The sequence below is a fragment of the Ignavibacteriota bacterium genome, assembly GCA_016707525.1.
GTDB lineage: Bacteria > Bacteroidota > Ignavibacteria > UBA10030 > UBA6906 > JAGDMK01.
The window spans coordinates 536201-593871 of sequence record JADJHP010000002.1 but is presented as its reverse complement, the minus strand read 5'-3'; the positions used below and the strand labels follow the sequence as shown (position 1 = coordinate 593871).

At 62.4% G+C, this 57671-nt stretch carries 45 protein-coding genes and 3 pseudogenes (2 of these 48 running past the window's edge); 3 read left to right on the top strand and 45 right to left on the bottom strand.

Translation table 11 applies throughout. The features are described 5' to 3' along the window. From IPI01_06185 to recG, 11 genes are all read right to left on the bottom strand, one after another. Positions 1–714, bottom strand: partial view of a CPBP family intramembrane metalloprotease gene (locus tag IPI01_06185; GenBank protein MBK7257384.1) — the 5' portion only. Its footprint begins 222 nt before the window's first position; 714 of the gene's 936 nt are visible here — the first part of the coding sequence; its start codon is at positions 712–714; its stop codon lies off the left edge, out of view. Continuing rightward, the gene (locus tag IPI01_06180) at positions 707–1666 is read right to left on the bottom strand and encodes a hypothetical protein (protein ID MBK7257383.1); all 960 of its coding nucleotides are present in this window, start codon (positions 1664–1666) and stop codon (positions 707–709) included. The genes IPI01_06185 and IPI01_06180 overlap by 8 nt, the downstream gene beginning before the upstream one ends. 20 nt (positions 1667–1686) lie before the next feature. Then, the gene (locus IPI01_06175) at positions 1687–2622 is read right to left on the bottom strand and encodes a DUF3108 domain-containing protein (GenBank protein MBK7257382.1); all 936 of its coding nucleotides are present in this window, start codon (positions 2620–2622) and stop codon (positions 1687–1689) included. A gap of 64 nt (positions 2623–2686) precedes the next feature. Next, a complete protein-coding gene (locus IPI01_06170) occupies positions 2687–3733 on the bottom strand; it encodes a glycosyltransferase family 9 protein (protein MBK7257381.1) in 1047 nt (348 codons plus the stop codon). Positions 3734–3889: 156 nt separating this feature from the next. After that, the gene (locus IPI01_06165; GenBank protein ID MBK7257380.1) at positions 3890–4057 is read right to left on the bottom strand and encodes a hypothetical protein; all 168 of its coding nucleotides are present in this window, start codon (positions 4055–4057) and stop codon (positions 3890–3892) included. Next, positions 4036–5760 (bottom strand): DNA primase, encoded by a 1725-nt coding sequence (locus IPI01_06160; GenBank protein MBK7257379.1) that lies wholly within the window; start codon positions 5758–5760, stop codon positions 4036–4038. Before IPI01_06160 ends, IPI01_06165 begins: the two co-directional genes overlap by 22 nt. Positions 5761–5906: 146 nt before the next feature. Further along, positions 5907–7043: a KamA family radical SAM protein gene (locus IPI01_06155; protein MBK7257378.1), complete on the bottom strand. Its 1137-nt coding sequence runs from the start codon at positions 7041–7043 to the stop codon at positions 5907–5909. Positions 7044–7052: 9 nt separating this feature from the next. Beyond that, the gene (locus tag IPI01_06150) at positions 7053–7562 is read right to left on the bottom strand and encodes a GNAT family N-acetyltransferase (protein ID MBK7257377.1); all 510 of its coding nucleotides are present in this window, start codon (positions 7560–7562) and stop codon (positions 7053–7055) included. Next, entirely contained in the window at positions 7547–8668 is a 1122-nt protein-coding gene (locus tag IPI01_06145) for an ATP-grasp domain-containing protein (GenBank protein ID MBK7257376.1), read from the bottom strand. Before IPI01_06145 ends, IPI01_06150 begins: the two co-directional genes overlap by 16 nt. A gap of 10 nt (positions 8669–8678) precedes the next feature. Then, positions 8679–9650: a D-alanine--D-alanine ligase gene (locus IPI01_06140; protein MBK7257375.1), complete on the bottom strand. Its 972-nt coding sequence runs from the start codon at positions 9648–9650 to the stop codon at positions 8679–8681. A 253-nt stretch (positions 9651–9903) separates the two neighbouring features. Further along, positions 9904–12132 (bottom strand): ATP-dependent DNA helicase RecG, encoded by a 2229-nt coding sequence (gene recG / locus IPI01_06135; protein ID MBK7257374.1) that lies wholly within the window; start codon positions 12130–12132, stop codon positions 9904–9906. Positions 12133–12251: 119 nt separating this feature from the next. Between recG and IPI01_06130 the strand changes: the two genes are divergently transcribed. After that, positions 12252–12902 carry a VTT domain-containing protein gene (locus IPI01_06130; protein MBK7257373.1) on the top strand — a complete coding sequence of 217 codons (651 nt, stop codon included), beginning with the start codon at positions 12252–12254 and terminating at the stop codon, positions 12900–12902. Positions 12903–13104: 202 nt separating this feature from the next. Then, positions 13105–15255: pseudogene (locus tag IPI01_06125) on the top strand (sodium-translocating pyrophosphatase). A 129-nt stretch (positions 15256–15384) separates the two neighbouring features. On the opposite strand, the pseudogene IPI01_06120 reads toward IPI01_06125, so the two are convergent. The 34 genes and pseudogenes from IPI01_06120 to IPI01_05955 form a co-directional block, all read right to left on the bottom strand. Next, a pseudogene (locus IPI01_06120) lies at positions 15385–15471 on the bottom strand (polymer-forming cytoskeletal protein). Between the two features lie 59 nt (positions 15472–15530). Next, positions 15531–15617 (bottom strand): annotated as a pseudogene (locus IPI01_06115) (LysM domain-containing protein). Between the two features lie 447 nt (positions 15618–16064). Continuing rightward, entirely contained in the window at positions 16065–17066 is a 1002-nt protein-coding gene (locus tag IPI01_06110; GenBank protein MBK7257372.1) for an NAD(P)-dependent glycerol-3-phosphate dehydrogenase, read from the bottom strand. A gap of 13 nt (positions 17067–17079) precedes the next feature. Then, a complete protein-coding gene (plsY, locus tag IPI01_06105; protein MBK7257371.1) occupies positions 17080–17775 on the bottom strand; it encodes a glycerol-3-phosphate 1-O-acyltransferase PlsY in 696 nt (231 codons plus the stop codon). Positions 17776–17851: 76 nt separating this feature from the next. Further along, positions 17852–18556, bottom strand: a complete 705-nt coding sequence (ispD, locus tag IPI01_06100; protein MBK7257370.1) for a 2-C-methyl-D-erythritol 4-phosphate cytidylyltransferase — start codon at positions 18554–18556, stop codon at positions 17852–17854. After that, on the bottom strand, positions 18531–20369 hold the full coding sequence (locus IPI01_06095; GenBank protein ID MBK7257369.1) for an amino acid permease: 1839 nt from the start codon (positions 20367–20369) through the stop codon (positions 18531–18533). The genes ispD and IPI01_06095 overlap by 26 nt, the downstream gene beginning before the upstream one ends. A gap of 22 nt (positions 20370–20391) precedes the next feature. Next, positions 20392–21429 carry a tRNA preQ1(34) S-adenosylmethionine ribosyltransferase-isomerase QueA gene (gene queA / locus IPI01_06090; GenBank protein ID MBK7257368.1) on the bottom strand — a complete coding sequence of 346 codons (1038 nt, stop codon included), beginning with the start codon at positions 21427–21429 and terminating at the stop codon, positions 20392–20394. Positions 21430–21507: 78 nt separating this feature from the next. Further along, on the bottom strand, positions 21508–24105 hold the full coding sequence (locus tag IPI01_06085; protein ID MBK7257367.1) for a pyruvate, phosphate dikinase: 2598 nt from the start codon (positions 24103–24105) through the stop codon (positions 21508–21510). Positions 24106–24115: 10 nt separating this feature from the next. Continuing rightward, complete coding sequence (locus IPI01_06080; GenBank protein MBK7257366.1) at positions 24116–24814, bottom strand: gamma-glutamyl-gamma-aminobutyrate hydrolase family protein; 699 nt, start codon at positions 24812–24814, stop codon at positions 24116–24118. Then, positions 24811–25812: a tetraacyldisaccharide 4'-kinase gene (gene lpxK, locus IPI01_06075; protein MBK7257365.1), complete on the bottom strand. Its 1002-nt coding sequence runs from the start codon at positions 25810–25812 to the stop codon at positions 24811–24813. The genes IPI01_06080 and lpxK overlap by 4 nt, the downstream gene beginning before the upstream one ends. 37 nt (positions 25813–25849) lie before the next feature. After that, entirely contained in the window at positions 25850–26692 is an 843-nt protein-coding gene (locus tag IPI01_06070; protein MBK7257364.1) for a hypothetical protein, read from the bottom strand. Continuing rightward, positions 26689–27822 carry a lipid-A-disaccharide synthase gene (gene lpxB, locus IPI01_06065; protein ID MBK7257363.1) on the bottom strand — a complete coding sequence of 378 codons (1134 nt, stop codon included), beginning with the start codon at positions 27820–27822 and terminating at the stop codon, positions 26689–26691. The genes IPI01_06070 and lpxB overlap by 4 nt, the downstream gene beginning before the upstream one ends. 3 nt (positions 27823–27825) lie before the next feature. After that, complete coding sequence (locus tag IPI01_06060; GenBank protein ID MBK7257362.1) at positions 27826–28428, bottom strand: isoprenylcysteine carboxylmethyltransferase family protein; 603 nt, start codon at positions 28426–28428, stop codon at positions 27826–27828. Next, positions 28425–29159: an HAD-IB family phosphatase gene (locus IPI01_06055; GenBank protein MBK7257361.1), complete on the bottom strand. Its 735-nt coding sequence runs from the start codon at positions 29157–29159 to the stop codon at positions 28425–28427. Before IPI01_06055 ends, IPI01_06060 begins: the two co-directional genes overlap by 4 nt. Continuing rightward, on the bottom strand, positions 29156–32725 hold the full coding sequence (smc, locus tag IPI01_06050; GenBank protein MBK7257360.1) for a chromosome segregation protein SMC: 3570 nt from the start codon (positions 32723–32725) through the stop codon (positions 29156–29158). The genes IPI01_06055 and smc overlap by 4 nt, the downstream gene beginning before the upstream one ends. Then, entirely contained in the window at positions 32725–35118 is a 2394-nt protein-coding gene (locus IPI01_06045) for a hypothetical protein (protein ID MBK7257359.1), read from the bottom strand. Before IPI01_06045 ends, smc begins: the two co-directional genes overlap by 1 nt. Before the next feature lie 317 nt (positions 35119–35435). Next, on the bottom strand, positions 35436–36197 hold the full coding sequence (locus IPI01_06040) for a triose-phosphate isomerase (GenBank protein MBK7257358.1): 762 nt from the start codon (positions 36195–36197) through the stop codon (positions 35436–35438). 62 nt (positions 36198–36259) lie between these two features. Next, positions 36260–37180: a universal stress protein gene (locus IPI01_06035; protein ID MBK7257357.1), complete on the bottom strand. Its 921-nt coding sequence runs from the start codon at positions 37178–37180 to the stop codon at positions 36260–36262. A 3-nt stretch (positions 37181–37183) separates the two neighbouring features. Beyond that, positions 37184–38662, bottom strand: coding sequence for an Asp-tRNA(Asn)/Glu-tRNA(Gln) amidotransferase subunit GatB (gatB, locus tag IPI01_06030; GenBank protein MBK7257356.1), 1479 nt, complete (start codon positions 38660–38662; stop codon positions 37184–37186). Then, on the bottom strand, positions 38659–39819 hold the full coding sequence (gene sucC / locus IPI01_06025) for an ADP-forming succinate--CoA ligase subunit beta (protein ID MBK7257355.1): 1161 nt from the start codon (positions 39817–39819) through the stop codon (positions 38659–38661). Before sucC ends, gatB begins: the two co-directional genes overlap by 4 nt. Before the next feature lie 18 nt (positions 39820–39837). Beyond that, positions 39838–41397 (bottom strand): L-glutamate gamma-semialdehyde dehydrogenase, encoded by a 1560-nt coding sequence (gene pruA, locus IPI01_06020; protein MBK7257354.1) that lies wholly within the window; start codon positions 41395–41397, stop codon positions 39838–39840. A gap of 93 nt (positions 41398–41490) precedes the next feature. Then, positions 41491–42375 carry a bifunctional 5,10-methylene-tetrahydrofolate dehydrogenase/5,10-methylene-tetrahydrofolate cyclohydrolase gene (locus IPI01_06015; protein MBK7257353.1) on the bottom strand — a complete coding sequence of 295 codons (885 nt, stop codon included), beginning with the start codon at positions 42373–42375 and terminating at the stop codon, positions 41491–41493. Positions 42376–42381: 6 nt separating this feature from the next. Continuing rightward, the gene (locus IPI01_06010) at positions 42382–43164 is read right to left on the bottom strand and encodes a TIGR00282 family metallophosphoesterase (GenBank protein MBK7257352.1); all 783 of its coding nucleotides are present in this window, start codon (positions 43162–43164) and stop codon (positions 42382–42384) included. Positions 43165–43183: 19 nt separating this feature from the next. Further along, positions 43184–44308, bottom strand: coding sequence for a flavodoxin-dependent (E)-4-hydroxy-3-methylbut-2-enyl-diphosphate synthase (ispG, locus tag IPI01_06005; protein MBK7257351.1), 1125 nt, complete (start codon positions 44306–44308; stop codon positions 43184–43186). A 14-nt stretch (positions 44309–44322) separates the two neighbouring features. Further along, positions 44323–45240 (bottom strand): rhomboid family intramembrane serine protease, encoded by a 918-nt coding sequence (locus tag IPI01_06000; protein MBK7257350.1) that lies wholly within the window; start codon positions 45238–45240, stop codon positions 44323–44325. A 69-nt stretch (positions 45241–45309) separates the two neighbouring features. After that, a complete protein-coding gene (locus tag IPI01_05995; protein MBK7257349.1) occupies positions 45310–46506 on the bottom strand; it encodes a phosphoglycerate kinase in 1197 nt (398 codons plus the stop codon). Positions 46507–46590: 84 nt separating this feature from the next. Beyond that, on the bottom strand, positions 46591–47583 hold the full coding sequence (gene gap / locus IPI01_05990) for a type I glyceraldehyde-3-phosphate dehydrogenase (GenBank protein ID MBK7257348.1): 993 nt from the start codon (positions 47581–47583) through the stop codon (positions 46591–46593). A 60-nt stretch (positions 47584–47643) separates the two neighbouring features. Then, a complete protein-coding gene (locus IPI01_05985) occupies positions 47644–48396 on the bottom strand; it encodes a ComF family protein (protein MBK7257347.1) in 753 nt (250 codons plus the stop codon). 57 nt (positions 48397–48453) lie between these two features. Beyond that, positions 48454–50493 (bottom strand): excinuclease ABC subunit UvrB, encoded by a 2040-nt coding sequence (gene uvrB, locus IPI01_05980; protein ID MBK7257346.1) that lies wholly within the window; start codon positions 50491–50493, stop codon positions 48454–48456. Between the two features lie 27 nt (positions 50494–50520). Continuing rightward, positions 50521–52176 carry a PAS domain-containing protein gene (locus IPI01_05975; protein MBK7257345.1) on the bottom strand — a complete coding sequence of 552 codons (1656 nt, stop codon included), beginning with the start codon at positions 52174–52176 and terminating at the stop codon, positions 50521–50523. A 30-nt stretch (positions 52177–52206) separates the two neighbouring features. Further along, a complete protein-coding gene (locus tag IPI01_05970) occupies positions 52207–53511 on the bottom strand; it encodes an MFS transporter (protein ID MBK7257344.1) in 1305 nt (434 codons plus the stop codon). Positions 53512–53584: 73 nt separating this feature from the next. Beyond that, positions 53585–54925 carry a sigma-54-dependent Fis family transcriptional regulator gene (locus IPI01_05965; GenBank protein MBK7257343.1) on the bottom strand — a complete coding sequence of 447 codons (1341 nt, stop codon included), beginning with the start codon at positions 54923–54925 and terminating at the stop codon, positions 53585–53587. Continuing rightward, complete coding sequence (locus IPI01_05960) at positions 54922–56388, bottom strand: hypothetical protein (protein ID MBK7257342.1); 1467 nt, start codon at positions 56386–56388, stop codon at positions 54922–54924. Before IPI01_05960 ends, IPI01_05965 begins: the two co-directional genes overlap by 4 nt. Continuing rightward, positions 56385–57302, bottom strand: coding sequence for a PhnD/SsuA/transferrin family substrate-binding protein (locus tag IPI01_05955; protein MBK7257341.1), 918 nt, complete (start codon positions 57300–57302; stop codon positions 56385–56387). Before IPI01_05955 ends, IPI01_05960 begins: the two co-directional genes overlap by 4 nt. Positions 57303–57538: 236 nt before the next feature. On the opposite strand from IPI01_05955, the gene IPI01_05950 reads away from it, so the two are divergent. Further along, positions 57539–57671, top strand: the 5' portion of a protein-coding gene (locus tag IPI01_05950; GenBank protein MBK7257340.1) for a hypothetical protein. 455 nt of this gene lie beyond the right edge of the window; the window shows 133 of its 588 coding nt (coding positions 1–133); the start codon lies at positions 57539–57541; its stop codon lies off the right edge, out of view.

Genomic DNA, 57671 nt, shown 5'->3' with positions numbered 1-57671 from the left:
GTACACGATGAGGCCGAAGGCAATACCGATCACGACGATGGGCACAAGATTGAAAGGGTTCAGATGGTAGACGCCGAACACCACGCCCGCCACGACCGCGCTCTTCCACCCGCCGATGGACCGTTCGAGATCGCCCTGCACGAGTCCACGGAACAGGATCTCCTCCGAGACTGCGGGCACAACAGCAACCATCACGAGCACCAGCAGGAACTCGCCTGTGGAGTTCACGGTCAGCAGGATCCGCAACATCGCTTCCATCATCTGCTTGATCGGAATGAGGATCCGTTCGAGCGCTGCCGGCACGGGGATCGCCTCCTGCATCAGCATATAGCCCTGCAGCACTTGCTGCAGCGCGACGACGCCGACAAGGACGACAAGCAACTGCAGCGGGTCGATCCGCTTGAACCGGAGCGGCTCGAAGATCTTCCCGTAGCGCAGATGCGTCAGAATGAGCGAAGGCACCAGGAGAAAGACCAGCTGGCCGATCACCGTGGACCATCGGACCACACCGACCGTGTCCGTCGTGATATCACCCCCCACGAGGAGGAGCAGTATGCCGCCCGCGACGATCTGGTAGAGGATGAACACGCCGGCCAGGGTGAGGATGACGAATGCGACCGGACTCAGCCGACGGAAGAACGGCGCGCGTGGGGCCGGCACCGTTGCCGGGACGGGCTGTGGGGTCGTTTCGGGGACCTGCGTCGGGTCAGTCATTGCCAAGCTCCGTGATGACCATCGCTGCGAGAAGCGGGATCATGATCTCGTGATGGCCCGTGATGTAGAGCCCCTTGCCACCGTCCTGCGTCGGACGGCGCTGCACGTTCATGGTCGGACGATACTGGGAGTTCATATCGAACACCGCGGTCGTGAAGCCCCGTGCCTTCGCACCGAGATTGCGTGCCACGGTGAGGGCCTTGAGGAACACCTCGGGCATGATCACCGCACTCCCGACGTTCAACACCACGCCGCCGCCCGTGAGTTTGCCGCATACCGCGGCCAGCGTCGTGAAATCACGCATCGACATCTCGCCGGTGGCCGCACCGTTCATGGTCGGCTGCTGGTGGATGATGTCGGTCCCGATCGCCGCATGCACGGTCACAGGCACCCCCAACCGGGATGCGGATGCGAGGATGCTGACGCGGGCGTTCTTCGCCTTGTCCTTGAGCAACTGCTGTCCGAGCGCCTCCCCGTACCCTTCATCGCCGTTGAGCACGGACGAGGAGAGGGTCCCGTTGATGAAATCCCCCGTTTCCCTCGCCATGCCGAACCGGCCGTCCATCATGTTCTCCGCCACATCCTCCGATGTCTGCCCGAACAGCGCGGTCTCCACATCATGGATGGCCGAGGCACTGTTCATTGCGACGGCAGTGATGACATTCTTCTCCATCAGGTCGATGATCACCGGGGCAAGTCCGACCTTGACCACATGGGCGCCCATCATCAGGACGACCGGCTTCGCCTTCTTTCGTGCCTGGACGATGTCATGGACGAGGCCCCGCAGGTCCTTCGCCACAAGAATGTCCGGCAGCCCCTTCATGAACAGACGGAAGGAATCCTGCTTCCCGTCAAAGGGAACGGCAAACAACTTCGGGGAGACCTTGCTCTCCCGCGAGCCGATGGAGATCGTGGTGACCTTCGACAGGTCAGCGCGTGGATGTCGTGGCATACCGCCTCCTGGAGAAAAGACTACTTGATCCGCGATGGGAGCGGACCGTTGATCCCGAAATACTCACGCAGTTCCACATCGATGGAACCGATGACCACCTTGGTATTCACCCGTACCGGGAGCTTCCGTTCATCATCGGTCAGCCAGATCACGATGCGGCCTTCGCTCTTGAACAGGCCACCCTCCTTGACCAGGGGTTCGACGACGAGGGTCCGGAAGGTACCGGCCTCGACCTCCAGTTCCTGCCTGCCGAGGAATCTCACGATGAGCTCGTGACTCTTGTCCTTGTAGAAATTGTGCAACCCGATGGTATCGCCCACCGCGAACTTCGAGTAGTCCACGATGCGCGCGTAATAGAATGCGGAGAGGATGTCGTGCACGTACGGGGGGATCGGATACTCGCCCTCCGATGTCCGCGCGACATGGCGCATCTGGTCGAAGTCGGCGGTGAAATCGCGGCTGTACGACCCCTCACGGATATGCTGCTCGAAACGGAGCGGCGCGATGGCCTCGACGTCGATGAAGGTCAGGTAGCGGTCTTCGACCTTATAGATCCATGAGAAGCTCGGCAGGGAGTTCACGCCGAACTCGATGCGGTACGCTTTCCTTCCGAACATGGAGTCGGTGCGGGCAATGGTCATGAAGGCCTCGCCCGCCGTGACCATACCGTAGTTCACGTCGAACACGAGCTTCTCGCCGACCCCGAAGGCATTCTGTTTGATGGTCCGGTATCTCGGGATGCGCGCCAGCTCCACGGCCCTCCGGGCGAGGGAATCGGCCCGGCGCGTGGAATCGGCGACGGCCCATGCCCGGGCAACAGCACGGAGCGAATCGGCCTGGCGCACTTTGCGGAGACTATCTGCCTTCGCCAGCGCGGCGCGCTGCGCGGCCGTCGTTTTCTTCTTCGGCACCGCCTTCTTCTGGATCTGGGCGTCCAACACGAACACCGCCACCATCACCAGGAGGACCACGAGGCCGAACCGTGCCGCCCATCGGCGGAATGCCGCCGTCTTTCCACTGTTACGCATGCGTTCCCTCCCGGGTGCCGTCCTGGCTGGTTCTTGTAAGGAATGAACTTGCTGCGTCATAGACCTGATCGATCGTTATGGAGTCGATGCAGACACACCGCTCACCGTTCCGGCACGACCGGCAATCCGCCGGTTCATCCGGGACAAGGACACGCTTCTTGTCCGTGTATGGCCCCCAGCGAGCCGGACTCATCGGCGTGAGCTGGGGATAGATCCCGACGACCGGCGTCCCGAGAGCCGCCGCGAGATGCAGCGGCCCGGTAGAGTTGGCAACGACCACCGCGGCGCGCGCGTACAGCGCCGCAAGCTCCGGAAGCGACAGCATACCGGCGAGCGAAAGCGCACGCGGGCCGGTACCATGCACCACCATGTTCACGGCCGCGGATTCCCCCGCGCCACCCGTCACAAGGATACGCAGACCGCCATCCTTCGCCAGGCGCGCACCAAGCGCTCCGAATCGGTCCAGCGGCCAATCGCGTGCCGATCCGCCGCTGCCCGGATGGATCACTGCAAACATCTCGTTCTCCCCCAGCCCCTTCGAGGCGAGGAGTGCGGCGACATGCGTCACCGCTTCCGGCTGGAGCCGGAGCCCGAAGTCCGGCTTCACACCCTCCACCCGGATCGCCGGATCGAGTGCACCCAGCAGCCGGAGATTATATTCAAGCTCGTGGTGCTTCGCGTCCTTCCGGTGTTCGAACACCCGGTGCGTCATCAGAACGGAATAGTACCTGTAGCCCGTTCCGATCCGTTGCGGGATGCCCGCGCGCATCATGATCCAGGCCAGACGGGGCGTGGGGTGAACCAGGAATACGGTATCGAACCGCTGCGCACGGATCTCCGCGATGAGGGCGGACGATGGGCGGGGTTTCCCGGCATCGTCATTCCATAAGAACACATTCACCGCGGGGTGGTTCCGGACGATCTCGCCGGTGTATCTGCTCAGGAGCATCCCCAGCCAGGCATCGGGATACCGTGCGCGCAACAGGGCAAGCATCGGAAGCGTGAGAATGACGTCGCCAAGGCGGTCGGTACGGACCACGAGGATTCTGCGGGGGTGACTCAACAGGAACGGGCTCCGGCGTGCGTCATACTACAATATACCCTCGGGCGGGCTCAATTTCAATTGAGGAAGGATCCGCAAAGCGGGGCGGGTGCCGGCGCTCTTCCCGGGGCGGCCTGGCGCCTGACGCTTCGGTCAGCGGCGCTGGAAGTCCTTCTTCTGGCGCTGGAGTTCCATGATACCCTGCTGGAACGCGGTGATATCCTCTCCCCGGAGCTGGGCATCCTTCATCAGCCGGTATGTTTCGGCGATGCGCTCGTCCAGGGCCTGCAACTGCAGCCTCAGGATGCAATCGTCGGCCATCGCACGGGGATCGGGCGCGGCGGATCCGAGCCCATCGCTTGCCAGCCCTTGCTGATCTCATGCCGGGCGATCGTGAGTTCGGTGACGATCCGTTTGAGGACCGGGTGCTCCAGATGATCCACGATCGTTCCCGCATCCCAGAACGCACCGCCGTCTTCATGCTGCACGACCACATCGATGATCGCACGGGCGGTCGGCGACGTGATCATCGCCATGTCCATGTGTTCGAACACATGCCGGACCATCACGCTGCCGTGTTCCAGCATGAGCTTGAGGAGGTCCCGTTCGATCGGAGGGATGCCTGCCGGGGTGACCGGTGGGCGGGCCACAGGTGCGGTAGAGGGGACACCTGTTTGTCCGGAAGAGTGCGCGGGGCGTTCGGGGCGCGTACTGCCGGGCTGCCGTTTCCCCAGCACGGTGTCCAGTTCGCGGAAGAGCACGCTCTCGTAGATATCGTATTCCTGCGCGAGGCGCTTGATGAAGAACGTGCGTTTGAGCTCATCCCGCATCTTCGCGACGGTTTCCACGAGGATGCGCATCGCGCGCGCTTTTCCTTCGGGCGTGGTGAGGAGCCCTTCGGCCTTCATCTGTCGCGCACGGAAATCCAGGAAGGACACGGCGCCATCGAGCAGCGTCTGGAACGCCTTGCCACCATTCTTCCGGATGAAAGAATCCGGGTCTTCGCCGGCAGGCAGTTCCGTCACCCGCACATCGATATCCTGCTCCAACACGAGGTCCCCGCCGCGCAGCGTGGCCTTCGAGCCCGCGGAGTCGGCATCATACACGAGCGTGACGGTTCTGGTATACCGGCCGAGGAGCTGGATCTGCTCCACGGTGAGCGCCGTGCCGCTGGAGGCAACGACGTTCTGGAAGCCGGCCTGGTGCAGGGTGATGAGATCCATGTAGCCTTCCACCAGCAGGCCCATCTCCTTGTCGCGGATGGCGTCCTTCGCCTGTGAAAGTCCGTACAGGACACGGCTCTTGTTGTAGACCGGGGTTTCGGGAGAATTGATGTACTTGGCGAGCGGGTCATCCTCGCGCACCTTGCGTGCACCGAACGCGATCGTTCTGCCGCTCGGCGAGAAGATCGGGAACATCGCGCGACCGCGGAACCGGTCGTAGTGCCCGGAGCCATCCTCACGGCGCACGACCAGTCCGGCCTTTTCGAGGATCGCCGGGTCGAATCCTTCACGGCGCGCGTACGAAAGGAGATCTTCCCAGGAGTTCAGAGCATAACCCAACCCGAAGGCACCAATGGTGGCGTCGCTCAGGCCACGATGACGAAAATACTCGAGCGCGAGCTTCCCCTCGGTGCCGGTCATGAGGTGATCGTGATACCGGAGCCCGGCCAGGCGCAGGATGGCGAGGACACGCTCCTGTTCGGAATTGTCGCCCCGATCGTCTCCGCCCTGTTCGGGGATCCGGATGCCGGCCTTTTCGGCGAGGGCACGCACGGCCTCGACGAACGTGAGCTTTTCGTGTTCCATCACGAACGAGAAGACATTCCCCCCCACCCCGCAGCCGAAGCAATGGAACATCTGCTTCTCCGCGCTGACGGTGAACGACGGGGTCTTTTCCTGATGGAAGGGGCAGAGGCCGAGAAAATTCCTGCCGCGCTTCCTCAGGCGGACGACCGCGCCGATGACGTCCACGATATCGGACGCAGTACGGACATCATCGACGATGGAATCGGGGATACGCATCCAGTAATGTACACATTGCCCGGAAGGGAGAGCAACAAGGAGGAAACGGTTGGAGGGGAGTGATGGATCGGCCCATGACGATGAAAAAAACGCCAGGGATATGAGCCCTGGCGTCCATGCGTGCGTATTCCTGCTTCCCTGACCTTCTACACCTTTGCCTCGTCCGGTGCGTAGGTCGGCGCGGTACGTTTCTTCTTCCGCGTGAAGCGCCGCTCCACCGTCGGGGTCGGGATCTTCGGATCCTCTTCCACGTCGGGGTAGGTGTAGATGTCGTACTTGTAGTTGCGGAGGATGATCTGGTTGCCGTTCCGTCCGAGCACATACTGCGGAAGGAGCGGGATCTTGCCGCCGCCGCCCGGGGCATCGATGACGAACTGCGGGATCGCCAGGCCGGAGGTATGGCCGCGCAGCTTGTCCATGATGTTCAGCCCCACGCTCACCGGTGTGCGGAAATGGTTCGCACCCTTGGTGATGTCGGCCTGGTACAGGTAGTACGGGCGGACGCGCATCGCCAGCAGCTTGCGCATGAGTTCCAGCATCACATCCGGGTCGTCGTTCACGCCCTTCATCAGCACCGCCTGGTTGCCCAGCGGGATGCCGGCGTCCGCGATCATTTCGCAGGCACGTTTGGCCTCGAGCGTGCATTCCCACGGATGGTTGAAATGCGTGTTGATGTAGATCGGATGGTACTTCCGGAGCATCTTCACCAGCTTCGGTGTGACGCGCTGCGGAAGCACGCACGGCATCTTGGTGCCCAGACGGATGATCTCGACATGCGGGATCGCCCGCAGGCCGGAGATGATGCGCTCGAGCATGAAGTCGGTGAGCATCAGCGGATCACCGCCCGACATGATGACGTCCCGGATCTCCGGGTGGGCGGCGATATAATCGATGCCCCCCTGGATGTACTTCATATTGATCTTGCTGGAGTCGCCGACCTTGCGCTTCCGCGTGCAGAAGCGGCAGTACATCGAGCACTGGCTCGTGGTCAGGAACAGCACCCGGTCCGGATACCGGTGAACGATACTGGGAACCGGGCTGTGGGAATCCTCCGCCAGCGGGTCCTCCGGCAATCCGTCCTCCTCAAGCTCCTTGGCGTCCGGAATGCACTGGAGCCAGATGGGATCACCGGGGTACCGGATGAGGCTGAGGTAGTATGGATTGATACGGATATGAAAAAGGCTATTCAGACGGTTGGCGAGTTCCGTGTTGAACCCGAACCTCTCGACGAGGTCCTTGGAACTGTCCACACTCTGCCGCAACATTTCCTGCCAATGTTCCATGCGTGCCTGTCACACTCCCTGTTGTGAGACAAGATATCTGCCGTAGACCACGAGGTCATCGCCCGGACGATAGTAGTCCGCGATACGAGAGAGCTCAGCATAGCCCCGGCGTTGGTAAAACATCCGTGTTGCATCATAGCGTGGTGTCGATGACGTCTCTGCAACGATGAGACGCCCGTTCCTCTCTCTGACGGAACGTTCAACATGAAGATCAAGTTCCCGTCCGATGCCCCGACCGTGCAGTGCAGGGTCGACGGCGATCCAGTACAGATCGAAGGTCCCTTCAGTGCCGGGCGTCGGACCGATGCACGTGTAGCCGAGCGGCCCAGCGCCTTCATCGTACACGGCGATCTCGTAGTCTTTCTGGTCCGGACGGTCGAGGACGATGTCGATCAGTTCCGCGGCGATGGCGGTCTCCTCGTCACTGAACACGCCCGTCGCCCTGATGAGGCGAAGGATCGGTTCTCTGTCCGACCGCAGCAGCGGACGGATCGTGCCGGTGATCACTGCTGTTCCCATCGCTCCATCGCGGAATTGACAATGGCGCCGACCGTTTCGGGATACGAGAGGCCAGCGGTGCGCGCGGAACGGGCAAAGCCCGCCGTCGCGGAGATATCGGGATTCGGATTCACTTCCAGGACGTACGGTACACCCTCGGACGTCAGGCGGAAATCCACCCGCGCATAGTCACGGCAGCCGATGAGGTGGAACGCGGCCAGCGCGGACTTCTTGATCTCGGCTTCCTGGCGTGCGGTGAGCCTGGCCGGGCAGACGCCGCGGGTGCCAACGTACGCGGCGGTGCCGTGCATCCACTTCGCCTCGTAGCTGACGATCTTGTGCATATCGGTCGGCAGGCCGGAGAAATCGATCTCGGAGACGGGCAGCACCTGCGGAGCAAGTGCACCGAGGATGGCGACGTTGAGTTCGCGGCCTTCGATGTACTGTTCGACGAGCGCGGCCTGCTGGAACTCGGCATGGACAGCGCGCACCTGTCTCCGGAGTTCCGCTGCGCTGTTCACGATCGAGCGGTCGGAGATGCCGACGCTGCCATCCTCATGCGACGGCTTCACGATGAGCGGGAATGTCATCCCCTCTTTCAGCACGATGCGGTCCTCCTCGCGGAAGACCTGATAGTCGGGCGTGCGGATGCCGTGATACGTCAGGATCTCCTTCACACGGGGCTTGTTGAGCGCTGTGCCGAGGGCAAGCGGTCCGGCACCGGTGTACGGGATCTTGAGCAGCTCGTACAGAGCGGCAACGTTCATCTCCATCAGCGATTCGTTCTCGACGCACTCCACCAGGTTGAAGATCACGTCGGGGCGGTCTGCGCGAAGGTAATCGATCAACCGGAACATCTCGCTGTTGACGTTGACGATGGAGGTCCGGTACCCGAGCGAATCGAGCGCCTTTTTGATGTCTTCCATTTCGTCGAGGACACCGACTTCGGAGAGATCGAGAGCGGGGGCGTTTTTCGAGGATCTCCGGTTCTTCTCCGCGGCCGCCTTCTTTAATAGAGCGTCGGGATCGCGGCGGAGGCTACCGTCCTCTGCGATGAGGTTCTTGATATCCACATCGCTGACGACCGGTTCGTTAAAAAGTATTGAAATTCGTAATTTTTTGCCCATATGGGTTCCGTTATTGTCCGGGCACCACGGCCGAAGCAGGCACGCCGCAGCGCGCCATCGCGATCTCCAGGACGGTAGTGATCAACTGCGCATACGACATCCCCGCCGCTCGTGCCGCCTTGGGAAAGCATGAATTGTCTTCGGGCCTGGGCAGAATGCCCGGCAACGGATTGATCTCAAGGATGTGCGGCTTGCCTGTCGCATCCAGCCGGACATCCAGACGTGACCAGTCGCGGCATCCCAGCACACGATAGGCACGCATACACAGGTCGCGGATATCGTCCGCCAGCGTGTCCGTCAGCCGTGCCGGACAGGAAAAGATCTCCAGCGGCTTATCGGACCGGTCCCATATCCACTTCGCTTCATAGGAATAGATCGGGTTCATCCCCGGAGGAAGTGCATCGAAGGAGATCTCCACGATCGGAAGCACCCGGAGGTCGTCCCCGTTCCCCAGCATGGCCACGGTGAACTCACGTCCGGGAAGGAACTCCTCCACCAGCGCCGGCTCGTGATAGGTCTCCAGGATATGCCGGACCTCTTTCTCGAGCTCTTCGGGGCTCCGCACGACGCACGAGTTGTAGATGCCTTTGCTCGACCCTTCATGGAGAGGTTTCACCATCAGCGGGAAGCGGACGCGGGCATCTTCGAGGTCTTCCATGCTCCGGATCAGGACGAATGAAGCCGTCCGGACGTCGTGGTAGGCCAGGACCTCCTTCGCACGGGCCTTGTCCAGGCAGAGAGCGAGGGTCAGCGGGTCGGAACCGAGGTACGGGATCTGGAGGAACTCCAGCATCGCCGGCATCTGCGCTTCGCGCGACACGCCGTGCAGCCCTTCCGCGATGTTGAACACGAACGCCGGGCGGAGGGTGCGCAGCTTCTCGTACGCTTCCTCGTTCGCTTCGATCAGCTCGACCGGATACTTCCCGGCGATGGCATCGCGGACCGCAAGGATCGTGTCCATCGTATCCCACTCGGCGTACATGTCCTGTGTGCGCGCTTCGTGAGAAAGGGAGACAGCGGTGCGATCACTGAGAAGAGACTCTGATGCCTGATCGGGAGTGGTCGATGGGGAGGAAGCTGCTTCCGTCTTGACGTTGTAGACGAGTGCTATCGTTCTTGATGACGACGGAAGCTGTTGAGGAGAAGGTACCAGAAACTTTCCGGGATGTCCAACTTCATGACTTGTTGGTAAATATAAGCAATTATGCGTGGGTGTCAAGAAAAAAGTGCAAAAATCAACCGGTTTGCATCAGAGCGAGTTCCTCCCGGAAGCGGGCACGAAGATGCTCGGCGAGGTGTCGATGATCGTCGTCGCGGAGGTGCGGGTCGCTCTCGATGAGTGCGAACGCATCCTTCCGCGCTTCGACGAGGATCGCGTTGTCGGCGACGGGATCGGCGACGCGGAACGCAGGCATGCCGCTCTGCCGCGTGCCGAAGAAGTCGCCGGGCCCGCGCAATGCGAGATCCGCTTCAGCGATCGCGAAGCCATCCGTCGTCTGCACCATCGCTGCGAGCCGGCGCTCCGCCGCGCGGTACTCCTGCTTCGCTTCGTCGTCGCCTCCGCTGCGGCGCAGGCGTTGCGCGCGCTGCGCGATCCAACGCTCCGTCATCAGGATGCAATACGACTGATCGCTGCCCCGTCCAACACGTCCGCGCAGCTGGTGCAGCTGCGACAGGCCGAAGCGTTCCGCGTTCTCGATCACCATCACCGATGCATTCGGCACGTCGATCCCCACCTCGATCACCGTCGTCGCAACGAGGATATCGAGTTCCCGCTGCTTGAAGCGCTGCATCACCGCATCCTTCTCCTCCGTCGCCATGCGCCCGTGCAGCAGGCCGAGCCGCAGATCGGGGAAGACCTCCGACTGGAGGTGTTCCAGATGCACCGTGGCGGCTTTCAGTTCGAGTTTCGGCGACTCTTCGATGAGCGGGTAGACGAAATACGCCTGGCGCCCGAGTGCGATCTGCTCGCGCACGAACGCATACATCCCTTCCTTCTCATTGTCATACTTCACCACGGTACGGATCGGTTTGCGTCCCGAAGGCAGCGCGTCGATCACCGAGACATCCAGATCGCCGTACAGCGTGAGCGACAGCGTGCGCGGGATCGGCGTGGCGGTCATGATGAGCACGTCGGGGTTCACCCCCTTCGCGCGGATGCGCGCGCGCTGGAGCACGCCGAAGCGGTGCTGCTCGTCGATCACCACAAAGCCCAGTTTCGCGAACGTCACCCCCTCTTCGAACACGGCATGCGTCGCGATGATGATATCCGCCCGCCCCTCGCGGATATCTTCGAGGACGTCCTTGCGCAGGCGCGAACGTTGCGCGCCGACCAGCAGCCGGTAGTTCACCGGGAGCGCGCCCAGGAGCGTCCGCATCGTCCGGAAGTGCTGATCCGCGAGGATCTCGGTGGGCGCCACGAACACCGCCTGGTAGCCGTTGTCCACGGCGACCAGCATGGCGATGAGCGCCACCACGGTCTTCCCGCTGCCCACATCGCCCTGCAGCAGTCGGTGCATCGCACGCGGCGCCTTCATGTCGTCCAGGATCTCCTTCACCACTTTGATCTGGGACGCCGTAAGGGTGAACGGCAGGGCGTCCACGAACGTCCGCGCGCGTGCACTCTGCACGTTGAAGGAGGTGCCGCCGGATTCATTGCGCGCGAGGGAGCGCTGCAACGCAAGCTTGATCTGGAAATCGAAGAGTTCTTCATACTTCAGCCGGCGCAGTGCGGTGGCAATGTCCGCACTGTCCTTGGGGAAATGTACGGCCTGCAGTGCGGACCCGAGCCCGACGAGGCGATGACGCGCCCGCAGTTCCGCGGGCAGCGGATCGGGCATCGCGCCCCCGTACTCACGCAGCACGGCGCCGATCATCCGCCGGAATCCGCTGCTGTCCAGCCCAACGCGTGCGAGCTCCTGCGTGCTTGCATACAGCGGCACGAGTCCGCCGGCACCGAGCGTACGCCCCCAATCCTCCGCGCCGCTCTCCCCTTCCACGGCCGGCGCAAGCCGGTCCACGTCCGGGTGCACGAACTGCAGTACGGCCCCGAACAGGGTTGGCTGTCCGGACACCGCGATGCGTTCACCAACGACGAAGCGTGACCGCCAGTACTGCACGCCGCCGAACCAGACGCACTGGAGCGACCCGGTCGCATCGGCAAGAATGAGGATGAAGCGTGCTTTGCGGCCCGCGCCGATCACGCGGAACGAGCGGACCTCCCCCACCACCGTTGCCTCGCGGCGGATATCGGCGTCGTCCTCGCGGCCGGACTGCGCGATGCCGCGGACCTGCTGGATCGTGGACACCGTGGTGCGGTCGATATACCGGCGCGGCACCGTGAAGAGGAGGTCGCGCACCGTGACGATCCCTTCGGCAGCGAGTGCTTCGGCCTTCTTCGGCCCGACCCCCTTCAGGAACTGGACGGGCTGATGCAGCAGCGATATGGACGATGGCCGGATCATGTGGTGGTGTCAGCCAAGATACAACGACGTGCGCCCACACGCAAGCAGCGGCAGTTTGACGTTGTGTCTTTTCCCCAAAGGTCGTATCTTGAACGACCAGACCATTACCACGAGGACGTGTGCTCGAACATCTGCCAACGCTGGAAGAGATCGTCGCCTGGGGCGGTTACATCGGACTCTTTGTGATCATCTTTTCTGAGACGGGATTGTTCGTTGGGTTTTTCCTTCCCGGCGATTCGCTCCTGTTCACGGCGGGCTTGTTCGCCGCGCGGGGACAGCTGGACATCGTGGTGTTGATCTGTCTGCTCCTGACAGCCGCCATCCTCGGCAATTCCACCGGCTATCTCATCGGACGGAAAGCAGGTCAGGCCCTCTACAACCGCCCTCAATCGCGATTCTTCCGTCGCGACCATCTCCTGAAGACGAAAGAGTTCTATGAGAAGTACGGGGCCTTCACGATCGTGATGGCCCAGTTCATGCCTTTCGCACGGACGTTCGCGCCCGTGGTGGCCGGCGTCGGTGAGATGCAGTACCGCCGGTTCATCACGTTCAACATCCTGGGCGCGATCCTCTGGGTGAACAGCATGACCCTGCTCGGGTATTTTCTCGGTACGCTCGTTCCGGGTATCAGGAACTACCTGGAATACGTCATCGCGGCCATTATCTTCGTGTCGGTGCTCCCGGTGGGGATCAAGTACCTGCAGCATCGCCGCGAAAGCCGGAAAGCCGCTTCATCGTCGGTGACCCGCGACCCCGACCCGGCTCCGTAGATCCTGCATCGTTGTGAATCCGTTGTGGAACCGAGGTGCTGCCTGGACCGGCAGCGGCTCTCCTCCCTGCTTGCCGCAGGAGCGTCCGCATCGGTCCGTGTTCCCCTGTCTCCCCGCTCGCTCAGGGAGCGGGCAAGCGGAGCCGTCGCTCGTATCAGACACCACCCACACCAACCAGAAGCGAAAGGAGTGACCCTCCACAATGGAACTCACCCTGATCCTCGGCATCAGCATTCTCGGTTTGTTCTTCGCTCTGTACCTGATCAGGAATGTCCTCGCCCGCGACACGGGCACGGACAAGATGCGGGAGATCTCAGACGCCATCAAGGCTGGCGCTGAGGCGTTCCTGGCGCGGCAGTACCGCACCATCATCTATCTCTCCTTCGCCCTGGCCTGTCTTATCTTCATCCTCTATGCGTTCGTCCGCGCCCAGAGCCCGAACGACCCCGCAGACGCGTTCCAACTGGCAATGTGGACCACCATCTCCTTCGTCTTTGGCGCCGCCTGCTCCGTGGCCTCCGGCTACATGGGCATGTGGGTCGCGATCCGCTCCAATATCCGCACGGCGGCGGGGGCCATGAAGGATATGAACAGCGCACTCCAGGCTGCGCTTCGCGGTGGCGCGGTGTCGGGCTTCTTCGTCGTGGCACTCAGTCTGCTGGGCGTGGCCGGACTCTTCGCCATCGTGCAGGCATCCGGCGTCACCGACGACATCCGCAAGATCCCCCTCCTCATTGTGGGCTACGGGTTCGGTGCCAGCTTCGTGGCGCTGTTCGCCCAGCTCGGCGGCGGGATCTACACCAAGGCGGCTGACGTCGGCGCGGACCTCGTCGGCAAGGTCGAGGCGGGCATCCCCGAGGACGATCCCCGCAACCCGGCGGTCATCGCGGACCTCGTGGGCGACAACGTCGGCGATTGCGCCGGTCGCGGCGCCGACCTGTTCGAATCCACTGCCGCCGAGAATATCGGCGCCATGATCCTCGCCGCGGCGCTGTTCAGGGCCAACGAGCAGACATTCCTCAGCAACGGCGTGATGCTCCTCGGCGTGCTCCTCTTCCCGCTCGTTGCCCGTGCCTTCGGCATCATCGCCTCCATGGTCGGCATCCTGATCGTCAAGACCACGGATACCGAAGATCCGATGAAAGCCCTCAACCGCGGGTACTACGTGACCACCCTGTTCGCGATGATCGGGTTCTACCTCGCATCCCGCTGGCTTCTGGGTGAGGCCTATTACTTCAACTTCTTCCTGTGCGGACTCATCGGGGTCCTCACCGCGCTGGCATTCGTGCTGATGACGATCTACTACACGGACTACAAATACCGTCCGGTGCTGGCGATCGCCGAGGCCTCGAACACCGGCCCCGCAACGAACATCATCAGCGGCATCGCGGTCGGTATGGAATCCACCGCCGCCCCCGTGTTCGTCATCGCCGCGGCCATCGTCGGCTCCTATTTCCTTGGTGAGAGCTCGGGCCTCAAAGAAGCCGGACTCTTCGGCACGGCCGTTGCCACGATGGGTATGCTCTCCACCGCGGCGTATATCCTCGCCATGGACACCTTCGGCCCGATCACGGACAACGCCGGCGGCATCGTGGAGATGAGTCAACAGAAACAGGAGGTCCGCGAACGCACGGACCGGCTGGATTCTGTCGGCAATACCACCAAGGCCCTCACCAAGGGCTACGCGGTCGGTTCCGCTGCCCTTGCCGCGTTCCTGTTGTTCAGTGCCTACATCGATGAAGTGAAAGCATACAACCCCTCGTTCCAAGGCGTCATCGACCTGAACAAGCCCGAGGTGTTCGTGGGCGCGTTGCTTGGCGCGGTGCTGGTGTTCCTGTTCTCCTCCCTTGCCATCAAGGCGGTCGGGAAGGCGGCACAGGCGATCATCACGAACGTGCGCGAACAGTTCGCCAACAACCCGGGGATCATGCTGGGCACGTCCAAGCCTGATTATGGTTCCTGCGTGGACATCGCCACGAAGTCGGCCCTCCGGGAGATGGTGGCGCCGGGGCTTCTCGTGGTGCTGCTGCCGGTCGCGGTCGGACTGGTCTTCCGCTGGTTCTTCTGGCTGCACAACACCCCCGGCATGCCGCCGGTCGGCGCCACGGGCGCGGAGGTCGTGGGCGGGCTCCTGATGGTCGGCACGATCACCGGTATCCTCATGGCGCTCTTCCTGAACAACGCGGGCGGCGCCTGGGATAATGCGAAGAAGTACATCGAGACGGGAGCCTTCGGCGGGAAGCGGTCGGAACCGCACAAGGCCGCCGTGGTCGGCGATACGGTGGGCGATCCGTTCAAGGACACCGCGGGGCCGTCGCTGCACGTGCTCGTGAAGCTGCTGAGCACGATCACGCCCCCCCCCCGCCCGCGGCCCCCCCCCCCCCCCCCCCCCCCCGGGGCCCCGGGGCGGCGGCCCCCCCCTCTCCCCCCCCCCCGACGGCCCCACAACCCTGGCGGGCCGCCCGGACTCCCCCCCCGGGGGCGCCCCCCCCCCCCGGGGCCGCGCGCGGGGGGCCGGGGGGGGGGGGGGGGGGGCCGGCGGGGGGGGGGGGGGGGGGGGGGAAGAGGGGGCCTTTCCGCGGGAACGGCCCGCGCCGCCCCCGGGGCCCCCCCGGCGCCCCCCGCGCGGGGGGGGGGGGGCGGCGCCCCCCGGGGCTTGGGGGGGGGGGGTGGGGGGGGGGGGGATTTGGGGGGGGGGGGGGGGGGGGGGGGGGGTTTTTTTTGTTTTTTTGTTGTGGTGGGGGTAAAAGGGGGGGGGGGGGGAGGGGGGGAAAGTGTTTTGTGTGTAATTTTTGGGGGGGGGGAATGGGGAAAAGGTGTTTTGGGGTTTTGTTTTGGGGGGGGGGGGGGATTATTAGGGGTTTTAATTGGGGGGGGGGGGGTTGGGGGGGTGAGAGGGGGGGGGGGGTGGTGGAAAGGAAGGGGGGGGGGGGGGGGGGGGGGGGGGGGGGGGGGGGGGGGGGGGGGGGGGGGGGGGGGGGGGGGGGGGGGGGGGGTTTTGGGGTTTTTGGGGGTGCTGGCGCCGCTGTTCATCTGGCGCAGAAGGTACGAAGGAATGAACAAGAATGCAGAACGCCCCCGACTCCGGGGGCGTTTTCTTCGTTTTCTTGTCTTTTCAATTCAGATATCAGATATCAGATATCTGAATTCAGAATTGGCTGTCTACCAGTGCTCGCCCTTCGGGTCCCGCGTCATCAGATCCCTGCACGCCGCCAGCGGCTCCTTGTCCTCGAAGAGGATGCGGTGCACCTGTTCGATGATCGGCACTTCCACCCCCACCTTGCGTGCCAGGCCGTAGGCCGACTGTGTCGTGGCGACGCCTTCCGCCACCATCGACATCTCCGCGAGGATCTCCTGCAGTTTGCGGCCCTTCCCGATCTCCACGCCAACATGCCGGTTCCGGCTGTGACGGCTCATGCACGTCACCATCAGATCGCCGATCCCTGAAAGCCCGCCAAAGGTCTGGATCCTGCCTCCCAGGCTCACGCCGATACGTGCGATCTCCGCGATACCACGCGTCATGACCGCCGCCTTGGTATTGTCCCCCAGGTTCGCGCCATCGATGATGCCGGCGGCGATCGCGATCACGTTCTTCAGTGCCCCGCCGATCTCCACCCCGCGGACATCCGTGCTCGCATAGACGCGGAAATACGGGACGATGAAGGCATCCTGGACAAGGCGTGCGGTGTCGGGACTCGATGACGCGGCGACGACGGTCGTGGGGACCTTCCGGCTGACCTCCTCGGCATGGCTCGGGCCGGAGAGCGTCGCGAACCGGGCAGGATCGAGCTCAGGGAGGGTATCATGGAACATCTCGGACATCGTCATGAGTGTCCCGTTCTCGATCCCCTTCGCCACATTCACCATGATCGTATCCGGCTTGATGGTGCCGCGGATCTGCCGGACGACGCTCCGGAGATACTGCGACGGGACGGCAGCGACGATGAGCGTCGCACCATCAACAGCCTCAGCGAGGGAGTGGGTGATACCGACCGACGGGGGCAAGGAGATGCCGGGGAGAAAATCGTGGTTCTCCCGTGTTGCGCGCATGGCCACGGCGTCCTTCTCGAGGAAGGACCAGAGCGTGACGCTGTGCCCCTTTTCGGCAAGGAGGATGGCGAGAGTGGTTCCCCAGCTCCCGGCACCCAGGACTGCGATCTGCATAATGGTCAGTAGGTCAGACGGCGCGCGAGGGGTGTTCGCTCTTCTTTTTGAAGAGCTTGTCCGAGCTTATGCGACTCTCGGTGCCCTGCATCAGCCGGGTAATGTTGGATCGATGGGTATAGATGATCAACAACGCAATGCCGATGGCGAAGAAAATGAGGGTGCCGTAACCGCGCACATCCACCATGAAGACGTTCTCGCGGAAGAACATCGTCAGAGGGAATGCGACCGCGGCGCTCAAGGAGCCGAGCGACACATAATGCGTAAGGAGGAACACAATGGCGAAGACACCGAAGGACACGGCCACTTCGACCGGTGCGATACCGATAAGCATGCCGCCTGCCGTCGCGATGCCCTTGCCGCCCTTGAAACCGGCAAAGACGGTCCAGATGTGGCCGAGGATGGCCGAGCATCCGGCGATGATCTGCACGACCGTGAAATCGTCAAAGGGCGTGGCGTTGGTGAACGGCATCGGCCCTTCCATCAGCCGGGCCACAAGCATCGTAGCCACCATGCCTTTGGCCATATCAAGCAGGATCACAAAGACGCCGGCCTTCCAGCCGAGCACACGGATCACGTTGGTCCCCCCGGCATTGCCGCTACCATAATGACGGATATCGATCCCCCGTGCCTTGCGGGCCACAATGATGCTTGTCGGGATCGAGCCGAGAAGATAGCTTATGATGGCAATGATGCTAATGGGGATCATGATCCTCCTGCCGAGGTTGGACGCGAATCAGGGTTCAAATATAGGAAACAGGACTGCCAGAAGCAAGCTCTCGGGCCTACCGGCCTCGCACCCTCAGCCGGGCTGCCAAAAGGTCCTCCCGCGTGGTAATTTTGGCATTTCCATAGTCCCCTTCCACGATACGGACGGGGATCCGCATGCGCTCGACAAGCATGGCATCATCGGTGCCGATGAACCCATCTTTCAAGGCCCGGGCGTGTGCCTTCTCTATGAGATGACGGGAGAACCCCTGGGGGGTCTGGACGGCCCAGAGGAGATGCCGTGGAAGGGTATCCTTGTAGAACCCCCGGGCCCCTTCCCGTTTGATGGTATCCTTGACACGCACGCCGACGACAGCCGCGCCGTGGGCGACCGATGCATCGATGACCTCTTCGATGGCCCGCCGGCTGACGAACGGCCGCACGGCATCGTGGATGAGGACCACGGCGGGATCACCGGTGATCATGGCGAGTCCGGTCCTGACCGAATCCTGCCGTTCCTTTCCACCTTCCACCACCGCGGTCACCTTGGAACAGCCAGCCCGGCGTAGGAGACGGAAGGTCGTTGCGGCGTAGCCCGGAGGGACGACGATGATGATCTGCCCCACAGCGCGGATCCGTTCGAAGGCGCGGACGGTGAGCGCGATGATCGGCTCACCACCCACCTTGAGGAACTGTTTCGGGGTGGTTCCGCCCATCCGGCGGCCTGCGCCGCCGGCGGGGATCACCACCGCGACCTCAGGACGTGAAACGGCGCGGGACATACTCGATCAGGAAGTGGAACTCGGGGAACATGTCGGGCAACTTCATCATGCTGAACACCATCACACCGATCGCCAACCGGTCGAGCCAGGAAGACCGCGGCCAGCCGATATGCACCGTGATCTGCTTGTGCGGCAATTCGTACTTCAGCACGTAGAGCAATTCGGTGATGCTGTCGAAGAGCGATTGCCCGGACTGCGCGAACCGGTAATGGTTCGTCGCCACGCGGTGCGGGATCCCCTGCCGCGGCGAATAGAAGGTCACGAACGCCACCTGGGGGTCAGGGGCATCCGTCCCTTCCAGCGGACGTTTGAAGAAGATGTCGATCCTGTCATCCGGCACCTCGGCGAGCGCAAAGACCATTTGCATGGGGCTATCGGTCTGAGCGACATGGACGATCTCCGGCGCCCGTTTCTTCGCGACACGGAAACCGACGATGAGGAAGAACACCGCGGCCAGGGACCAGAGCGCGATGCCGTACGGTTTGCTCATCCCGAGGTAGATGAACGAGCTGAGCAGGATCACGAAGAGGACCAGTGTCCCGAACCGGGAGGTATTGTAATCGCGGATCTCCTTCGTGCCGGTGAAGTACCGGTAGTACAGGAGGCTCCCCATATTGATCGTGAACGAGGCCACGAGGCCGAGGGCATACATCTCGGCGAGGATCTTCTGGCTTCCCTCGGTGAGCACGATGATGACCGTATAGAACATCGCGTTCAGGATGTGTACGCGGTACAACGACTGCCGTGCGTTCGGCTTGATGATCCAGGTGAAATTGTAGCGGTGCGCCACCCGTTCGATCAGCTCACTCGACGCCACGAACGCGGTATTCACGGCCATCACCAGAGCGATGCTGGCGACGCCGCCGACGATCATGCCGAACGGGACCCCGTTCAGCGAGGCCGCGAACTGGGTGATCAGATCGGTCTCGTGCTCCCCGGGGTCGAGGCCGGAACTGAGGACCAGCGCCGCGATGATCGGGGTGAAGATACCGGTGGTCAACGCAAGGAAGATGTATGCCCGCCCCGTATCGCGCCAGCTCTTCGTGAGCCCGGCGGTCTGCACCACCGACTCGATGCCGGAGTATGCCAGGATGGTACTGGAGAGGCCGATGATGAAGAACCCATACCCTCCGAAGAGCCCGCGTGCCGACATATCATTGGCCATGCCGCGGAAGCTCGTTCCCATCGTTCCCCACGCGCTCGCGGGCGCTTCGATCAGAGCCGACGCGAGGAGGAGGAGCAGGACCAGGGCCACCACGAAGAAGACGCCGAACGTGAACCGGGCGTTCTCCTTGAGGCCGAGGATATTCAGACCGGCGATCCCCCACACCACGCCGAACTCGATGACGAACTTCATGAGCGGGCTCATGCTCATGAACGTCAGCCCGTTCTCCACCGCGCTGACCGTCGAGATACAGGCGGTGAGCACATAGTCCACCATGATCGATGCGACCGCGATGAACGAGAACGTCGGCCCGAGGGTCAGATACGAAAAGGAATAGACGCCACCCCCGCGGATGTTGTGGTGTTCCAGGATCTCCGCGATCTCCACCATGCGGGTCGACAGGAACCGCATGAGGAGAGACGTGATCACGATGAACGGGATGGCGTAGAGCCCGATGAACCGGAACGCCTCGGCGGGGGCATAGAAGATGGACGTGAGCTCGTCCATGAGCGTAATGACCGCAATGGACAGCCACGTCAGCCACCAGCGTCCGGAACCGAAATAGGAGAGGAGGTCTTTCTTCCGGAACAGCCAGATAAAGACCCCCACCACCACAGAGGCGACAAGCCCGAGAATGAGAAGTTTCATACGGCCCGGTCAGGCTGCCAGCTCACAACAACAGCATGGCATCGCCGTAACTGTAAAACCGGTAGCCCTCCTTGATCGCTCTTTTGTAGGACTTCATGATGAGATCACGGTCGCCGAACGCCGCCGTCAGCATCAGCAGGGTCGACTCCGGCATATGGAAGTTCGTGATCAATTTGTCGGTGATCTTGAAATCATACGGCGGGAAGATGAACTTGTCCGTCCACCCGCGGTTCGACTTCAAATGCCCATCGGTCGTGACGCTGGATTCCAGCGCACGGCAGGTGCTGGTGCCCACGACGAAGACGTTGCATTTGGTGTCGATGGTCTTATTCACGACCTGCACCGTGGACTCCGGGATCTCGTAGTATTCCGAATCCATCTTGTGCTTGGTCAGATCCTCGACCTCCACGGGCCGGAAGGTGCCGAGTCCGACGTGGAGCACCACGGGGACGATCTTGACCCCTTTGCGCTTCAGCGTCGTCATCAGGCGCTTCGTGAAATGGAGGCCGGCCGTTGGAGCGGCCACGGCACCGACCACCCGTGCGAACACGGTCTGGTAGGTATCCTTGTCCTTCTCGGTCGGATCGCGCTTGATGTAGTACGGCAGCGGCATCTTCCCGATCCGGTCGATCGTCTTGAAGAAGTCACCCGGCGCATTGAACCGCACCGTCCGCCCGCGCGACGTGGTATTGTCGATCACCTCGCACCAGAGCCGCCCCTCATCGAAGAAGATCTTGTTGCCGATCCGCACCTTGCGGGCGGGGTCCACGATCACGTCCCAGATGTTCTCTTCCTTGTTGAGCTCCCGGAGGAGGAAGACCTCGATCTTCGCGTTGGTCTTCTCCTTCCGGCCAAAGAGCCGCGCGGGGAAGACCTTCGTCTCGTTCACGACGAGACAGTCGCCCTTCTTGAAGAACTGGGAGATCTCGGAGAACTTCATCCCGTTGATCGTCTCCTCCGACCTGTTGACGACCATCAACCGCGATGCATCGCGCGGGTTTGCGGGGTACCGTGCTATCAGGTTCCTGGGGAGAGGATACCGGAAGTCGGAGAGTTTCATACGACGTACACTCCTCACAATGATACACAGCACCCGTCCGTCCCGCAGAACGGGACGGACGGGCAGGGAAACGGATAGTTACTTCTTCCGCTTGGACTTCGCCGGTGCTGCCTTCTTGGCCTTGGCCTTACCCTTGGCCGGTGCATCGGCCAGGGCAGCGCGGGCCGCTGCCAGACGTGCGATAGGCACACGGAACGGCGAGCAGCTGACGTAGTTCAGGCCGATCTGATGGCAGAACTCGACGCTCGAGGGTTCGCCGCCGTGTTCGCCGCAGATACCGATCTTCAGGCCCGGATGGACGCCCCGGCCCTTCTCGATCGCGATCTTCATCAGCGAACCGACACCGACACGGTCCAGCACCTCGAACGGATCCTTCGGGAAGATCTCCTGCTCGACATACGGCACGAGGAAGCGGGCCGCATCATCGCGGCTCACGCCCAGGGTCGTCTGGGTCAGGTCGTTCGTTCCGAAGCTGAAGAACTCGGCGACCGCACCGATCTCGTCGGCCGTGAGGGCGCCGCGCGGGATCTCGATCATCGTACCGACCAGGTACGGGAACTTCACGCCCTTCTCCTTCATGACGTCGACCGCTGCCTTGCGGACGATCTTCGCCTGGTTCGCGAGCTCATTCACGTTGCCCACGAGCGGGATCATGACCTCGGGTTCCACCTTGATGCCGCGCGCCTGCACGTTCGCCGCCGCCTCAAAGATGGCGCGCGACTGCATCTCGGTGATCTCGGGGAAAATGATGCCCAGGCGGCAACCGCGGAAGCCCAGCATCGGATTGAATTCGTGCAGACCTTCCACCCGTGCGTGCACCTTCTCGTAGCTGATGCCCATCTGCGCGGCGAGTTCACGCTGTGCCTTCTCATCATGCGGCACGAACTCATGCAGCGGCGGATCGATCGTGCGGACGGTGACCGGTCGGCCGGCCATCGCCACGAAGATCCCTTCGAAGTCCTCGCGCTGCAGCGGCAGCAGCTTGGCCAGAGCGGCCTTGCGGGCCTCGAGCGTGTCGGCAAGGATCATTTCGCGCATCGGACCGATCTTGCCCTCGCCGAAGAACATGTGCTCGGTGCGGCACAGGCCGATACCCTCGGCGCCGAAGGCGATCGCATTGCTCGCCTGATCGGGCTGATCGGCGTTCGTGCGGATCTTCAGACGACGGTACTTGTCGGCCCACTGCATCACCTTGTCATACATCTGATACACCGGGGCATCCTTCGGATCCAGGGTGCGGTCCACCAGGACCTGGAGCACTTCCGACGGCTTCGTCGGGAGCTTGCCTTCGATCACTTCACCGGTGCTGCCGTCGATCGAGATCCAGTCGCCTTCCTTCAGCGTCTTCCCCTTCACCACCATGGTATGCGTGGTGTAGTCGATCTCCAGCGTGGAGCAGCCGGCGACGCACACCTTGCCCATCTGACGTGCGACAAGCGCCGCATGGGAGGTCATGCCACCGCGGGCGGTGAGGATGCCTTCGGCAGCGTTCATACCCTTGATGTCCTCGGGCGAGGTCTCGATGCGGGTCAGGATGACCAGCTCGCCACGCGACTTCCACTCTTCGGCATCCGGTGCGTTGAACACGATCCGTCCGGTCGCAGCACCCGGTCCGGCATTCAGACCCTTCGCCAGGAGGCGTCCACCCTTCACGGCGGCGTCCTTCTCCTTCAGGTCGAAGATCGGGCGGAGCAGCTGGTTCAGCTGATCCGGCTCGATGCGGTCGAGTGCTTCCTTGTCCGTGATCAGCTTCTCGCCGACCATCTCCACCGCGGTGCGGATCGCGGCGAACGCGGTGCGCTTGCCGACGCGGCACTGCAGCATGTACAGCGTACCCTGCTGGATCGTGAACTCGACGTCCATCATGTCGCGATAGTGCTTCTCGAGCTTCTTGCGGATGCCATCGAGCTGCTTGTAGATGCGCGGATTGTCCTCTGCGAGCTTGGAGATCGGGAGCGGCGTGCGCGTGCCGGCCACCACGTCCTCGCCCTGCGCATTCATCAGGAACTCACCATAGAAGATGTTCTCGCCGGTCGCCGCGTCGCGCGTGAACGCCACGCCCGTGCCGGAATCTTCGCCCATGTTGCCGAACACCATCGACTGCACGTTGACGGCGGTGCCCCACGATTCGGGGATGTCGTACATCTTGCGGTAGGCAATGGCGCGCTCGTTGTTCCACGACCCGAACACGGCACTCACGGCACCCCACGTCTGCACCGGCTTCAGGCCGAGCACCACATCGCCGTACATCTGCACGAACCGGCGGTACGAGTCGTACACGAACCGCGGGTTCTTCGTCTTTGCGACGAGCCCTTCGGCCACGGTGTCGTTGAGGCCGAGGTTGAGGATGGTGTCCATCATGCCCGGCATCGATGCGCGGGCGCCGGAGCGCACGGACACGAGCAGCGGGTTCTTCGGATCGCCGAACTTCGCGCCCATGGCGGATTCGACGCGCTTCAGGGCCTTCTTCACTTCGCCCTGGAGCGACGTGGGGTACTTCAGTTTGTTGGCGTAGTAGTACGTGCAGACTTCGGTGGAGATCGTGAAGCCGGCAGGCACGGGCAGTCCGATGTTGACCATCTCGGCGAGGTTCGCGCCCTTGCCGCCGAGCAGGGCCTTCATCTCAGCGCGGCCTTCAGCCTTACCCTTGCCGAAGAAATAAACGTATTTTTTCATGTATGGTCCTCTATGTGTTGTGTCGATTGACTGTTTTCGCAAACTGCAGGATCAGATGCCGTTGCAGAGGGTTCTCCCTCTCCGTCATCCTTTCCGGATGCCACTGAACGAGCTGAAAAAACGCGCGCCCCGCTGGCACCGCCCATTCCAGCGCTTCGATCACGCCGTCGGCGGAACGGGCTGTCACACGTAATCCCTCACCGACGCGCCCGACCGCCTGGTGATGGGCTGAACTTACCGTGCCCTGTGCCACGCCGGTGATCCCGGCGAGCAGACTCCCCTGTTCAACGGCCACCTGATGCACACGGTCCCCCTCCGGCGTTGAACGATGGTCCTGGTGCCCGGCACGCTGCAGATCCGGCACCAGGGTTCCCCCCAGTACGACATTCGTGAGCTGCGTGCCCCGGCAGATCCCCAGGATCGGCAGGTCCCGTGCGATGGCTGCGCGGATGACCCCAACCTCGAACGCGTCCCGGCGCGGGTCGGTCTCTTCAACGACCCCGTCGGTGTCGACGAAACCGTAGAGGTCCGGACCCACATCCACGCCGCCGGAGAGGATCACACCCTGACAGCCGTCCAACGGATCGCCCGTGGTGTTCTTATACGACACCACCTGGAGATCGACGCCGGGGATGCCTTCCGTGATCCACGAGGTGTACTTCCCGAACTTGAACGCTGACGTCATCGGGTCCGTGAGCACGACCTTCATGAGCCACTCCCGAGCACGGCATCGATCTGCGATCCCAGCGAGTCCGCCGGTTGCAGCGCCACGGACAACTGCGCTGCCGTCACCATCGCCACCGACCCGAGCCTCTCCATTGCACCCGCTACGGACATCAGTCGCACCATATCCTTTTCCGTTGTCACGATCCGCTGCACACCGCTGTTCGTTGCTGCCCCGGCCATCGCGCGCACATCGTCCTGCGTGAACCGGTGGTGATCGCGGTACTGCACATGGCCGGCCACCTCGATCCCCAATGCCCGGATGTCCCGTTCAAACCGCTCGGGGTGCCCGATACCACTGACCAGCACGCAGCGCCCCTTCTGTACCTGCTCCACATCCACCATCTGCCCCGCGGAGTCCACGAACGAACCGATGGCCCTCGTACAGGTCAGCACCGGACCGCTGAACCAGCGCCGTACCGTTGCCTCACCTGCTACCCGACCTGTCACGGGATCGGGATGGGTGAACACCACCACGGATGCGCGCTGCAACGCCGACAGCGGCTCTCTTCTCCGTCCCGCCGGCAACATCTCGTCCGTTGCCAGGTCACTGCTCCCATCCACGACCAGCACATTCAGGTCCCGCGCGATCGCCCGATGCTGATACGCATCATCCAGCACCAGCACCTCGGGGGCGAACAACTTCAGGGCCTCCCGCGCCGCATCGCTCCGACTCTCACCCACGACGACCGGTATGTCGGGGAAGGACCGCGCGAGTTGCACCGGTTCATCACCACCTTCCCGGGCATCGGCCAGGAGCCGTTTCCCATCGGACACAACGCGGACGCCGTGCGAACTTCTGCCGTACCCCCGGCTGAGGATCGCGGTGCGCACATGCTTCGTGCGAAGATATGCTGCGATCCATGCCACCATCGGGGTCTTCCCCGTCCCGCCCACCGTCAGGTTCCCGACCGCGATCACCGGAACGGGTGGCCTGTACACACTGAACAGGCGGTGATCATACGCCGTGTTCCGCATCCACACCCCCACCCCATAGAGGCAGGCCAGCGGCGTGAGAGCGTTAACGGGCGTACCCTTCTTCTTTCAACTGACGCTCGACCTGCTCCAGCTTCTCCTGCGCCTTGTAGGTCGTATGGAGCTGCTTCAGGATCAGGAGCATCTGGACCTTATCCTCATGGAGGCGGCGGTAGGCATCCGTGGAGCGATACTCACCGCCGGCGTTCTTCGCGACTGCGATGCGGCCATCCGTCGCTTTCAGACCGGCGACGAGGATCCGCTCGGCGGTCTGATCGCGGTCGATCTTCGTATACGCCTTGCCCAGAATGCGATAGAAGCTGCCGACGTACGGGGATTCCTTGTACTTCTCCACGGCATCCTTGGCGGTCCGGATCACGCCCTGAAAATCCCCGACATCGTAGTACGCGCGCGTGAGGTTGAACACCTGGCGGTCGTACGGGTACTTCTCTGCGTTCTTCTTAGCATACACGAGGAACGCGCGGTCGTCGCCGAGCGACGACGACATCTCGCACAAGCGTTCATAGATGTCGGACTCCGTCTCACCGCGTGCCTCGAGGCGGATATACTGAGCACGGGAAGAACGGAGATATTCCATCCGCTTCCTGCTCTTGTCCGGCTCCAGCATCGCGCGCTCATACTGCATCTGTGCGAGGTCGCGCAGCGGCTGATGGAAGGAGGAATCCATCGACGCCGAACGGAGGAAGTATGCCGCCGCGCTGTCTGCCTGCCTGTCGATCCAGAGCTGCTGGCCGCGCACGTACAATCCTTCCTTGGTGGTCGGCGCCGCAGCAACAGGTTCCACCCGCGCCGTCTCGGGAGACGGCCCGCAGCCCGCCATGACCAGAAGAACGATGACCGTGACCGCATATGTCCATTGCAGCTTCATGCAACTCCTCTTCCAGACAGGATCGATTCGGCAACGCGCCGGGATGCGCCCGGGCCGCCGAGCCGCTCCCGTATCACGCCGAGTGACGCGTGCACCCGGTCATGCACCGCACGGTCGAACAACATCGGGCCGACCTCCCGCACCATCCGTTCCGGCGTGCAGTCGCCCTGCACCAGTTCCGGTACCAGGGTCTGCCCCGCAACGATGTTCACAAGTCCAATGTGCTTCACCTGCACCAGCCGCCGTCCGATCGCGAACGTCACCGGCGAGGTGCGGTACACGACAACGAACGGGGTCCCGTACCATCCGATCTCCAGCGTCGCCGTTCCCGACGTCACCAGCGCGGCGGTCGAACATTGCATCAGTTCGTGTGTCCCGTGCTCGACGATGCGTATCCCTGCATCCTCGGGCACATACTGTTCGATCACCCCATGCTCCAGGATCGCCGCGCGGCCGATCGCGACCTGGCATGCGCCGCCGGCAGCCAGGGTACACGCTGCCTCTACCATGGCAGGCAGTATCCGCTCGATCTCCTGTGTCCTGCTCCCCGGGAAGAGTCCGAGCAATGGCCGCTCCGGATCGAATCCCTGTCCCCGCAACCACGCGGCAGGGTCGGGAAGCGGCGCGAGCCGTTCCACGAGCGGATGGCCCACGAACGTGACCGGCACTCCCGCTTCCCGGAACAACACCTCTTCAAACGGGAAGATCACGTGCATACGGTCGACCCGTTCCCGGATGGTGTGGACCCTGCTCTTGTGCCAGGCCCAGACCTGCGGGCTGATATAATAGAACACTGCCACACCTGCCGTGCGGGCGCGGCGGGCGAACCGGAGATTGAACCCGGGATAATCGATCAGCAGCACCGCTTCCGGCTTGCGCTGCTCCATTGCCCGGCCCAGCACACGCTCTGCTTCAAAGACGGTGCCGAGATTGCGCGCGACCTCCACGAACCCCATGAACGCCATCTTGCGGATATCCACCAGGATATCCATTCCTTCCCCGCGCATGTGGTCGCCGCCCATCCCGAAGATCTCTATGCCGGGCGACAACTCGCGCAATGCGCGGACGACCCCTGCGCCATGAAGATCACCGGAGGCTTCGCCCGCCAGGATCATGATCCGTCTGTTCACCGATCAGCGGACCCAGATGTTGTACACGAATCTGGCGACGATGATCAGGGTCACCAGCGACATCGCCTGCAGCGTACGCCGTTCGGACGCCAGGCCTTCAGCGAAGTTCAGGTGCTTCGGCGGCGGGGCCGCGCTCCTGTACGGTGACAACCGCGGCACGAGCCGCGGTACATTCTTGAGGTATTCCCCGTACGCTGCACCGAAGTGCCCGCGCAGGTACTCTTCTTCCCGGGAGATGATGAGCGAGTACTGCACGAGGAACCAGAGACATGCAATGATCAGCAGCCACGGGAAGAGCGCCATGGACATGACCCCGACGCCGGCGTACATCAGCATGTTCCCGACGTAGAGCGGATTGCGCACATGTCCGAACGGCCCCGTGGTGATGAGATACGTACCGCCGACCGATCCCGTCGTCCGCGTTTCGGCGCCGGCGATCGACACTCCCCAGAACCGGATGGATTCGCCGAGGAGCACGATGGCGAACCCGAGAAGAAGGCTGGTCAGTGTTGGCTCTGCAAAGACGATCATGACCAGCAGGAACGGGAGCGGTGTATAGCTCCGGTTCTTGAAGATCCACGCGCGTATGTCAAAAGGTTCGCTCATGCTTCCATCATATAGGCTTCACGCCGTTTACGCTCTGCCCGCGGCCGCGGACGGAGTGTTCTGTTGTGCAGCTCTGCCTCCAACCGCACACGTACATCGTCCAGCGTCCGGTAGGGCAGATAGCTGATATTGTTCTGCTGGCACCACGTTTGCAGCGAACTCTTCGCGAACACCAGATCGGCATACTCGACGGGGCACCGATCGGAGTACCCGTCACCCACGTAGATCAGCACATCGCCCTCCGCGGCACTGCCCAGCATCAGGTTCCTCTTACAGCAGGCGCAGCGGTCGCACTCCGCGTTGCCGTGGGGAAAGGCCAGGGTTCCCGTCAGCCGTCCCCCCGTCGGATCCGGGGTCCATTGCAGGCCGTTGCTGAACACGCGCAGCCCATCCGCACCGTCGCGTGCGAGCAAGGGACGGATGTACGCATCGAGCCCGTCGCTCAGCACGGTCAGTTCGATGCCCTGCGCCGCACAGAGCCCGATGATGCCGTGTAACCCGGGATCCACACGCTGTTCGTCAAGGAAGTGCGCGAACGCCGGGGCATCGCAGCTCCCCACCACCTCCAGCGCGCGCTCGTAGTACCCCCGGGCGGAGAGTTCTCCGGCGAGATACTGCCGGTTGAGGGCGGCGCAGACATCGCCGCCGAATCTGAGAAAGAACTGATTGCCGACATCGGCCGTCGTGATCGTTCCGTCGAAATCGAGGAACAGGCGGAGCGTACGGCTCATGCCGATGCCACCGACGCCGACTGGACCTGGGAATTCTGATTGAACCGCACGGTCACGAGTTTCGAGACACCTTCCTCTTCCATCGTCACGCCGTACATCGCGTTCGCCGCTTCCATCGTCCGCTTATTGTGCGTCACGACGATGAACTGGGTGTTGGTCGAGAATTTCCGCAGGATGCGCGTGAACCGGTCCACGTTCGCATCGTCGAGCGGCGCATCCACTTCATCCAGGATACAGAACGGGCTCGGCTTCACGAGGTAGATGGCAAAGAGCAGCGCGATCGCCGTCAGGGTCTTTTCTCCGCCGGAGAGCAGGTCGATGGAGGTCGGACGTTTGCCGCGCGGCTTCGCCGTGATCTCGATGCGTGCCTCGAGCGGATCCACATTCTCTTCCAGCTTCAGATCGCATTCGTCGCCGGGATCGAAGAGGCTCTTGAACGTCTCGATGAAATTCTCGCGGATCTTCTCGAAGGTCTCCGTGAACGTCCGCTGGGCGGTCGCATTGATCTCTTCGATCGTGGCGAGCAGGGTCTTTTCCGCCTCGAGGAGGTCCTGCCGCTGGCTGCTCATGAACTCCAGCCGCTGCTTCTCCGCCTGGTACTCCTCGAACGCCGCGAAGTTGATGTTGCCGAGCGTGCGGAACTTGTCCTTGAGCCCCTGGATCTCGTCACGCAACGCGGCGAAATCCACGAACTCGTCCTCCGGGTACGTCTTCAGTTCGAGAAGCAGCTCGAATTCATTGAATGCGCGGTCCTTCAAATGCTGCACGCGGGCCTGGAGGTCGGCGATCTTCAGGTCGAGGTCATGCAGCACACGGAGCGCATCATCGTGCTGGCGCCGCTGGTCGCGGATCCGCAGCTCGGCGGCATGGATCTCGTTGCGCTGCCGTGCGGTCAGTTCCTCCGCATCCGTGCGCCGGGTCTCCAGCACCATCAGGTCGCCCTGGAGGCGCTCCAGCTCATGCCGGTTCCCGGCCACGCCGGTCTCCACTTCCTGCATCGACAGCCGGGCACCTTCGGCATCGCGCGCATGCTTCTCGAGCGACTCGGTGATGCTGGCGATGGTCATGCCCGCCCGCTGCAGAGCGGCGTCGGTCTGTTGAATGGTGTTGCGGACCTGAACGATCTCGAGCCCGACATCCTGCACGGCGCGCGTCCGGCGGCCCCACTCCTCTTCGAGGAGCGCCAGGTCCTTCGTCGTCGCCTCGGTGTCGCTCTCAATGCCTGTCCGCTCGGCCCGGACCGCCTCAAGCTGCGGCAGGGCCGCGGCGATATCCGCCTGCAGGGTCCCGATCTCGGCAGCGAGGCGCGCGTGCTGTTCCTGGTTGGACGCGATCGAATCCTCGGCCCGTTTCCGCTCGAACGCCAGCTGCGCGATGCGCATCTCGACGGTATGCATCTCCTTCTCGATGGCCTTCACGTCGTCGGCCATGGCCTTGATATCGATGCCATCGTGCTCGGCGAGCACGTCGGCACGTTCCCTCTCGATCGCATCGACCTGGCTCTGCAACCCTTCCTTCACGGTCTGGAGATCGGCGATCTGGTGTTGCTTGCCAATGCTGCCGCCTTCATCCTGGCGCATGCTGCCACCGCGGACGATGCCGACCGAGGTCCCGATCTCGCCGTGGAGGGTCACGCAACGGACACCGCTGGACAGTGCAGCGACACGCCGGGCGGCTTCGCCGTCCTCGACCACCAGGACGCGGTCCAGCAGGAACGCGAACAGGGGCGCATATTCTTCGTCATACCGCGCGAGGTCCAATGCCCAGCCGTGCACACCGGGGATGGAGGGCAGGCGGTAATTGCGTGTGATGCGCGGGAGGCGGTCCAGACAGATGAAGGTGGCCTTCCCCTTCTGCTCTTCGCGCAGGAGGACGACCCCCTGGTCGGCATCGGTGGAACGGTCCACGACCAGCAACCCGGCAGCATCACCGAGCGCGGCTTCGATGGCAATACGGAATTGTTCGTCCGCATGCAGCGCATCCGCGACGGTCAGCTTGCGTGAGGGCGCCCAGCGGTCGGACCCGGCGAGAAAGCGCACGCCCTCGGCAGAACCTTCGCGGCTATCCATGAGGCCCCGGAGGAACTCGATGCGGGCCGACGTGCGCTCGAGGTCGGCGCGCAGCGCCAGGCCGGATCCCTGCAGCGCCTCGATCCGTTCCCGCAGCTCCTGCTTGCGCTTCTCGGCATCGTACATCTTCACTTCTGCTTCGGCGAACCGGCGACGCCGCTGGCGGTCGTCCTCGGTCATCGTGGCGATCTCCGCCGCAAGCCGTTCCAGTTCGCCGGCATACTCCCGGTTCTCTTCCTCCACCTCGGTGATGCTTGCCGTGATGGTCTCCACGCGGCCCTGCCGGCGGTCCTGTTCGGACTGCCGTTCGGCGATGCGGCGCACGAGTGCGAGCATCGATTCGGCGAGGGATCTCGCTTCAGCCTTGCGGGAGTTCAGGCGCTGATCGGTGTCGCCCAGTTCCTGCTTGCGGGCCTCCTGGTCGGCCAGGAACTGCTGTTCCTGCAGCCCCAGCTCCTCCAGCTTCTTTTTGAGCTCAACACGCAGGGCTTCCTGCCGCTCCTGCTCGGCCAGCAGATCCACGTCCTCACGCTCGAGACGTGTGAGGAGTCCGCGGAGCGCCTTCGTCCGTTCTTCAGCGACGAGGTTCTTCTCTTCGACGCGGTGGACCTTCTCGCGGTGCTGGCTGACGTCGCGCTGGGCCTCGGCGAGTTCCTTTTCGGAACTCAACAGGGACGACCGGAGGTCCTCGAGCGTCGACTCCACATTCTCCAGGTCCACGTCCGTGATGTTCCGTTCGGCCCGCAGGGACTGTTGCTTCTCCTGCAGCGGCTCGAGGCGTCCGATGATCTGAGCGTATTCCCGTTCGATGAGGTCCACTTCCAGCGTCCGGAGGCGGGTCTTGACCTCATTGAACTGCTCGGCGCGGCGTGCCTGGCGTTCGAGCGTATTCACGGCCTTCTGCACCTCCGCGATCAGGTCCTGGACGCGGAGCAGATCGGCCTGGACGGATTCCAGTTTACGGAACGCGGCCTTCCTGCGGTGCTTGTACTTCGTCACGCCCGCGGCCTCTTCGAACAGGCGGCGGCGTTCCTCGGTGCGGTCGCTCAGGATGATCTCGATCATCTTCAGCTCGATCACCGAATAGGCATCCGCACCCATACCGGTGTCCATGAAGAGGTCGAGGATGTCCTTGAGCCGGCACGGCACCTTGTTGAGCAGATATTCGCTGTCACCCGAGCGGTACACCCGCCGGCCGATCGTCACCTGCGTATACTCGGAAGGGAGGATGCCTTTGGTATTCTCGATCACCAGCGACGCTTCGGCCATACCCAACGGCTTGCGGGCTTTGGTGCCGTTGAAGATGACGTCCTCCATCTTCTCGCTGCGCAGGGCGCTATACCGCTGCTCCCCGAGCACCCAGCGGATGGCATCGACGATGTTCGTCTTCCCGCAGCCGTTCGGACCGACGATAGCGGAGATGCCGCTGTCGAAGTTCAGCGCAACGCGCTGCGCAAAGGACTTGAAGCCCTGGATTTCGAGTTTTGAGAGATACATTACCTGCCGCTACCCACCATGGAGTAGAGGAATGAGAGGTGCATCGGTGCCGACTGCACCAGGTCATAATACAGATAGAGCATGCCGAAGACCACCACCAGGGCAAGGACGCCCGCGGCGTACATCTTCGGGGGATAGATATCGTAGATGATGGAGATGCCCTTGAAGAGCCGGGAGATGACCCAGATGATGAACCCCGCGATGATGATCAGGGCCGGCAGCACATAGGTCGATCCTTCCATGACCCTGAAGAGGATCATGCCCACCGGGATGAACGCAAGGAGCGGGGTCATGGACCATACGGTCACCGTATAGGCCTGGTACGCGAACACACGGGAACGCACCACGATCTTGAACATATGGACGGCTCCGCTCAGCAGCACCAGCAGTAAGAAAATGAAGCCTGAAGCCGCAAGGATGAAGCGCAGGGGCTCCCAGATGAGGTGGATGAGGAACGCCTTCAGGCCATCCGCGATGAGCACATACGTCAGCAGATCATCCAGGAAGAGGCTGTCGCGGAAGCGGTACAGGACACTCGACAGCACGATGGCCAGGGACACGGAGACGATGAGCGCAAGGAATGTCGTGTGGATGAGGGAGACGGCGTGCTGATCCCGGACGTCGGCGAAGAAATTGAATGAATTCATGAGCGAGCGGTTGACGCTCTCGCGGAAGCGGCGGTTGACGTTGTACAGGTACGCCACCGCGATCAGGATCACAAAGCCCGCCAGCACGTAGATGATCGGCGTACGGGAGGTATAGGTGCCCGCGGGCAGAGCCGCAGGCTTCTCGCCGCGGAAGATCGCACGCACCGCGTCGTACGCAAGGCGCTTCTCGCGCCGGTCACTCACCAGGCCCATCCGGTGCATCCACGGATCGCCGGTGTGCACGGTCAATGCCGGCCGGTCTCCCCGCCAGTCGTTGAAGGAGAGGAGGATGATGCCGTCCGGATCGAACGTGCGCAGAAGGTCGAGCCTCTGAATGAAGAACCGGGCCTGTGCCTGCTGCGAGAGCGGATCGTTGTATCCCCGCTTGTTCTCGTGGTCCACTTCCATGCCCAGCCGCGTCACGAACATCGGCACGCCGGGATGGGCTTTGCGCCAGTCCTCGAGGACCAGCTTGACGGTCTTCGCATCGTGGTCGTACAGATTGAGGGCCGCGATATCCACAAGATCGCTGATCGAATCCGTGACACCCGCACGCACCGGCAGATAGAGCGGACGATCGTCGAGCGAGCGGGCAGTCGACGCGAGAGCGCTCACGAAGGGGCGTGCATCGGTGCGGTTGGATTCGATATCGTCGCCCAGGCCCCAGGCAAGCACGGAGGGATGATGGCGGTCGCGGATGATCATCTCGCGCACCATACCGGTCGCGGTCTCCTGGAACTGCTCCTGCATCAGCAGCGCGGCGGGAACACCGATCACCGGCACCTCCACCATCGCGAACAACCCATACCGGTCGCACAGATCGAGCATCACCGGATGCGGGGGATGCCCGATGAACCGGATGACATTGGCGCCCAACATTTTCATTGCGATGACGTCGCGTTCACGCTCTTCGAACGGCACGGCGTTCCCCCACGCGGGATGGTCCTCATACCATGCGACGCCGCGGATGACCAGCCGGCGCCCGTTCAGGAGGAGATCGCCTTTCTCAACGATGAGCGACCTGAACCCGAATGGACGCAACACTTCATCGATCACGGAAACGGTCTTGCCGCTCACCATCACGAGCCGGCACTTCACCGTATACAGGTCGGGGGTATCGGGAGACCAGAGGCGGGGGTTCGCCACAACGAGGTCGGTCTTCGGGCCGGTCCAACGGCCATCCGCATACGTCAGCGGGGTGACGCCGCTCTGGGCCGCGATGGCGCCGGAGAGCGACTCTACGACTTCAACCTGCATGCCGAGGACCACTTTTTTGTCGGCGGTCACGATGCGCACAACACTGTCCAGTGCCCCTTCGATCTCCGGCGCCATGGTCAGGCGGAAAGATTCTCCGACACCTATCGCTGCCGAGGAAAGGGTCACATCGCGAATGTACAGGAGAGGAGTGCCGAGCAGGGCGACGTCGCGGTGGATACCGCCATAATTGCGCCAGCCCCACACCATCTGCTGGGGAGGGACCGTTGTGCGGCCGTCGAGGTCATTGTCGACCACCAGCCGGAGGATGTTGTCCCTCCCGGGCTGGAGATCGATACGCGGAATGGGGATCGTGAAACTGGTATAGCCACCGGCATGATGCCCGAGGAACTCGCTATTCACCGACACATCCGTGCCGTGGTTCGCACCGAGGACAACAAGATGCCACTGATAGCGGTCGAGATCGAACGTTGGCATCTCGAACCCGCGCTGAAAATCGATCGCTCCCCTCCCATCAAAGGCAACGGGCAAGCTGACGCTGCCCGTTGAGCCGTTCTCATGCGCAAAGGTCCATAGACCATTGAGCGAAATGAGTTTTCGGGTGGAAGAAGCAGAGTACTGCGTCGCCCTCCATTCCGGAGAGCCTGGTGTACCGTTCTCCAGGAATTCAGGGATTCCAGCGAAGCAAACCGGGATGGTCAGGAGCCCGAGAAGGGTGAGGCAGCTCAATATGAACGCCGATTTGCGAACCGGGATCAAGCCCACAGTGTGTTTTTTCGGTAGGTTTTGGAGTCCTTCGCAATAATATACAATCAAAACGTCCTGAATGCAAGGAAAACCGCCCACCCCTATGGGCGAGCGGCCTTGATGATCGCTGCGAATGAATCCGCCTTGAGGCATGCCCCACCAACAAGCGCTCCATCTACGTCATTTTGCGCCAGTATCTCTGCCGCATTGTCAGGCTTTACGCTGCCGCCGTACTGGATCGTGAGCTTCTCCGCGAGCGCCCAGTCATAAAGTCCGGCGATCTGCTTGCGGATGAGCTGGTGGACCTCCTGAGCCTGGGCCGGGGAGGCAGTCTTGCCCGTACCGATCGCCCAAACAGGTTCATAGGCGATGACGACCTTGGCCAGATCCGCGGGGGTCAGGCCGGACAGGACACCCTTGATCTGGGTCGTGATGACCTGGGTCGTGATATCCTTCTCGCGCTCCTCAAGGGTCTCGCCGACACAGATGATCGGGCGGAGTCCAAGGGCAAGAGCCTTCTTGGCCTTAAGGTTGATCAGCTCGTTGGTCTCGCCGTAGTACTGACGGCGCTCCGAGTGGCCGAGGATCACGGCATCGCAGCCGACCGCCTTCAGCATCTTGCCCGAGATCTCGCCCGTGTAGGCGCCTTCATCGTGCTGCGACATATTCTGTCCGCCCAGCTGAAACGCGGAACCCTTCACCAGTTCGCCCGCAAGGGCCAGCGAGGTGAACGGAGGACAGATGATGGACTCCACCCCTGCCGGTACGGACGGCACGGCCGCCTTCAGGGCAGTGATGAGGTCGCGCGTCTCCGCCACATCCTTGTACATCTTCCAGTTACCTGCTATGATCATCGTACGCATTGTCGTTGCCTTCTGTATAGGTGAATGGATCCTGCGCTCCCCCGGTGGGCCGGGGACAGGCGTCAGCCCGTGATACCTTTCGGGGGCAAACGCTTTTCCGTCAGCGGATGCGCAAAGACCCGTTTATGAAATGGATGACTTACGGTCAGCACAGGCTGGCGGGCCTTGCGCACGACCTCGGCCGTATTGTTGCCGATGTAGACACGGCGGAGGCCCTTGCGTCCGTGCGTCGACATCACGATGATGCCCACCTCGCGATCATCCGCGAACCGCACGATGGAATTGCTCGGCTCAACGTCGCGGTCGACGAAGACCTCGACCTTCACTTCGTCCGCCTGCGGATGGTACTCCTTGAGGTCCGGCATCCGGGCCAGCACCTGTTCCCTGGCCTCGGGCTTCTCCAGCTCCGAGATGTACTGGATATACAGGACCGCACCGTACTGACGTGCCATGGAGAGCGCATACGACAACGCCGCATTGCCTGCCGGCGAAAGGTCGGTCGGACAGAGGATCGATTCGACCCGTGCCCCGACCTCCAGGCCCTGTTGGATCGTCAGCACCGGCTGCCGCGATAACCGGACGACGCGCTCCACCGTACTGCCGATCAGATAGGACGAGAGGTGGGTCAGCCCCCGCGTCGCCATCACGATCAGGTCGTACTCTTTCGCTTCACTTTCTTCGATGATGACCTTGTAGGCACGGCCGGCAAGGATCTGCGGCACCAGCCGGGCCGGCTTCCCTTCGAATCCGCGGCGGATGCGGTCGAACTGTTCGTTCAGATACGCCGTTTTCCGCTGCTGGTACTGCTCCACGATGGCATCACGCACATCACCGGCTCCGAGGGGCGACACCGGGAATTCATCCACATGCAGAAGGATGATCTCGGGCGTGAAGCGCCCTCCGAGGTACAGCGCGTGCTCCAGGGCTTCATCCGCATGCCGGGAAAAATCCGTGGGCACCAGGATGCGCCGCAGTTCATACATCGGTCAACCCTTTCGCGCTGCGAGCTGCGCCTTCAGAACCTCATTCACCATTTTCGGGTTCCCCTTGCCCTGCATCCGCTTCATGGTCTCGCCAACAAAGAAACCGAACACTCTCTCATTCCCACCGAGGTACTGCTGCACCTGCGCCCCATTCGCGGCGAGCACGTCTTCGACGATAGCGGTGATCGCACCGCCGTCGGATACCTGCACCAGCCCTCGCTCCTGTACGATCGCCTTCGCCTCTGCCGTCGATGTCAGCATCGCCTCGAACACATCCTTGGCGATCTTCCCGCTGATGGTCCCGTCCAGGATCAGCCCGATCATCCCGGCGAGGCGTGCCGGAGCGATGGGGAACGCACCGACTTCCACCTTCTGTTCGGCCACGACGCGCAGGACGTCCGTCATCACCCAGTTGCTCACCGGTTTCGCGAGTGCTGCACCGTCACCGGGGCGGAGCCCCTGCAATGCCGTGAGTGTCTGCTCGAAGTAGTCCGCGACCGGCCGTTCGGCCGTCAGCACATCGGCATCGTACCGCGGAAGGCCGAAGGTGCTTTCGTAGCGGTCGCGCCGGGGCACCGGCAATTCCGGCAACGCGGCACGGGCCGCCTTCTCCCACGCTTCATCGACAAGCACCGGAACCAGATCGGGATCGGGGAAATACCGGTAATCATGCGCCTCTTCCTTGCTGCGCATGGGGTAGGCACATCCGGCATCGGCGTCCCAGAGCAGGGTCTCCTGCACCACGCGTCCGCCCGTTCCCACGAGATCGATCTGTCGCTGGATCTCGAACTCCAGCGCCCGTTCCACATTCCGGAACGAGTTCATGTTCTTCACTTCGGTCTTCGTCCCGAGCGCGGTCTCGCCACGCAGACGGATCGAGACGTTCGCATCGCACCGCAGGCTCCCCTCCTCCATATTCCCGTCGCAGATGCCAAGGTAGGTCACCAACTGACGGATGAGAATGAGAGCGTGATATGCCTCGCGCGGCGACCGGAGGTCCGGTTCGGTGACGATCTCGATGAGCGGCGTCCCGCACCGGTTGAGGTCCACGAGCGTCTGCGGCCCCTGATCGTGGATCAGTTTGCCTGCATCCTCTTCCATATGGATGCGCTTGATCCGCACACTCGTCTTCGTGCCGCCTTCGAGCTCGATCTCCAGGTTCCCATCGATACAGATCGGCTCTTCATACTGCGAGATCTGGTACCCTTTGGGGAGGTCCGGGTAGAAGTAGTTCTTCCGTGCGAGGATCGAACGCGGCGTGATGCGGCAACCGGTGGCAAGGCCCATCCGGATGATGTACTCCACCAGATCCCGGTTGAGCACCGGAAGGGTGCCGGGGAGGCCGAGGCATACCGGACAGACGTTCGAATTCGGCGCATCGCCGAACCGGTTCGAACAGCTGCAGAAGGCCTTGGTTGCGGTCAGAAGTTGGGCATGAACCTCGAGCCCGATGACCGCCTCGTATGGAGACGGTGTGTTCAGGCGATCGCTTCCGTCACTTTTTCCGCTGCGTCTTTGAGACTTCTGGCAACGAGGAAATTCATCCCGGACGCGGCGAGGATCTCCCCCGCCAGCTCGGCATTCGTGCCGGCCAGACGCACCACCACGGGAATATCCACTTTCACTTTGCGTGCGGCCTCGACAACGCCCGTCGCGACACGATCGCAACGCACGATGCCGCCAAAGATGTTGATCAGCACAGCGCGCACGTTCTTGTCGGCCAGGATGATCTTGAACCCGGCTTCCACCGTCTGCGCATTCGCGCCGCCGCCGACATCCAGGAAGTTCGCCGGTTCGCCGCCGGCAAGCTTGATGATGTCCATGGTCCCCATCGCCAGGCCTGCACCGTTCACCATGCAGCCGACGTTGCCGTCCAGCTTGATGTAGTTCAGGTTCGCCTTCGAAGCCTCCACCTCGAGCGGGTCCTCTTCGTCGATATCGCGCAGCGGGGCGAGTTCGGGATGCCGGTCGAGGGCGTTGTCATCGAAGTTCATCTTGGCATCGAGCGCCATCACCACGCCGTCGGTGGTGACCACCAGCGGATTGATCTCGGCAAGCGAGCAGTCCATCGCCTCGTACGCCTTGTACAGCGCCTGGAGGAACTTCACGCCGTTCTTGAACGCATCGCCCGTGAGGCCGAGCCCGAATGCCAGCGCACGCGCCTGGTACGGACGGAACCCCGCGCCGCGGTCCACGTATTCCTTCAGGATCTTCTCCGGTGATTCGGCGGCGACCTTCTCGATCTCCATGCCGCCTTCGGTGGAGGCCATGACCGTGTTGCGCGAGGTCGCGCGGTCCAGGGTGATGCCGATATAGAGCTCGCGGGCGATCGAGATCCCCTGCTCGATGAGCAGGCGTTTCACGATGCGTCCTTCGGGGCCGGTCTGATGCGTCACGAGTTGCATGCCGAGGATCTGCGAAGCGTATGTCCGCACTTCCTCCAGCGAACGGGCCACCTTCACGCCGCCGCCCTTGCCACGCCCGCCGGCATGGATCTGGGCCTTCACGACCCAGACCGACCCGCCGAGGTTCTGTGCTGCCTGGACCGCTTCATCCACCGAGAAGGCCACCTGGCCTTTGGGGAGCGCGACATCGAACTTCCTGAGGATGTCCTTTGCCTGGTACTCGTGGACCTTCATGGCGCCAATCCTGTCCGCTTAGTGAATGTTCTTTGTTGCGATCGATTTTCCCTGCAGGAAGAGCAGGAGGTAATCCCGTCCGCCCGCCTTCGAATCCGTGCCGCTCATGTTGAAACCGCCGAAGGGATGCACGCCGACGAGCGCGCCGGTGCACTTCCGGTTCAGATACAGGTTGCCGACGAAGAACTCCGACTCGGCGCGTTTCAGCCGCTTCGCATTCTTCGAGTACAGCGCGCCGGTCAGGCCGAACTCGGTGTTGTTCGCGATCTCCATCGCGTGATCGAAGTCGCGCGCCTTGATGATCGCCAGCACCGGACCAAAGATCTCTTCCTGCGAGATCGTCGCCTTCGGATCGACATCCGCGATGACCGTCGGACGGATGAAATACCCGCTGTCGCCGACCTTCATGCCGCCGGCGACGAGGCGGCCGCCTTCCGCAAGGCCTTTCCGGATATAGCCCAGGATGCTCTCCTGCGAACCTTCGTTCACGACCGGGCCCATGGAGTTGCGCGGGTCCTCGGCATCGCCCAGGGACAACGTCTCGGTCCGTTTCGCCACCGCTTCCACGAAACGGTCGTAGACCTTCCCGACAACGATCGCGCGCGAGCATGCGGAACACTTCTGCCCCTGGAACCCGAAGGCCGATGCCACCGTGCCGGCGACCGCCGCATCGAGATCCGCCGTCTCGTCCACAACGATGCTGTCCTTACCACCCATCTCCGCCACGACGCGCTTCAGCCAGACCTGTCCGGGCTGTACCTTCGCAGCGACCTCGTTGATATGGATGCCGACCTCTTTGGATCCGGTGAACGAGATGAAGCGGGTCTTCGGATGCAGCACCAGTGTATCGCCCACGGCCCCGCCGGGGCCGGAGACGAAGTTCAGCACGCCCGGGGGAACCCCGGCTTCCTGCATGATCTCGACGAATGCCCAACCGATGCGCGGAGAATCGCTGGACGGCTTGAGCACGACCGTATTGCCTGCGACGATCGCCGCGGAGGACATGCCGGCGAGGATCGCGAGGGGGAAGTTCCACGGCGGGATAACGACGCCGACCCCGAGGGGGACGTACACCAGTTTCCCCTTTTCGCCGGGATTCTTCACGACCGGATGTTCTTCGCCGTACCGCAGCATCTCGCGGCCGTAGTACTCGAGGAAGTCGATGGCCTCGGCCGTATCCGCATCGGCCTCAGGCCAGGTCTTGCCGACCTCGAGGATCATGATCGCGTTGAGGTCGAACCGCTTCTTCTTCATGATGGCCGCCGCCTTGAAGAGGACGGCCGCACGCTTTGCCGGTGCAACGGTCTTCCACTGCTCGAACGCGGCGAGCGCAACGTCCATCGCCTTGTTGGCAAGAGTGGCATTCCCCTTCTGGAAGACGCCGACCACTTCGGCCGGGCGTGAAGGGTTGAACGACTTGAATTTCTCATCCAGCCGGATGTGCTCACTGCCGATCAGAATGGGAAATTCCTGGCCGAGCCCCGACTTGATCTTCTTCAGGGCATCGAGCTGTTTCTTCTTGTTGGCCGGTTTGGTGAAATCCAGGACGGGTTCGTTGGAAAACTTGGGAATCGCCATACGTTCCTCACACAATTGGGTGGTACGCCAGGTCGCAGGTCCCGAGCGGGAGAGAATGCTCAAAGTGCTCTAAGGTACGGAAAATGAGCAGGATTAGCAAGAAAGCCGGCGGGCGGCCAGAAGGGTGTTCTGCATCAGCATCGCGATGGTCATGAGTCCGACACCCCCCGGGACCGGGGTAATGGCAGAAGCGACCTCCGCAGCCGATGCAAAATGCACATCCCCGACGTTGCGGTACCCTTTGGGAAGCGAAGGGTCGTTGATGCGGTTGATGCCGACGTCGATGACGACACAGCCCGGTTTGAGCATTGCACCGGTGATGCTCTCCGGCCGGCCGACGGCGGCGATGAGGATATCCGCCTGTTTGATGAAGGGCCTGATATCCTTCATGCCGGTATGGGCGATGGTGACGACCGCATTGGCCCCCTTCGCCTTCTGCAGCAGGATGTTGGCAATGGGCTTGCCGACGATGTTACTGCGCCCGACGACGACAACGTGCTTGCCGCCCGGATCGTTGCCGCTGCGGACGAGCAGTTCCTGGATGCCGGCGGGGGTACAGGGGCGGAGGCATTCCATGCCGATGACCAGCCTGCCCACATTGACGGGATGGAACCCGTCCACATCCTTGCGCGGGTCGATGGCTTCGATCACGCGCTGCTCATGGATATGTTTCGGGAGGGGCATCTGGACAAGGATGCCGTGCATGAGGGGATCGGCATTCCAGGCGTGGACCTGTGCGAGGACGGCTGCCTCGGTGGCGTCGGCCGGCATCCGGATCGTCTCGGAGTGCATCCCGAGGTCCGCACAGGCCTTGCCCTTGGAGTTCACATAGGTCTGAGAAGCGGGATCTTCGCCAACAAGGATGACGCCGAGTCCGGGGCGGACGCCCTTCTCCCTGATCAGCTGCGCAACGCCTTCGCGGACCTCATTCTTGATCTGTTCGGCGACGGGTTTCCCCTCGATGCGCTGCGCTGCCATGGGTCCTCAGAAAGCTGGGAAGATGATGTGTTCTGCGGAGAGAGCCTTGCCGGTGGCGGGGTCGGCCTTCACGAGCAGGCCACAGAGGCGGACATCGTTGCTCGCCACCTCATACTTGTGCGGGGTCCCCAGCACGAGGCGCTTCAGCGCCGCTTCCTTCTTCATCCCCAACACGGAATCGTACGGGCCGGTCATGCCGACATCCGTGATGAACGCGCTGCCGCGGGGGAGGATCCTGCAATCGCCCGTCGGCGTGTGCGTGTGCGTCCCTGCGAGCGCCGTGATCTTGCCGTCCAGGAACCACCCCATCGCCATCTTTTCCGCCGTCGCATCCGCATGGAAATCCACGAACACGATCTTCGTCTCTTCCTGGATCTTGCTCACCGCCCATTCGGCGGAGCGGAACGGATCGTCGATGGCCTGCATATACACGCGGCCCTGGACATTCAGCACCCCGGCCTTTCCCTTTTCGCCGAGGTCCACGACGATGAATCCATTCCCGCCATTGTCGCGCGGATAGTTCAACGGACGCAGGATGCGGCGGTCGGAACCCAGCACCTTCCGGCTGTCCCAGCGGTCCCACACGTGATTGCCCGTCGTGATCACATGCGCGCCGAGAGCGAAGATGCGTTTCGCATGTTCTTCGGCGATGCCTTTGCCTTCGGTGACGTTCTCGCCATTGACGATCACGAGATCGACATCATGCTTCTTGATGAGGCCGGGGACAAGGGTCTCCGCGATCTCGAGGCCGGGGGTCCCGACGATATCACCGATAAACAGAATATTCATGTGGTCCGGAGGTGGAAGACTACACAGCTGGGGTGAACTTGGCGACCTCTTCAACGATCACGTCAACGATCTCGGATTCCTTCACCTTGCGGATGACCTCGCCCTTGCGGTACAGGATGCCGACACCTTTGCCTGCAGCGATGCCGATGTCGGCCTCGCTCGCTTCGCCGGGGCCGTTGACGACGCAACCCAGGACGGCGATCTTCACCGGCTTCTTCACTCCCTCCAGACGCTTCTCCAGCTCTGCCATGATGCCGAACAGGTCCACTTCCAGCCGCCCGCAGGTCGGGCAGGCGATGAGTTCCACGTTGCGTGTGGCAAGGCCGAGGGTACGCAGGATCTCCTTGCCGACCTCCACTTCCTTCACGGGCTCGTCGGTGAGGGACACCCGGATGGTATCGCCGATGCCTTCCGCGAGGAGCGTGCCGATGCCCACGGCCGACTTGATCGTGCCGATCTTCGTCGTACCGGCCTCGGTGACACCGAGGTGCAGGGGGATGTCGGTACGCCGGGCCACAAGGCGATACGCCTCGATCATCAGGCGCACGTCGGTGGACTTCACCGAGATCACGACGTCGCGGAAGCCGAATTCATCGCAGATGCCGACGTGGCGCATCGCGCTCTCGAAGAGCGCTTCGGCGGTCGGATAGCCGTGCTTGGTAAGGATGTCCTCTTCCAGCGAACCGGAATTGACGCCGATGCGGATCGGAATGCCGCGGTCTTTCGCGGCCGTGAGCACCTCGCGGATGCGGTCCTTGCTCCCGATGTTGCCGGGATTGATGCGCACCTTGGCGACGCCGGCCTCGATCGCCTTCAGGGCGAAGATATGATTGAAATGAATGTCGGCGACGACAGGGATGGGCGACTGCGTGACGATGGCCGCCATGGCTTCGGCGGCTTCCTTCTCATTCACCGTCACGCGGACGATATCGCAGCCGGCCTCGGCCGCTCCCACGATCTGTGCGACCGTTCCCGCCACATCGGCGGTCTTGGTCTTGGTCATGGTCTGCACCGACAGCGGTGCGCCACCGCCGATGGCGATGCCGCCCACGAGCACGCGGCGTGTCGCACGCCGCAGCGCGCTGAATTTCGGTTCACCGGATCCCGGCGTGGTCTCCGCCAGGTTCGTGATAGGGATCTCCATACGCTCCATTCCGCTCAATGCATCCGTCTGCTTGCTTCGTTCAGGATCCGTTTCTCATCTTCGGACAGGCTCTGATAGCCGCCGGTACTGATCTTATCCAGGATGGCATCGATCACCTCCTGGTTGACCTCATCCTTATTCTTCGGCCCCATCGGTTTGCCGGTGGAGATGTCGTAGAATTTCGCATCGCGCACCTCTTCGCCGCCGGATTTCCGGACGCGTGCGCTGCCGGAGAACGGCAAGGATTCTTCGCCCTTGAAACCGATGGTCCACTCACGCAGCGGGATCATGCCGAGGTCGACGGCCATATACAGGAAGCCAACGAGCGCGCCGCCGAGATGTGCGAAGTGTGCCACCCCGTTCTCGGTCCCGAGAACACCGTTCAGTACCTCGGCGCCGATCCAGAATGCCACGAGGTATTTCGCACGGACAGGGAACAGGAAATACACATAGATGGGCCGGTCCGGGAACAACATCGCGAAGGCGATCATCACCCCGAACACCGCGCCCGATGCCCCGACGGTCCCGCCCAGATGACCGATGAGCGGTGCCATGAGGAAGTCCACGACCCCCGCACCGATACCGCACACCATATAAAAGATGAGGAATTTCTTCGACCCCCAGGCGTTCTCCATCTCCATGCCGAACATCCACAGCGCCAGCATGTTGAACAGCAGATGCAGGAAGTCCGCGTGGAGGAACATGTACGTCACGAACTGCCAGGGCCAGAAGGACGGTGACCCCAGGCCATGCAGGGCAAGCAGGTTGGTGAGGTCCTGGAAGACATAGTGCCCCCCGATGGTCAGGGGGGCGAGAAAATACTTCAGGAGGAGCAGAATGACGGCGTTGCTGATGATCAGTGCTTTGATCACCGGCGGGAACATGCTGAATCCCCCGAAGAACGCGGGGCGGTAATAGGAACCGGACCGCATGGATCCGTACGACGACATCGTTCTACTCCTCCTTTGCTACGGTGTCAACACCACGACAGCGTGAATGGTTCACTTCGTATCGAGTGCGGCCAGCCCGGGGAGATTCTTCCCTTCGAGGAACTCGAGGGAGGCACCGCCGCCGGTGGACACATGGGAGACAGCCGTTTCGAAGCCTGCCTGCGCGATCGCGGCCGCGGAGTCGCCGCCACCAACGATCGTCACGGCACCGTTCTTCGTGACCTCGGCAAGAAGCTTCGCGATCTCCAGCGTACCGTTCGCGAAGTTCGGCATTTCGAACACGCCCATCGGACCGTTCCACACGATCGTCTTGGCGCGGCGGAGTTCCATGCTGATGACCTTCACGGTCTCGGGGCCGATATCCAGGCCGCGCCAGCCGGCGGGGATCTGGTGCACGGGCACGATGCGCCGCTTTGCGTCATTGTCGAACTTGTCGGCGATCACGCAATCCACCGGCAGGATGAGCCGCTTGTTCTTGCTCTTCGCGGTCTCCAGGATCTCTTTGGCGAGGCCGAGCTTCTCCTGCTCGACGAGCGAATCGCCCACCTCGAGGCCCTGTGCGGCGAAGAAGGTGAACGCCATGCCGCCGCCGATCACCAGGGCATCGACCTTCGGCATGAGGTTCTGGATCACATCGATCTTGCCGGAGATCTTCGCGCCGCCGAGGATCGCCATGTACGGGCGGGCGGGGTCGGCCACAGCACGGCCGAGGTATTCGATCTCCTTCTGCATCAGGTAGCCGGCGACCGACGGCGTGAGGAAATGCGTGATGCCTTCGGTCGAGGCATGCGCACGATGGGCGGTGCCGAAGGCATCGTTCACGTACACATCGCCAAGCGACGCGAGTTCCTTTGCGAATGCTTCCACGTTCTTCTCTTCTTCGGCATGGAAGCGGAGGTTCTCCAGGAGAAGCACCTGTCCGGGCTGGAGCGCATCGACCGCAGCGCGCGCAGGCCGGCCGACGCAATCTTCGGCGAACTTCACATCGGTCTTGAGCAGTGTCGCGAGGTGCTGGGCCACCGGCTTCAGCGAGAATTCCGGGGTCGGCTTCCCTTTCGGGCGGCCAAGATGGCTCATGAGGATCACCGCGGCGCCGGAGGAAAGGAGTTTTGTGATCGTGGGCAGCGACTCGACGATGCGCTTGTCGTCGGATACCTTGAGGTCCGGCGTCATCGGCACGTTGAAGTCCACGCGTACGAGTACTTTCTTGCCCGCAAGGGCGATGTCATCGATCGTCTTCGTTGTCATGGTCAGAGGTTCCTTGGGTTCAAAAAAAAGTGCGGCTACCGCACCCTGGTCGGGCCCGGCAGCCGCAGCGTCGTCATGGATGGATCAAGCGATCTTCTTGAGCAGATCGATCACGCGGCACGAGAAACCCCACTCGTTGTCGTACCATCCGAAGACCTTCACCGTCGACCCCTGGGCCATCGTCAGCTTCGAGTCGAAGATGCAGGAGTGCGAGTTGCCGATGATGTCCACCGACACCAGCTCTTCCTCCGAATACTCAAGGATACCCTTCAGCGTCGTCTCTGCTGCCGCCTTGATGGCCGCATTGACCTCTTCCTTCGTGGCCGGCTTCTTCAGCACGGCGACGAAATCGGTGATCGATGCATCCGGGGTCGGGACGCGGAGCGAGAAGCCGTCCAGCTTGCCCTTCAACTCCGGGATGACCTTACCCACGGTGCGGGCGGCACCGGTGGTGGTGGGGATGATCGACAGTGCCGCGGCGCGCGCACGGCGGAGATCCTTGTGCGGGAGGTCGAGCAGGCGCTGATCGTTCGTGTAGGAGTGGATCGTGGTCATGTAGCCATGATCCAGACCGAAGGTCTTGTGGAGCACGCTGACCATCGGGGCAAGGCAGTTGGTCGTGCAGGAGGCGTTCGACACGAACACTTCCTTGCCGGTGAGCACATGCTCGTTCACGCCCATCACGACCGTGGCATCGATCTCATCCTTCGCCGGGGCGGTCAGGAGGACCTTCTTGGCGCCGGCGGTGATGTGCTGCTGCAATTTCTCACGGCTCGTGAACACGCCGGTACCTTCGACGATGATATCGGCACCGAGTTCTTTCCACGGCAGCTTGGCAGGATCCTTCTCCGCAAGCACCTTGTACTTCTTGCCATCGACCACGATGCCATCGGCGTCTGCCGTCACGGTACCGTCATACTTGCCGTGGACGGAATCATATTTCAGCAGATAGGCCAGCGTCTTTGCATCGGTGAGATCGTTGATCGCAACGACGTTGAAACCGCCATCCTTCAGCATGCGCCGGAAAACCAGGCGGCCGATACGACCGAATCCGTTAATGCCTATGTTAATTGCCATGGGTAACCTCCTGAGTCCAGAAATGAAGTGTAATTGCTTGCTTTGGGGTACGGAAAACAGTCAAATTCTAATTAATTTAGCAAGCTTCAGGACCATTGTCAAGGAAAGCTGCTCTGCGAGGGCAACGGCTGCCACGTAGACCGCATCGGCACGGCCAACACGAAGAGCCGCAGCACATGCCCGGGTGGTAGCACCTGTGGTAAGGACGTCGTCGACGAGAAGTACCCTTTTTCCCCTCAATGAACCGATTTTTGAGGGTGGCACCATGAATGCACCCTGAACATTCATCTGCCGGGCCGTGTACCCGAGCGTCGTCTGTGAATCTGTCCACCGCGTGCGGCGCACGGCGCGTGGCCACACCGGCTTCCTGACCACTCCCGCGATCCCCCGCGCGATGCTCTCCGCCTGATTGTACCCCCGCTCCCTCTGCTTGGAACGATACAATGGAAGCGGAATGATGAGGTCCACTTCATGGAGCCACGGGGTCTCCATCGCAGCCACACCCAACCGGGATCCCAGCTCACGGCCGACCCCGGTCAGACCTCCGTATTTCAACGCATGCAGCAGATCCTGCACCGGGCCGCCGGAGGCAAAATGATAGAGGGCGACGAGTCCCGTGCACACGTCATCGCTGCACAGCCGGGATCGCGCGAGGATGAAAAGAGGATCGGAGGGTGTTACAGGGCGGACCCGTGCCTGACAACCCGGGCACAAGAGGCCACGGTGATGGTCGAGAAGTGTCCCGCAGCAATAGCAGGACGGAGGGAAGACAAAATTCCGGAGTGCCGCGGACCACAGGAATCCGGGAGCCATGGTGGAGACCTCCTTGCGTACACACCACAGCTACACGCCCCCGGCGGGCTTTCCGAGTCACCCCCCCTGCTTTTTTTTCGCGGACGCGTCCATTGCTTCAAGCTTGGTGATCTCATCGCGCAGGTCGGCTGCCCGCTCGAACTCGAGGTCCTTCGCCGCTTTGTTCATCTCCGCATTCAACTCTTCGAGCAGGTCCGAACGCTGCTCGGCGGTGAGGTAGCGGATGACCTGCTCCGCGACCTTCGGCATCTTTGCCCGTTCACGCCGCGCATCGCGCTGTGCCTTCACATCGGCCACGGCCGTGGCTGCCAGGACCTCATTGATGCTCTTGTAGACCGTGGTCGGAGAGATCCCGTGCTCGACGTTGTAGGCGAGCTGCTTCTCACGCCGCCTGCTCGTCTCGTCCAGCATCCGCTGCATCGAACCCGTCACGGTGTCCGCGTACATGATGACCCGTCCGCGGACATTGCGTGCCGTACGCCCCGCGGTCTGGATCAGGGAGCGCTCCGACCGCAGGAACCCTTCCTTGTCCGCATCCAGGATCGCCACAAGCGACACTTCCGGCAGGTCCAGCCCCTCGCGGAGCAGGTTCACGCCGACGAGCACGTCGAAATCGCCCAGGCGCAGATCGCGCAGGATCTCCACGCGCGCCAGCGCATCCACCTCGGAGTGGATGTACCGGACCTTCACACCGATATCCACCATGTAGTCCGTGAGATCCTCGGCCATCCGTTTGGTCAGGGTCGTGACCAGCGTGCGCTCTTTCAAGATCGCCCGCGCCCGCACTTCCGCGATCAGATCGTCGATCTGGTTCTTCACCGGACGGATCTCGACCTCGGGATCGACCAGGCCGGTGGGACGTATGACCTGCTCCACGATCACGCCGGCCGACTTCTGCAGTTCGTAGTCCGCCGGTGTGGCACTCACAAAGATCACCTGGGGGACCATCCCTTCCCACTCGTCGAATGTCAGCGGACGGTTGTCCAGGGCCGACGGCAGGCGGAACCCGTGCTCGACCAGCGTGGCCTTCCGCGACCGGTCGCCGTAGTACATCGCGCCGATCTGCGGAACGGTCACGTGGGATTCATCGATCACCACGAGATAGTCCTTCGGGAAGTAATCAATGAGGCACGCCGGACGTGACCCCGGCGGCCGGCCGCCGATGTGGCGCGAGTAATTCTCGATGCCGGAGCAGTAGCCCACCTCCCGCATCATTTCAAGATCGAACCGTGTGCGCTGCTCCAGCCGCTGGGCCTCGAGCAGTTTCCCCAGCTGCCGCAGTTCCGCCAGACGCTCCTCCAGCTCCACTTCGATCCCTTTGATCGCACGATTGAGGGTCTCGCGCGACGTGACGAACTGCTTCGCGGGATAGATCACCTCGTACTCCGCCTCGCCCAGCACCGCGCCGTCGAGCCTGTTGATGTACGAGATCTTTTCGATCACGTCCCCGAAGAAGGCGACCCGGATGGCCTCCTCATTCTCCGATGCCGGGATCACCTCCACGACATCGCCGCGCACGCGCATCGTGCCGCGCACGAACTCGAAGTCATTGCGCGTATAGAAGATGTTCAGCAGTTTGCGGAGGAGCGTGTTCCTGTCCATCCGCTCCCCTTTGCGCACGACGACGATCTGGCTCGCCCACTCTTCAGGTGCGCCGATGCCATAGATGCAGCTGACCGATGCCACCACGATGACGTTCGCATCCCCGCTCAGCAGTGCACTCGTGGCGCGGAGCCGGAGGCGGTCGATCTCGTCGTTCGTGGACGCATCCTTCGCGATGTAGGTATCGGTCGTGGGAACGTACGCTTCAGGCTGGTAGTAATCGTAATAACTGATGAAGAACTCGACCCGGTCCTTGGGAAAGAACGACTTGAACTCACTGTAGAGCTGGGCGGCAAGGGTCTTGTTGTGCGACATCACCAGGACGGGTTTGTTCGTCTGGGCGATCACGTTCGAGATCGTGAACGTCTTTCCGCTCCCCGTCACGCCCAGCAGCGTCTGGTAACGGTCACCGCGCAACACGCCTGCCGTCAGTTCACGGATCGCCTCAGGCTGGTCGCCGGAAGGCTGGTAGTCCGATTGGAGTGTATAACCCATCGCGCGACACCTCTCCCCTCTCTGTTCTCAGTTCCCTTTTCGTGCGGCCGGGCGTACAACGTAGATCGTGCCGTGTGTCCGGCCGGTGGCATCCTTCACGGGCCGCGCCCGGACCGCGACATCTTTCCGGCTTCCGTTGCGTGTGACCAGCCGGCCGGGGACATCCTCTCCCGACATGATATTCGCGACCGACGCACCGTCGATCTCCAGAAGGTCGGCAAGGTTCTTCCCGATCACATCCACGCCGTCCCGTTCCGCCATGTCCGTGGCCGGCCCATTCAGGTACGTGACGATACTCAGCGGATCGACCGCGATCACGCCCGCGGCGAGGCTTTCGAGGATCGTGCGCAGGCGCGATTCCGAGGCGCGCACCAGGATATCCTGCCGATACCGTTCCACCTCCATGGCTGTGCGGGGGGCGATCCCGGCAACCAGTTCCGTCGCCCTGACCGGGTCAACGAGCCGCTTGTCATCCATGATGAACACGTGCCCCACCGGCGTCCCCGTCGAGGACAAGAGCGGCACCCCCAGATAGCTGCGGGCACCCATCGTCACGAGCGCTTCCATGCGCGGGAACAACTCGGCCACACGGTCCGGGTAGTGCACCGGCTCGCGGTTCTCGTACACGGCCTCACAGGTCGTGTCGGCAAGATCGTATTCGAATTGCGGCAGGAGTGCGCCGTTGGCGATGTACGCCAGCGACCGCACGCGTTCGGCGGGTTGATAGACCGCTTCCGAGAGCAACACATAGCGGACCTGGAGGATCTGCGCCAACGCCGTGACGAGTCCGACGAAGTATGCCTCGCCCGTCAGGGCGCCGACGGCGCGGAACAGGGAATCGCGGTCGCGTTCATGCTGGAAACGTTCCGTGACATCACGTGAGATCACCACGGAACGGGGGCCGTCGAGAGGGCCAGAGCGGACCGGGGAGCCGACCGACTCCAACATGCGAACGCCCCCGCGGTTGTCCATGACACGATACGCGCAATGGACATCCTTCCCCTCCCGGAGTCCGGCAAGGAATGCCGAGGTCACACGCGGACGGTCTTCCGGATGGACATCGACGAACATGACGGTGCCACGAAGGTGTTCAGGTGCATCCAGGATCTGACGGTGGGCGGCATTACTATAGAGCCGCGTCCCCCGCGCATCGAGCATGGCGATGAGGTCTCCGGCATGATCCAGGACATCTTTCATCAGTTGGACATCACCCTGGTGCGGGCCGACGGTCACCGATGGCGGTGGCGGGGCAGCCACAGGCTCGAAGACGGGTGGAGGCGCAGGGGCCGGTTCCGGGACCACGCGGGCAGCGGCGCGGGCAAGGACGTCGGCGACCGCCGCGCCGATGCGCTGGATGTTCTTCCGGGTGATGACGTCGCTGGCTCCGGCCTTCATCCATCCGACGAGCGACTCTTCGGATCCGGTGGGAGTGAGCAGCACCCAGACGACCTCCGGGTGTTCGTTGCGGACGGTCGCCATAAGGCCGGTCACATCCAGCCGGGGGATGGATGCATCGGCGATGATGCAGTCCGGTGTCACCGACCGCATCGCGCTGACGAACTGGTCCTTCGCGCCAGCCCGCTGGATGGTACAACGGATATGCGCCTTCCGCAGCTGCATTTCGATCACCTCCGCGTCGGTGGGATCGTGCACGAGAAGAAGGATGCGTGTTTCGCGTGACACTGACGGCTCCTTGGTTGCCGGAGGCATTGCCTACCGGCTGTGGGTCGTGATGGTTTCGAGTCCGTGCGCTCCCGGACCCCGTTCGTGACGGAGAAGGAACAAGGACATCAGGACACCCGTGATGCCAAGTCCCGTAAAGATCCACATCCCGGGCACATAGCCGCCCGGATTGGCGGCGCTGGCGCCCCATGCGTCGTTCGCCCAGCCAATGGCAAGATTGAATGCGGCGAGGCCGATATTCTGGACCATGGTCATCAGGCCGTACGCGGTACCGAGCCGCTCCTGTCCCACGATGTACGCAACCGACGGCCACATCACCGCCGGGATCAGGGAGAAGGCCGTGCCCATCAACGCCATCGGCACGTAGAGCGACACGGAGGTGTAGGCCATGAGGAGGTATGCGGGGATCATGAGGAACGATCCCCACACCATCAGCGTCGCCCGGCGCCCGAATCTGTCCGCCGCAAGGCCGAAGAGAGGTGTCGCGATCATGGCGAAGAGGGTGAGGATGCTGGAGAGGAACCCGCCGTGTTCACGGGTGGTCCCGTGCGCCTCCATGAAGAATTTCACCGCGAAGGTCTGGAATGGGAAGACCGCGGAGTAGAACACCACGCAGAGGGCCACGATGGCCCAGTACGACGTGCCGAAACGGAGGAGTTCCGAGAGCACCACTTTGTCCTGTGCCCCGCCGGCACCCAGGTCATAGCGTTTGGCGGCCGTGGCCTCCAGGCCCCAGTAGATCACGGCTCCGGCAACACAGACGACGCCGGCGCCCACCGAGACGAGCAGCGGCAGACGCCAGTCCGAATACAAGGAGGACGCCCAGCCCGGTGAATTCAGTGCAGCGAAGGATCCGATCCGGGCGATCGTCAGGTTCATGCCGAAGGCGAAGCTCAGTTCTTTGCCGCGGAACCAACGGGCGATGGCCGTGGTCACCGCGACGATCAGGGATTCCGCACCGAGGCCGAAGATGAGCCTGCCGGCGGCCATGACCTCGAGCACCGGGGCCGCCACGGTGACGGCGGCGCCGATCAGACACAGGAGCGCAAAGAGCATCGTGGAGATCTTCACGCCGATACGATCGATGATCATCCCCCCGATCAGCACCATGAAGATGTTCGGGATACTGTAGATCGCGTTCAGGAGCCCGATGTCGCCATCCGAGAAGCCGAGCTGCTGCTTCAGCACATCGGCCAGCGGACTGATGCTGTCGTAGATATAGTAGTTGCCGAACATCGCGAGGCTGATCAGGACCAGGACGGTCCACCGGTACCAGCGTGGCGGCATCGGAAGCGCTCCGGAGGGAGCGGGAGAGATCTCAGCGGTGGTGGTCATGCATCCCCGGAACGAGTGGTGTGGTTGATCGCGTCAATGTACAAAATGCCTCCGTGGAATCAAACCGCTTTGTTCACTGCTGCCATTTCTCCAATTTGCTCCGGAGCGTGCTGCGCGGAAGCTCGAGCAATCGTGCGGCGGCGGCGACGTTGTCCCCCGACTGCTCCATCGCCTTCATGATGATCTCACGTTCCCGTTCTTCCATCAGTGCGGTATAGGACGACGGGTTCGCGGTGGCATCCGCGGGCACATCCCCGGTCGCGTCTCCGAGGGTTTCATGGAGGATGTCCTGGACCGCGAGCGAATCCGACAGCGCGATGATCCGCTCCACGAGGTTCTCCAGTTCGCGGACGTTCCCGGGCCACGCATACCTCCGCAGGTCATCGAAGCTCTGCGGCGACAGCAGACGGAATCTGTCCTTCGCCCCGTGCTTCTCGAAGAAGTGCGCCACGAGCGGGACGATGTCTTCTTTCCGCTGACGGAGCGGAGGGATCATCACCGGGATGATATTCAGGCGGTAGAACAGGTCCGGCCGGAAACGGCCGGCCTTGACCTCATCCTGCAGTTCCACCTTGCTGGCCGCGAGGATCCGCACATCGACGGGGATGATGCTGGATCCGCCCACGCGGACGATCTCCTTCTCCTGAAGCACCCGGAGCAACCGGGGCTGCAGGTCCATCGGCAGATCATCGATCTCGTCAATGAAAAGCGTCCCCCCCGCGGCGCGCTCCACATAGCCATCGTGCCGCCGGATGGCGCCGGTGAACGCCCCCTTTTCGTGGCCGAACAATTCACTTTCCAGGAGCGACGCAGGAAGCGCGGCACAGTTGAGGGTCACGAACGGGCGGTCCCTCCGTGGACTCAGGTCATGGAGTGCACGCGCCACCAGTTCTTTTCCCGTACCGCTCTCCCCCCTGATCAGAACGGTATACTCGCGGGAGGCGACAGCACGGATCGTCTCCGAGAGCTTTCGCATCACCGGCGAATCTCCGATGATGGGGCGCTTTTCGATCTGCTGGATCTTCTGGCGCAATTGCTGGTTCTCGTCCATCACCCGCCGGAACTCATTCAGGTGACGGAGAATGCTCAGCAATTTGTCCGGAGCGAACGGCTTGACGAGATAATCATAGGCGCCGAGTTTCAGCGCCTCCACCGCGGTATCCACAGTCCCGTACGCGGTCATCATGATGACGATCGTCTCCGGGGAACGGGCCCTGGCATCGCGGAGGACATCGAGGTCGCCGGCACCGGGCAGCCGCAGGTCAGAAAGAACGAGCTCGAATGTCTCCGACGCCAGTTGGGAGAGTGCCGCATCCCCGTCGGCGCACGCCGTGACGGCGTGCCCATCCTTTTTCAGGAGATCGGCGAGCGTGATGCGGTGGATCTTCTCATCCTCAACAACAAGGATCTTCATCGGCCCCTTCCCTCGACTGGCAACTCAACACTGAAATCGGACCCCTTTCCCTGCTCGCTCCGCACCCGGATGCGGCCGCCGTGGGTCTCGACGATGCCGAGGCTGACCGACAGCCCCAGTCCGGTCCCCTCTTTCGGCCCTTTGGTCGTGAAGAACGGATCGAAGATGTGCGCCAGGTGCTCCGGATCGATCCCCATCCCGTCGTCCGTGATATGCACAGCCACGATGCCGTCGGTGCATGCCGAAACGAGAGTGATCCGCCCCCGCTCCTCCACCGCATCGATGGCATTGAGGAGGATATTCATGAACACCTCGGCGAGGAGCTGGGGATCACCGGTCAGCACCGGCAGGCCCTCCGCAAGGTCCGTATGCAGGACGATCTTCCGTTTCTTGATATTGTAGTCGACGAGGCGGACGACCTTCATGATCACGGCATTGATGTCCACCGGTTGCATGCTCGCCGGCTGCTGGCGCGCGAACCCGAGGAGCTTCTGGACGACCGTTTCAATGTACTCCATCCCCTCCTTCATCAGCGAAAGGTAGAGCCGTGTCTGGGTATAATTCTCCGGCTCACGCTCGATCGCATAGAGACAGTTCTTCAGACCGGCCAGCGGATTGTTGATCTCGTGCGCGACGCCGGAGGCGAGACGCCCGATCGAAGCGAGTTTCTCAGCGTGGGCGATCTGCTCCTGCACGGCAAGGAGCTCCCGCCGCGATTGGGCGAGGCGTTGACGCAGCAGGCCGAAGTGGTGCAACAGGAAGCCGATCTCATCCGAGCGCCGGGCGACAGTGACCATCTCCTCCGACTCCAGGCCGGTCCGGTCCATGAGCACAACGAACTGATGCAGCGAATCCGTCAGGCGCCCGATCAGCAGATAGAGGATGATCAACGTCGTCGCCGTCGTCCCCCAGGTCAGCGCCATGAGGAGAAAGAACAGGGACCGGATCTCCCGGTGGGTGGTCTCCGCATCGAAGGCGACGTGCACCACTCCCCAGCGCTTCCCACCCACACTGAGGGGCTGGGCCGTTTCCAACACCCACCCCTGGTGATCGTCATGCGAGATCGCACTGATCAGCCGGTCGGCCCGCAGGATGGCAGCCTTGAGTGTATCACCGATCGGATGCCCTGCCATCGCATCATTGCTATGGGCCAGGATCGTCCCGTTGTTGTCGATCACCGCGATCCAGCGGAGGCCGGGGATCGTGAGCCCGAAGCTCCGCACGTTCCTCTCGAGAAGGTCCTCCAGGGGTGGGTCTTCCGATTCACCATAGAGGAAGGCATCCGTGAGGGTGATGGCGATGGCACGGGTCACGCCTTCGGCATTGTGCCGTTGATTCTCCACGATCATGACCCGCCATTGGTACAGGATGCTCATGGAGATCACGGTCATCAGGAGCGCGGTGATGCCCCCGATGATGAGCATGAGGCGCGCCTTCAGGCTCAGGCGGACGGACGTGGTCATGGGCGCTTCCCTCCCCGTCCCTGGAGCAGACCACGGATGCCGTTGAAGTCCTCCTCGGTCGCCTCCGCAAACCCATACCGGAATTCCTGGTCCCACTGTTGCACGAGTTCTCTGTCATACGATCGCCGCACGTCGATGTCGAGAAGCGCTGTGCGTATCGCCCGGACGATCGCGGTATCACAATCTTTCCGGACGACGAGGGGCGAACCCGGGATCGGTGACGAAGAGAGGACGATGCGGATATCCCGGTTGGTGAATTCCCGGGCCACGCGCTCCTTCACCACGCCGGCATCGAATGCCCCGCGCAAGACCTGGTACACCACCGAATGGTGGTGAGAGAAATGGCGGACGACAGGAGCCTCGTCCGGGCCGAACTCCGCCAGCGGGAGCCAATTGCCGGAGAATGAATCCTGGGATGGCAGGGCAAGCCGCTTGCCCGCCAGGTCGCGCACATTCTGGATCGGACTACCGGAACGGGTGATCAGCACGGAGCGGGAGAGAGGCTCGCCATTCTCATTCAGCGGCTTGAGAATGGCCTGCACGCCGAACTGATCGTGTGCCCGGACGTAGATGTAGGTTCCCAGGAAGGCAGCGGCGGTTTCCCCCCGCACAAGGCGATCCACGGCTTCCTGATATGAGCCCGCCGGCCGGAGCTCAAAGATGTACGGAGTTCGCTCCGTAAGATAATCCATGATCGGCTGGTAGCCGTGGTAGATCACCGGTGGAGGATATCTCGAAACGACGCCTATGGAGAGCACGGGTTTGCGGCTGACTGCCGATGATCGCTGGCCGGGCGGAGATGGGGGGAATCCCTGCCCGATATCGGTCGTCCAGGAATAGAGAATGAGGCTCGCAACGCCGAGGAACAGGACGATGATAAGAAGGAGGGATGCGGCGCGGAGGCGATGCTGCATGGCTGCTCTTTAATAGATGATACGTGAAGATACCAGCCTCGCCCTCCATATGCAATGGAAAAGGCGAAAAACCGTCACCCGAACGGCGAAATTTCGCCCTCCGCCATCCAAGATCGATCCAGAATCGCTGAAAACAGATCGGAAACGTCACTCTTGTGTGTGGCATGGAAAGTGAACAGAATTTCTCATTCCAATCATACAAACACCCCCAGTTACAACACATCACGGAGTACCTCATGGAGAAGATCATCCCCCGTTGGGAATGGAGAACATTCGGCGAAGGTTTTGGCGAAGCCGAGAAACGCGTCGCTGCATTCACGCCGGAGAAGGTCAGGGAGAGTGCCGAGGTCTACATCCTGTCGGCAGTGA

Bases quoted from the DNA above. Each gene is read 5' to 3' on its own strand.
- IPI01_05985 (MBK7257347.1), bottom strand. From the start codon at position 48,396: ATGGCTCCCGGATTCCTGTGGTCCGCGGCACTCCGGAATTTTGTCTTC.
- IPI01_06140 (MBK7257375.1), bottom strand. From the start codon at position 9,650: ATGTACGCCGAGTGGGATACGATGGACACGATCCTTGCGGTCCGCGAT.
- IPI01_05965 (MBK7257343.1), bottom strand. From the start codon at position 54,925: ATGAAGATCCTTGTTGTTGAGGATGAGAAGATCCACCGCATCACGCTC.
- IPI01_06080 (MBK7257366.1), bottom strand. From the start codon at position 24,814: ATGAAGGTCGTGCTCACGGACCCGATGACGTCAGCGTTCAAGTTCGGG.
- IPI01_06180 (MBK7257383.1), bottom strand. From the start codon at position 1,666: ATGCCACGACATCCACGCGCTGACCTGTCGAAGGTCACCACGATCTCC.
- recG (MBK7257374.1), bottom strand. From the start codon at position 12,132: ATGATCCGGCCATCGTCCATATCGCTGCTGCATCAGCCCGTCCAGTTC.
- queA (MBK7257368.1), bottom strand. From the start codon at position 21,429: ATGAAACTCTCCGACTTCCGGTATCCTCTCCCCAGGAACCTGATAGCA.
- IPI01_05955 (MBK7257341.1), bottom strand. From the start codon at position 57,302: ATGCAGCATCGCCTCCGCGCCGCATCCCTCCTTCTTATCATCGTCCTG.
- IPI01_06060 (MBK7257362.1), bottom strand. From the start codon at position 28,428: ATGAGCGAACCTTTTGACATACGCGCGTGGATCTTCAAGAACCGGAGC.
- IPI01_06175 (MBK7257382.1), bottom strand. From the start codon at position 2,622: ATGGTGGCGGTGTTCGTGTTGGACGCCCAGATCCAGAAGAAGGCGGTG.
- uvrB (MBK7257346.1), bottom strand. From the start codon at position 50,493: ATGGGTTATACACTCCAATCGGACTACCAGCCTTCCGGCGACCAGCCT.
- IPI01_05995 (MBK7257349.1), bottom strand. From the start codon at position 46,506: ATGACAACGAAGACGATCGATGACATCGCCCTTGCGGGCAAGAAAGTA.
- plsY (MBK7257371.1), bottom strand. From the start codon at position 17,775: ATGATCCCCATTAGCATCATTGCCATCATAAGCTATCTTCTCGGCTCG.
- IPI01_06165 (MBK7257380.1), bottom strand. From the start codon at position 4,057: ATGGCCGACGATTGCATCCTGAGGCTGCAGTTGCAGGCCCTGGACGAG.
- IPI01_06010 (MBK7257352.1), bottom strand. From the start codon at position 43,164: ATGAATATTCTGTTTATCGGTGATATCGTCGGGACCCCCGGCCTCGAG.
- IPI01_06085 (MBK7257367.1), bottom strand. From the start codon at position 24,105: ATGAAAAAATACGTTTATTTCTTCGGCAAGGGTAAGGCTGAAGGCCGC.
- IPI01_06155 (MBK7257378.1), bottom strand. From the start codon at position 7,043: ATGGAACATTGGCAGGAAATGTTGCGGCAGAGTGTGGACAGTTCCAAG.
- IPI01_06040 (MBK7257358.1), bottom strand. From the start codon at position 36,197: ATGCGTACGATGATCATAGCAGGTAACTGGAAGATGTACAAGGATGTG.
- IPI01_06055 (MBK7257361.1), bottom strand. From the start codon at position 29,159: ATGAGCCGTACGCTCCGCCTGTTCCTCGATTTCGACGGAACGATCACG.
- IPI01_05970 (MBK7257344.1), bottom strand. From the start codon at position 53,511: ATGACCACCACCGCTGAGATCTCTCCCGCTCCCTCCGGAGCGCTTCCG.
- IPI01_06095 (MBK7257369.1), bottom strand. From the start codon at position 20,369: ATGAAACTTCTCATTCTCGGGCTTGTCGCCTCTGTGGTGGTGGGGGTC.
- IPI01_05960 (MBK7257342.1), bottom strand. From the start codon at position 56,388: ATGACCACGTCCGTCCGCCTGAGCCTGAAGGCGCGCCTCATGCTCATC.
- gap (MBK7257348.1), bottom strand. From the start codon at position 47,583: ATGGCAATTAACATAGGCATTAACGGATTCGGTCGTATCGGCCGCCTG.
- IPI01_06035 (MBK7257357.1), bottom strand. From the start codon at position 37,180: ATGTATGAACTGCGGCGCATCCTGGTGCCCACGGATTTTTCCCGGCAT.
- IPI01_06110 (MBK7257372.1), bottom strand. From the start codon at position 17,066: ATGCAGATCGCAGTCCTGGGTGCCGGGAGCTGGGGAACCACTCTCGCC.
- IPI01_06150 (MBK7257377.1), bottom strand. From the start codon at position 7,562: ATGGGAACAGCAGTGATCACCGGCACGATCCGTCCGCTGCTGCGGTCG.
- IPI01_06015 (MBK7257353.1), bottom strand. From the start codon at position 42,375: ATGGCAGCGCAGCGCATCGAGGGGAAACCCGTCGCCGAACAGATCAAG.
- IPI01_06000 (MBK7257350.1), bottom strand. From the start codon at position 45,240: ATGCGGTCCGGTTCCTATTACCGCCCCGCGTTCTTCGGGGGATTCAGC.
- ispG (MBK7257351.1), bottom strand. From the start codon at position 44,308: ATGGAGATCCCTATCACGAACCTGGCGGAGACCACGCCGGGATCCGGT.
- IPI01_06145 (MBK7257376.1), bottom strand. From the start codon at position 8,668: ATGGGCAAAAAATTACGAATTTCAATACTTTTTAACGAACCGGTCGTC.
- IPI01_06160 (MBK7257379.1), bottom strand. From the start codon at position 5,760: ATGCGTATCCCCGATTCCATCGTCGATGATGTCCGTACTGCGTCCGAT.
- ispD (MBK7257370.1), bottom strand. From the start codon at position 18,556: ATGTCCCGCGCCGTTTCACGTCCTGAGGTCGCGGTGGTGATCCCCGCC.
- pruA (MBK7257354.1), bottom strand. From the start codon at position 41,397: ATGGCGATTCCCAAGTTTTCCAACGAACCCGTCCTGGATTTCACCAAA.
- sucC (MBK7257355.1), bottom strand. From the start codon at position 39,819: ATGAAGGTCCACGAGTACCAGGCAAAGGACATCCTCAGGAAGTTCGAT.
- smc (MBK7257360.1), bottom strand. From the start codon at position 32,725: ATGTATCTCTCAAAACTCGAAATCCAGGGCTTCAAGTCCTTTGCGCAG.
- IPI01_06070 (MBK7257364.1), bottom strand. From the start codon at position 26,692: ATGAAGCTGCAATGGACATATGCGGTCACGGTCATCGTTCTTCTGGTC.